The sequence below is a fragment of the Variovorax sp. OV700 genome, from assembly GCF_900099805.1.
Taxonomy (GTDB): domain Bacteria; phylum Pseudomonadota; class Gammaproteobacteria; order Burkholderiales; family Burkholderiaceae_C; genus Variovorax.
This window is the reverse complement of record NZ_FNDR01000001.1, coordinates 1-54,144: the sequence shown is the minus strand read 5'-3', so window position 1 is coordinate 54,144 and position 54,144 is coordinate 1. Positions and strand designations below refer to the sequence as shown.

Genomic DNA, 54,144 nt, shown 5'->3' with positions numbered 1-54,144 from the left:
TTCGGCACTTCCGCGGCACTGCCGCTCGAGGAAGGCGACATCACGCACAAGACGGCCGGCGAGATACTTCGCGAAGCACGCGAGGCGCACGGACTGCACATCGAAATGGTGGCTGCGGCGCTGAAGGTGCCGCCGCAAAAACTCATGGCGCTCGAGGCCGACGACATCGGCTCGCTGCCGGACCCGGTCTTTGCCCGGGCACTGGCAAGCAGCGTGTGCCGCGCCTTGCGCATCGATCCCGCTCCCGTGCTGGCAAAGCTGCCGGGGGCGCAGCGCGCGCCGCTGGCAACGGCCGACCGCACGCTCAAGGGCGACATCGTTTCAGGCACGCCGCGCTGGAGCGGTGGCCGCTCCAGTGGACTTCCGTCGCGTCCGTTGTTGATGGTGGTGGCGCTGCTTCTGCTTGGCGCGGCCGTGTTGTTCTGGCTGCCGCAATCGGTCTTCGACCAGGTTGGCGCCGCCGTGTCGCGCTGGACCACGCGCAGCGAGGGCGATGCAAGCTCGGTGGCCGGGGCGCCCACAGCCGCACCGGCGCCAGGCGCGCCGGGCGTCGTCGTCGAAAACGCACCGGTCACGCCCGTGGCCCCTGCAACGCCTGCGACTTCTGCAACAGCTGCCGCACCGGCGGCTAGCACTGCCCCCTCGGCGGTCTTGCCCGCGGCCGGCACCAGCGCCGTCGCCGCGTCGGCAGTGCCCATGTCGGCCACCGCAACCGCTGCAGGGGGCAACCAGCCGCTTGTCTTCGTCGCGCGCGAAGAATGCTGGATCACGGTCACGGAAGCCGGTGGCAAGCAGCTGCTGCGCCGCAGCCTGAAGGCCGGCGAAACCGTCGGTTTGTCGGGCGCGCTGCCGCTGTCGGTGGTGGTGGGCCGGGCATCGGCGGTCGATGTGCAGGTGCGCGGAAAGCCCTACGATCTGAAGCCTGTCACGCGCGGCGGCGGCGTGGCGCGTTTCGAGGTGACATCGTGACCGACTGCACTCCGCAACCTATCGAATCGGCGGCGCCCAAGGCGCGCCGCTCGCGCCAGGCCCAGGTGGTCTGGGGCGCGCGCACCGTCACGGTCGGCGGCGACGCACCGGTGCGGGTGCAGTCCATGACCAACACCGACACGGTCGATGCCATCGGCACGGCCATCCAGGTGAAGGAGCTCGCCACTGCGGGTTCGGAGATGGTGCGCATCACCGTCAACACGCCCGAAGCCGCGGCCCAGGTGCCCTACATCCGCGAGCAGCTCGACCGCATGGGCATCGACGTGCCGCTGATCGGCGACTTCCATTACAACGGCCACCGCCTGCTCACCGACTATCCGGCCTGTGCCGAGGCGCTCAGCAAGTACCGCATCAATCCCGGCAACGTGGGCAAGGGCGACAAGCGCGACCGCCAGTTCGGCCAGATGATCGATGCGGCCATGCGCTGGAACAAGCCCGTTCGCATCGGCGTCAATTGGGGCAGCCTCGACCAGGAACTGCTTGCCAGCCTGATGGACATCAACAGCCAGCGTGCCGAACCCTGGGACGCCAAGCAGGTGATGTACGAGGCGCTGATCACCTCGGCCATCGAATCCGCCAAGTTGGCCGAGTCGATGGGCATGGACGGCAACCAGGTCATCCTGTCGTGCAAGGTGAGCGGCGTGCAAGACCTGATCTCGGTCTACCGCGAGCTTGCCAAACGCTGCGACTATCCGCTGCACCTCGGCCTCACCGAGGCCGGCATGGGCACCAAGGGCACGGTGGCTTCGGCCACGGCGCTTTCGATCCTGCTGCAAGAGGGTATCGGCGACACCATCCGCGTGTCGCTCACGCCGCAGCCGGGCGAGTCGCGCACGCAAGAGGTGCTGATCGCCAACGAAATTCTGCAGGCGCTGGGCCTGCGCGTGTTCGTGCCGAGCGTCACGGCCTGCCCGGGCTGCGGCCGCACCACGAGCACCACTTTCCAGGAACTCGCCAAGCAGATCGACGACTACCTGCGCATGCAGATGCCGGTCTGGCGCAAAAAATATCCAGGCGTCGAGACAATGAAGGTGGCCGTCATGGGCTGCATCGTCAACGGCCCCGGCGAGAGCAAGCATGCCGACATCGGCATCAGCCTGCCCGGCACCGGCGAGGCACCCGCCGCGCCGGTCTTCATCGACGGCGAAAAGGCCCTCACGCTGCGCGGCGACAATATCGCCAACGAGTTTCACCAGCTCGTCGAAAACTACATCGAAAAGCGCTTTGGCGGCGAACACGCTGCCCTGGCCTGAACCTCCGCAGACTCATGGCTGAAAAACTGAATGCCGTCAAAGGCATGAACGACATATTGCCGCCCGAATCGGCGCGCTGGGAGTGGCTCGAGGCCACCGTGCGCGACCTGATGGGCCGCTTTGCGTATCGCAACGTGCGCACGCCCATCCTGGAGCACACGGCGCTGTTCGTGCGCGGCATCGGCGAGGTGACCGACATCGTCGAGAAGGAGATGTACTCCTTCCAGGACCGCTCCGACAAATACGGCGACAACGACCACCTGACGCTGCGGCCCGAGAACACCGCCGGCCTCGTGCGCGCGGTGATCGAGCACAACATGCTGTACGACGGCGGCAAGCGCCTCTGGTACACCGGCCCGATGTTCCGGCGCGAGAAGCCGCAGCGCGGGCGCTTTCGCCAGTTTCACCAGATCGGCGCCGAGGCGCTCGGCTTTGCCGGCCCCGACGTCGATGCCGAACTGATCCTGCTGGCCAACGCCCTGTGGAAGGCCATCGGGCTGACCGACGTTCGCCTGGAGCTCAACAGCCTGGGGCAGCCCGCCGAGCGCGCGCTGCACCGCGCCCAGCTCATTGCCCACTTCGAGAAGCACGCCGACAAGCTCGACGAGGACGGCAAGCGCCGCCTGCACAGCAATCCGCTGCGCATTCTCGACACCAAGAATCCGGCAATGAAGGAGGTGGTCGAGTCCGCCCCCCGGCTGATCGACTTTCTGGGTGCCGAATCGCTGGCGCACTTCGATGGCCTCAGGGCCATCCTCGATGCCAACGGCGTGGCCTACACCATCAACCCGCGGCTGGTGCGCGGCCTCGACTACTACAACCTCAGCGTGTTCGAGTTCGTCACTGATCGCCTGGGCTCGCAGGGCACGGTGTGCGCCGGCGGCCGCTACGACGACCTCATTGCGCAGATCGGCGGCAAGCCGGCACCGGCGGTGGGATGGGCCATTGGCGTCGAGCGCGTGCTCGACCTGATGAAAGAGCAGGGCGCCGCCATTGCCGCGCCAGTGCCCGACGTCTATGCCGTGGTGCCCGATGCGGCGGCCATGCCGGTCGTGCTGCGCACTCTGCAGCAGTTGCGCGACGCCGGGGTCCGCGTGCAGATGCATGCCGCCACGGTCGACGGCATGGGAAGCTTCAAGTCCCAGTTCAAGAAGGCCGACGCCAGCGGCGCCACCTACGCGCTGATTTTCGGCGCCGATGAACTTGCGCGCGGCGAAGTGACTCTCAAGTCGCTGCGCGACGGCAGCGGCGCGCAAACCTCCCGGCCGCTCGCCGAAGTGGCCGCCTGGGCCGCCACCCTACAATCGCCGGCTCCCAACATCTGATACGCATGGCAACCCATCTCGATCTCGACGAACAGGAACAGCTCGACCAGCTCAAGCATTTCTGGAACACCTACGGCACCCTGATCACCTGGGTGGTGCTGCTCGTGGCCGGTGCCTTCGTGGCCTGGAACGGCTGGCAGTACTTCCAGCGCAACAAGGCGGCGCAGGCCGCTGCGCTCTACGACGAGGTCGAACGCAGCACGCAGTCCGGCGACGTGGAACGCATCCAGCGCGTGCTCGGCGACATGAAGGAGCGCTTTGCCGGCACGGCCTATGCGCAGCAAGCCGGTTTGCTGGCCGCCAAGACGCTGTACGAAAAGGGCAATCTCGAAGCCTCGCGCGCAGCCCTCGGCTGGGTGGCGCAAAGCGCCGTCGACCCCGGCTACCAGGCGGTTGCCAAGCTGCGGCTCGCGGCCGAGCTCTTGGACAGCAAGTCCTACGACGAAGCGCTCAAACAGCTTTCAGGCAACGTGCCCAAGGAATTCGAACCGCTGGTGGCCGACCGCAAGGGCGACATCTTGATGGCCCAGGGCAAGCGCGATGAAGCGCAGGCCGAATACCGCAAGGCGTGGACCGGCCTTGGCGCGACGTCCGATTACCGCCGCCTGGTGGAATTCAAGCTCAATGCGGCCGGCGTCGACCCGAAGAGCCTGGCACCCGTGATCACCGTCACGCCAGCAGCACCCAAAACTTCCTGATCGCAATATGAATTTCAAGCGTCTCATGCCTGAATCGACCGCCCTGCGTGCGGGCTCGGCCATTCTGCTGGCAGCAATGCTGGCCGCCTGCTCCGGCACCAGCAAGCCCAAGCCGGCCGAACTGCCTGCCAACCCTGCGTTGTTTGGCGTGCGCCAGGCATGGAGCGTGCGCATCCCGGCCGTGAGCTTCCCGCTTGCTACCGACGTCAGCGGCGACATCGTCACCTTGGCCGGGTCTGACGGCACCGTGGTCTCCATCGACGCCCGTGCCGGCCGCGAGACCTGGCGCGCCAATGCGGGCGCCACGTTGGCGGCGGGCGTTGGCAGCGACGGTTCGCTGGCCGCGGTAGTCACCACCAACAACGAACTGGTGGCCATCGAAGGCGGCAAGGTTTTGTGGAAGCAGCGGCTCTCGGCCCAAGCCTTCACCGCGCCGCTGGTGGCCGGCCGGCGCATCTTCGTGCAGACCGCCGACCGCAGCCTCAGCGCCTGGGACGGCCAGAGCGGCCGCCGCCTCTGGCTGCAGCAGCGTACCGCCGAGAACCTCGTTCTGAAGAAGTCGGGTGTCCTGGTTGCGGTGGGCGATACGCTGGTGTCGGGCATCGGCGGCCGGCTGGTCGGCATCAACCCCGCCAACGGCACCTCGCGCTGGGAAGCACCGATTGCGGCACCGCGCGGCACCAACGACGTGGAGCGCCTGGTCGATCTGACGGGCAGCGTGAGCCGTGCCGGCGACATAGTCTGCGCACGGGCCTACTACGCCAATGTCGGCTGCGTCGACACCGCGCGCGGCCAACTGCTCTGGAGCAAGCCCGCAGTGGGCGCCGAAGGCGTCAGCGGCGATGAAGGCTTCGTCTACGGCACCGAGAGCGACGGCAGCGTCGTGGCCTGGCGTCGTGCAGACGGCGAGCGCGCCTGGCAGTCGACCCGCTTCAAGAACCGCGTCCTGACCGGCCCTCTGGCCGTGGGACGTTCGCTGGTCATCGGCGAAAGTACGGGAACGCTGCATTTCGTTTCGCGCGAAGACGGCGCGCTCCTCAACCGCGTCACGCCCGACGGCTCTGCCATCGGCGTCACTCCGGTGATGGCTGGCAACACGGTTGTCGTTGTGACTGCGAACGGCGGTGTGTTTGGCTATCGCCCTGAATAACTTTTTCTTGCAAGGCCCGACCATGAAAACCGCGCCCATGAAAGGCCGGCCATGAAGCCGGTCGTGGCACTGGTCGGGCGTCCGAACGTCGGCAAGTCGACCCTGTTCAATCGCCTGACGCAGACGCGCGATGCCATCGTCGCCGACTTTGCCGGGCTCACGCGCGACCGCCATTACGGCAACGGCCGCCTGGGCAAGCACGAATTCATCGTGATCGACACCGGCGGCTTCGAGCCCGACGCCGGCAGCGGCATCTACAAGGAAATGGCCAAGCAGACGCGCCAGGCCGTGGCCGAGGCCGACGTGGTGATCTTCGTGGTCGATGCCCGCGAGGGCCTTTCGGCGCAAGACCACGACATTGCCAACGAACTGCGCCGGCTGGGCAAACCTTGCGTGTTGGCGGCCAACAAGGCCGAAGGCATGCACGACGGCACCAAGCTGGTCGACTTCTACGAACTCGGCTTCGGTGACGTGCACGGCGTGTCCGCCGCGCACGGGCAGGGCATGCGCGACCTGGTCGAACTGGCGCTCGCTCCGCTGAACTTGCCCGATCCCGAGGACGAGGACACAGAAGACGACGTCAACAAGCCGATCAAGCTGGCGGTAGCGGGGCGGCCCAACGTGGGCAAGTCCACGCTGATCAACACATGGCTCGGCGAAGAGCGCTTGGTGGCCTTCGACCTGCCGGGCACCACGCGCGACGCCATATCGGTGCCGTTCGAGCGCAATGGCCAGCGCTTCGAGCTGATCGACACGGCCGGCCTGCGCCGCAAGGGCAAGGTGTTCGAGGCGATCGAGAAGTTCTCGGTGGTCAAGACGCTGCAGGCCATCGAGTCGGCCAACGTCGTGCTGCTGCTGCTCGATGCCACGCAGGGCGTGACCGACCAGGACGCGCACATTGCCGGCTACATCCTCGAAAGCGGACGGGCGGTGGTGATTGCCATCAACAAGTGGGACGCGGTCGACAGCTACCAGCGCGAGCAGATCCAGCGCCAGATCGAAACCCGGCTGCCGTTCCTCAAGTTCGCGTCGCTGCACTTCATCTCGGCCATCAAGCGCCAGGGCCTCGGCCCCGTGTGGCAGGCCATTGCGCAGGCCCACAAGTCGGCCACGCGCAAGATGTCGACGCCCGTGCTGACCCGGCTGCTGCTGGAAGCCGTGCAGTTCCAGTCGCCCAAGCGCGCGGGAATGTTCCGTCCCAAGCTGCGCTACGCGCACCAGGGAGGCATGAATCCGCCGGTGATCATCATCCATGGCAATTCGCTGGAGCACGTGACCGAGGCCTACAAGCGCTTTCTCGAAGGGCGTTTCCGCAAGGAGTTCGATCTGGTGGGCACGCCCTTGCGCATCCAGTTCAAAAGCTCGCAAAATCCGTTTGCGGACAAAGACGAATAACGGGCTTGGCGGCCGTTGGCAGCCAATGAGCTACGGCTTGGCCGGAAGTTCCGCCTTTTGAGAACCGTTATTTTTCAAAGGCTTTTGGCCCCGATTGCTGCGGCGCAGAAACCCTGTGTTAAGGTCATCTCTCCAACAACTACTCTTGAACACGGAGAATATCGTGAGCAATAAAGGGCAACTTCTACAAGACCCGTTTCTGAATACCCTGCGTCGCGAGCATGTGCCAGTCTCCATTTATTTGGTGAACGGTATCAAGCTGCAGGGCCAGATCGAGTCTTTCGACCAGTACGTCGTATTGCTTCGCAATACGGTGACGCAAATGGTCTACAAGCACGCCATTTCCACTATCGTGCCGGGTCGTGCCGTCAACTTCTCGGCTGCCGAGAACGACGACGCCGCAGCCTGATCGCGCGGAGCGCGGCGGCAACCCCGCCGCGCTTTTTCCATATTGATCCCGCTTGTCTGAATTGAACTCCCGCCAGGAAGGCGCCGCCGTTCTCGTCGGCGTCGATTTCGGGCTGCCCCATTTCGACAGCGAACTCGAGGAACTCGGCCTGCTTGCGCAGACCGCGGGCCTGTTACCTGTCGCGCGCCTCATATGCAAACGCAAAGCGCCCGATGCGGCGCTCTTCGTTGGAAGCGGCAAGGCCGATGAAATCAAGGAACTGGCCGCGCTGCACCAAGCCAGCGAAGTCATCTTCGACCAGTCGCTGAGCCCCGCGCAGCAGCGCAATCTCGAGCGCCAGCTCGACGTGGCGGTCTACGACCGCACGTTTCTCATTCTCGAAATATTCGCGCAGCGTGCGCGTTCCCACGAGGGCAAGCTGCAGGTCGAGCTTGCCCGGTTGCAGTACCTGAGCACGCGCCTGGTTCGCCGCTGGTCCCACCTGGAGCGCCAGACAGGCGGCGCAGGCGTGCGGGGCGGCCCGGGTGAAAAGCAGATCGAGCTCGACCGCCGGATGATCAGCGAATCGATCAAGCGCACGCGCGAGCGCCTGGCCAAGGTGCAGAAGCAGCGCGGCACGCAGCGCCGCCAGCGCGAGCGCCGCGAGACCTTCAACATCTCGCTCGTCGGCTACACCAATGCGGGCAAGTCGTCGCTGTTCAATGCGCTGGTCAAGGCGCGCGCCTATGCGGCTGACCAGCTCTTTGCCACGCTCGACACCACCACGCGCAACCTCTATCTGGGCGACGCCCGCCGACAGGTCTCCATCTCGGACACCGTCGGCTTTATTCGCGACCTGCCGCACGGATTGGTCGATGCATTCAAGGCCACGCTGCAAGAGGCCGTCGATGCCGACTTGCTGCTGCACGTGGTGGATGCTTCCAACCCGCATTACCCGGAGCAGATGGCCGAAGTGCAATCCGTTCTTCACGACATCGGCGCCGACACTGTTCCGCAGCTTCTGGTGTTCAACAAGCTCGACGCTCTTGAAACTGCGCAGCATCCGCTGCATCTGCAGGACGATATGGAAATCGATGGCGTGCGGGTCCCGCGTATCTTCCTTAGCGCTCGCAGCGGCGAGGGCGTGCCCTTGCTGCGCGCCGAGCTGGCCCGCCGGTCGGGCTCCGTGGGCGATACGATGACCCCAGAGGCCGACACTGAATTGCACGATACCGCCAATTGATTGGGCACAATCCCGCCACTGACAAGAGAACGAAGCGAATGAATGCAAAGCCAGCGTGGAGAGGGTTTCTGGGCATGTTCAACCTGAACGATGGCCGGTGGGGTCGCGGCGACGAGCCCGCATCCAACGGCGACCGCCCAACCGGCAATCGCCCCCCCGACGCAGATCCCCCGGGCGCACCGACGCCACCGCCTTCGGGCAACAACAATGGCAATCGCCCGCGCGGTCAAGGCCCGAATCAGGGGCCGCCGGATCTCGATGAACTCTGGCGCGACCTCAATCGCAAGCTCGGCGGCTTTTTCGGCGGCAAGGGCGGCGGCAACCGCCCCAGTGGCAGCAACGGCGGCGGTGGTGGCGGCAACGGCTACAGGCCCGACATGAAAAACGCAGGCTTCGGCCTCGGGCTGGTTGCAGCAGTGGCTGTTCTCATCTGGCTCGGCACCGGCTTCTTCATCGTGAACGAAGGCCAGCAAGCCGTCGTGACCCAGTTCGGCAACTACAAGGCCACCGTGAACGCCGGCTTCAACTGGCGGCTGCCGTATCCCATCCAGCGCCACGAAGTCGTGGTGACTTCGCAGATCCGCTCCACGGATGTGGGCCGCGATGCCATCGTGCGATCCACCGGCCTTCGCGAGTCGGCCATGTTGACCGAGGACGAGAACATCGTCGAAATCAAGTTCGCGGTGCAGTACCGCCTGAGCAACGCGCGAGCCTGGCTCTACCAGAGCAAGTCGCCCGCCGAAACCATCATCCAGGTGGCTGAAAGCTCCGTGCGCGAAGTGGTCGGCAAAATGAAGATGGATGCGGCGCTGGCCGAGGAGCGCGATCAGATCGCTCCGCGTGTGCGGCAACTGATGCAGACCATTCTCGATCGCTACGAAATCGGTGTCGAAGTGGTCGGCATCAACCTGCAGCAGGGCGGCGTGCGTCCCCCCGAACAGGTGCAGGCTGCGTTCGATGACGTGCTCAAGGCCGGCCAGGAGCGCGAACGCGCCAAGAACGATGCGCAGGCCTACGCCAACGACGTGGTGCCGCGCGCGACGGGTACCTCGTCGCGCCTCAAGGAAGAGTCCGAAGCCTACAAGGCGCGCATTGTTGCGCAGGCGCAAGGCGATGCCGGCCGCTTCAGTGCAGTGCTGGCCGAATACCAGAAGGCGCCGCAGGTCACGCGCGACCGCATGTACACCGATGCCATGCAGCAGATCTATGCAAGTACCACCAAGGTATTGGTCGACACCAAGCAAGGCTCCAACCTGCTGTACCTGCCGCTCGACAAGCTCATGCAGCTGAGCGGCAACAATCCCCCTGCGACGCCCGTCGATGCCGCCAGCCCCAGCGTGGCCGGTACCGCGCCGGCCCAGTCGTCGGTGATTCCGGTGGCGCCAGCCACGGGCGAAACCCGCGCCCGCGACGGCCGTTCGCGCGACCGTGACGTGCGCTGATCAAGGGCAGGAAAAACATGAACAGAATCGGATTCATCGCCTCGTCGATCCTTGTCTTGCTGGTGCTGCTGAGCTCGACCCTCTTCGTGGTCGACCAGCGCCAGTTCGGCGTGGTCTATTCCCTTGGCCAGATCAAGGACGTCATCATCGAGCCGGGGCTCAACTTCAAGCTGCCGCCCCCGTTCCAGAACGTGTCGTACATCGACAAGCGCCTGCTGACGCTGTCGAGCATCGACACCGAGCCCATGCTGACGGCCGAGAAGCAGCGCGTGGTCATCGACTGGTATGTGCGCTGGCGCATCAGCGATCCGCGGGCGTACATCCGCAACGTCGGGCTCGACGAGAACGCCGGCGCCATGCAGCTCAACCGCGTGGTGCGCAACGCCTTCCAGGAAAACATCAACAAGCGGACCGTGCGCGACCTGATCTCGGTGCGCCGCGAGGCGCTCATGGCCGATGTGCAACGCGAAGTGCTGGCGGTGGTTAAGGGCTCCAAGCCATGGGGCGTGGACGTGGTCGACGTGCGCATCACGCGCGTCGACTATGTGGAGGCCATCACCGAATCCGTCTATCGCCGCATGGAAGCCGAGCGCAAGCGTGTTGCCAACGAACTGCGTTCGACCGGCTATGCCGAAGGCGAAAAAATTCGCGCCGACGCCGACCGCCAGCGTGAAGTGATCGTGGCGAACGCCTACCGCGACGCCCAGAAGATCAAGGGCGAGGGCGATGCCCAGGCTGCTTCGGCCTACAGCGAGGCCTTTGGCCGCGATCCGCAGTTTGCGCAGTTCTACCGCAGCCTTGAGGCCTACAAGCAGAGCTTCAACAAGAAGAGCGACGTGATGGTGATCGACCCTTCGTCGGACTTCTTCCGCGCCATGCAGGGCGCCGGCACGCCAGCGGGCAGCGCGCCACGCCGCTAAGGCTGCAGGCCGGGCTGTCGTGAGCGCCGAAATTTTCTGGAGCGCACTGGCGCTGGTCCTGGTGATCGAAGGCATCCTGCCTTTCGTGTCGCCGGGCGGCTGGCGGCGCGGTTTCGGCCAGCTGATGCAGCTGCGCGACGGCCAGCTGCGCTTCTTCGGACTCTGCAGCATCTTGCTGGGTTTGTTTCTGCTTTGGGTAATGGGGTAGCGCGTCCCGGTAGAATCCCGGTTTAACCACGCCCCCGATCCCCATGTCCGCCTGGGTCCTCCCGGATCACATTGCCGATGTGCTGCCTTCCGAGGCGCGCCACATCGAAGAACTTCGACGCCAGCTGCTCGATACCGCCCGTGGCTATGGCTACGAGCTGGTAATGCCGCCGCTGCTCGAGCATCTCGAGTCGCTGCTGTCGGGCACCGGCGAGGCGCTCGACCTCCAAACCTTCAAGCTTGTGGACCAGCTCTCCGGCCGCAGCATGGGCCTGCGAGCCGACACCACCCCCCAGGTGGCGCGGATCGACGCCCACCTGCTGAACCGCGAAGGCGTGGCGCGCCTGTGCTACTGCGGCCCGGTGCTCCACACCCGCCCCGACCGCCCGCATGCCACTCGCGAGCCGCTGCAGTTCGGGGCCGAAATCTACGGCCATGCCGGCCTCGAGGCCGACACCGAAGTCCTGTTGCTGGCGCTCGATTGCCTCCATGCATCGGGAATCGGCGAGGGCCTGATCGTCGACCTGGCAGATGCGCGCATCGTTCGGGCGCTGTTCGCCGGCGTGCCGGTCGATGCCTCGGCGCTGGCGCGCGTGCATGCGGCGCTGGTTGCCAAGGACGCGAGCGAGTTGCATGCGCTCACGCGCGATTTCCCGGCACCGTCGCGCGACGGGCTTCGTGCACTGGTCCAGCTGTACGGCGATGCGTCGGTGCTCGACGAGGCGGCCAAGGCCCTCAAGGGCACGCCCGCCGTGAGCGCGGCGCTGGCTGGCCTGAAGCAGCTTGCCGCCAGCCTGCAGGGCGATTCCGCACGGCAGATCAGCTTCGACCTGGCCGACCTGCGCGGCTATGCCTACTACAGCGGAATGCGCTTTGGCATCTACGTGCCGGGTGCGGCCGATGCGCTGGTGCGCGGCGGCCGCTACGACGAAGTCGGTGCCGTGTTCGGCCGCAACCGCCCGGCGGTGGGCTTCAGCCTCGACGTGCGCGAACTGGTCGGCGTGCTGCCGGCACGGCCGCTGCGCGCAGCCATCCGCGCGCCCTGGAGCGACGCGGCCGGCCTGCGCCAGGCCATTGCCGCATTGCGCAAGGCCGGCGAGACCGTAGTCTGCGTGCTCCCTGGCCACGGCAGCGAAATCGATGAATTCCATTGCGACCGCGAGCTCGTCGAGCAAGCAGGGCAGTGGCGAGTCCGAGCCATCTGAATTTTTGAAGTAATGGAACGAGCATGAGCGTAACCACCGGAAGAAACGTGGTCGTCGTCGGCACCCAGTGGGGCGATGAGGGCAAAGGCAAGCTGGTCGACTGGCTGACCGAAAGCGCCCAGGGCGTGGTCCGCTTCCAGGGCGGCCACAACGCGGGCCATACGCTGGTCATCAACGGCGTGAAGACCGCGTTGCACCTGATTCCCAGCGGCATCATGCGGCCGGGCGTCAAGTGCTACATCGGCAACGGCGTGGTGCTGTCGGCCGCCAAGCTGTTCGAGGAAATCGAAGGGCTGGAGAAGGCGGGCGTCGAAGTGCGCTCGCGTCTGCGCATCAGCGAGGCCTGCCCGCTGATCCTGCCGTTCCACGCCGCACTCGACATTGCGCGCGAAACCTACCGCGAAAAAGGCGGCGTCGAGAAGATCGGCACCACCGGCCGCGGCATCGGCCCGGCCTACGAAGACAAGATTGCCCGCCGCGCGCTGCGCGTGCAGGACCTGAAGCACCCCGAGCGCTTTGCGACCAAGCTGCGCGTGCTGCTCGATCTGCACAACCACGTGCTGACCCAGGTGCTCGGCGCCCCCGCCATCGACTTCGACACGGTCTTCGACGAAGCCATGCGCCACGCCGTGCTGCTGAAGCCGATGATGGCCGACGTGTCGCGCGAACTGAACGACGCGCACAAGGCCGGCGCCAACCTGCTGTTCGAAGGCGCGCAGGGCACGCTGCTCGACGTGGACCACGGCACCTACCCGTACGTCACCTCGAGCAACTGCGTGGCCGGCAACGCCGCCGCCGGTTCGGGCGTGGGTCCGGGCATGCTGCACTACATCCTGGGCATTACCAAGGCCTACTGCACGCGCGTGGGCGGCGGTCCGTTCCCGACGGAACTCGACTGGGCCACGCCGGGCACGCCGGGTTACCACATGAGCACCGTAGGCGCCGAAAAGGGCGTGACCACCGGCCGCAGCCGCCGTTGCGGCTGGTTCGACGCGGCGCTGCTCAAGCGCTCGGCGCAGGTCAACGGCCTGTCGGGCCTGTGCATCACCAAGCTCGACGTGCTGGACGGACTCGAAAAGCTCGAGCTGTGCACCGGCTACGAGCTCGACGGCGAAATCACCGACATCCTGCCGATGGGCGCCGACGAAATCGAGCGCTGCACGCCCATCTACGAAACCCTCGAAGGCTGGACCGAAAGCACGGTCGGCGTGACGCAGTACGACAAGCTGCCGGTCAATGCGCGGCTCTACCTGCAGCGCATCGAGCAGATCACGGGCGTGCCGATCCATATGGTGTCGACCAGCCCCGATCGCGACCACACGATCATGATGCGCCACCCCTACCTTGCCGACTGACCAGGAACGAACCCCACCATGTTGACCGAAGACGGCAAGCATCTCTACGTCAGCTACGACGAGTACCACAACCTGATCGAGAAGCTGGCGATCAAGATTCACCAGTCGGATTGGCAGTTCGACACCATTCTGTGCCTGGCACGCGGCGGCATGCGCCCCGGCGACGTGCTGTCGCGCATCTTCGACAAGCCGCTGGCGATCATGTCGACCAGCTCCTACCGCGCCGATGCCGGCACGGTTCAGGGCCACCTGGACATCGCCCGCTTCATCACCACGCCCAAGGGCGAGATCGCGGGCAGGGTGCTGCTGGTGGACGACCTGGCCGACTCGGGCCACACGCTGCACGCGGTCATGGACATGCTGCGCAACAACTACAAGCCGATCAGCGAGCTGCGCAGCGCGGTGCTCTGGACCAAGGCGCTGTCGACCTTCACGCCCGACTACTCGGTCGAGTACCTGGCCACCAACCCTTGGATCCACCAACCGTTCGAAGGTTACGACGCGCTCGGCCCCGAGAAGCTGCTGGAGAAGTGGTCAGTCTGACCTGATCCGCGCGCGCCGGTTGCCCGCTCAACCGGTCGAATCGAACATCGCGGTGTAGCGCCGCTGCATTTCTTCCGGCGTCAGCTTCTCGATGCTGTGGCCCACGTTCCAGCGATGCCCGAAGGGGTCGCGGAACACGCCGGAACGCTCGCCATAGAACTGGTCTTGCGGCGCCATGTCCAGCGTGGCACCGGCCGCGACGGCACGGGCCACCACCGCGTCCGCATCGTCCACATGCAGGTGCAGCGTCACCGCGGTGCCGCCGAGCGTTTTGGCGCTGCGGATGTTGTATTCGGCAAATTCGTCCGAAAGCATCAGAACCGCGCCGTTGTGAAAATCGAGTTCCGCGTGGCCGATGCGCCCGCTGGGCTCGGTGAGGCGGAAGATCTCCTTCACTTCGAAGACCTTGCAGTAGTAATCGATGGCCGCGCCGGCATCGTCGACGCAAAGGTACGGGAACAGCTCGTGGATTGCCATGAGGGTGCCTTTCCAAAAAAAGAACAAGCAGGGCCAGAGCGTCATTCTGAGCGCTGCACCGCTGCTTTCCCAAGCCTTGGCCGAGGGACGCCGCAGCCTCGTTGCTCATCCGGACGGCGGCCGCGCTAGCATCTGCACATGAGCAAGCCCTCCACGACCCTGATCCACCACCCCTACACCCCACCTGCCAACTTTGCGGCGCCGCAGCCCGGCATCTTCAAGGCGTCGACCGTGTTCTTCGCCGACGTGGCTGCCATGCGCGCACGCGACTGGAAGACCAAGGCCGGCTACACCTACGGCCTGCACGGCACGCCAACGACCTTCACGCTCGAGGAGCGCCTGGCCACGCTCGAGGGCGGGACCGAATGCCTGCTGGTACCGAGCGGGCTCGCGGCCATTTCGCTGGTGTCCTTTGCCTTCCTGAAAAGCGGCGACGAGGTGCTGATTCCCGACAACGCCTACGGCCCCAACAAGGCGCTGGCCACCGGTGAGCTGGCGAACTTCGGCATCACGCACCGCATGTACGACGCAATGAACCCGGCCGACCTGGCTGCCAAGCTGTCGGACCGCACGCGGCTGGTGTGGGTGGAGGCGGCGGGCTCGGTGACCATGGAGTTTCCCGATCTGCCGGCGCTCGTGAACGTCTGCCGCGCGCGCGGGGTGGTCACCGCGCTGGACAACACCTGGGGCGCGGGCCTGGCCTTCGCGCCTTTCGATTTCAACGGCAGCGGGCAGGGTGTGGACATCTCGGTGCATGCGCTCACCAAGTACCCGAGCGGCGGCGGCGACGTGCTGATGGGCAGCGTCGTCACCCGCGACGATCGCCTGCATCGTGCGCTCAAGCTCACCCACATGCGCATGGGCTTCGGCGTCGGCGTGGGCGATGTGGAAACCCTGCTGCGCTCGCTGCCCAGCATCGGATTGCGCTATGCCGCGCACGACCGTTCGGCGCGCGAACTGGCGCGCTGGCTCAGTGGCCGCGAAGAGATCGCCCAGGTGCTCCATCCCGCGCTCGAAGAATCGCCCGGCCATGCCAACTGGCGTGCGCTGTGCGGCGCGGCCGACCTGGCCGCCGGGCTCTTCTCGATCGTGTTCGACGAGCACTACAGCACCGAGCAGGTCGACCGCTTCTGCGACAGCCTGAACCTCTTTCGCCTCGGCTATTCGTGGGGCGGCCCCGTGAGCCTCGTGGTGCCTTACGACATCGGACTGATGCGCGACGCAAGCGTCGCGCGGTGGCCCTACAAGGGCACGCTGGTGCGCTTCTCGGTGGGCCTGGAGGACGTGGAAGATCTGCGGGCCGACCTGCAGCAGGCGCTGGCGCGGCTGTAGGTTCGCGCGCGCCATGGGGAGAAAGCGCCGCCAGCTTCGTGCCGCTGCGTTGCCGGCCGCGCGCGAGGTGGTATTGCCGTCAGCGCCCGGCCGGGTCGTCCCGCGCGTGCTGGCCCTTCCTGCGCCCGTGCTGGAGGCGCTCGAGCAAGCTGGGCCGCTGGAAGGCGTCCCGGACCTGAGGGCGACCCGGCTCCTTGTCGGCGGGCTGATCGCTGTTTTCGCGCTGGTCGCGCTGTCGCTCGGTGCGGCGGTGATGCTGGAGGGCGAGGGATCCAACATTCAGGGCAACGAAGCGGTCGTCGTGCTTGTCGGATTGGTGCTGGCAGCCGGTTTGGGCGGCGGTCTCTGGCACCTGGTGCGCCAGTTTTCGCGGGTCGGCGGGGGGATGTTCCGCATCGACTCGACGGGCCTGCGTTGGGGCGATCCGGCCTCGCCGCGGGGCGTCGCCTGGCGCGACGTGCGGCGCACGTCCGCCGGCTTCTGCGACGTGAAAACCGAGTTCGCCTCGGGCGAGGCCATCGTCAAGCGCCTGGTCTTCCAGCAGCAGGCTGCAGGGGGCTGCGGCATCGCCGAGATCAAGCTGCCCCTGGCGCTGACCGTGGACGCCGGGCGCGTCCTGCGCTTTCGCAACCGCGCCGTGCTGCTGCGCGCACTCCTGCTGCGCCTCGCAACCCAGCCGGAGCCGCGCCTGCGCTTTGCGGCCGAGGTGTTCATCGACGCCGGCATCGATCCGGAAACTTGGGAACCCATGCTGGCTCCCAGGCGCTGGATGTGGCTGTCTTCCGTTGGCGCGCTGCTGCCGGTGCTGCCCGTGATTTTTCTATGGCCGCCGGGTGTGCACGCCGGCTGGATGGTGGCCGCAATGGTCCTGGCCATGGTGGCTGGCGCGGGGGCGATGGGTTGGTTCATGTTCCAGCGCTATCCGGGTTTGCAAGGTGTGTTCGAGTTCGAAACGGCTCCCGGTCCGCTGCCTTGAGACCACACCGTTATCGCTTACAGTAGCCTACGCACAGTCACCGGGACTGTCTCGCCTCAAGGAGAAGCAGTGGCAACACCAAATTACGGCTACGAGAAGCGCCAGAAAGAGCTGGCCAAGAAGAAGAAGAAGGAAGAAAAGCTCCGCGAGAAGGCCAATCGGAAGCTCTCTCCAAGCAGCGATGGCCTTGCGCCGGGCGACCCGGAAACCGACGTCGCTTCGCTGGAACGCGATCCGCCCACCATCCCCGAGCTGCCCACCAAGAACGGTTGATTCTTCGAAACCGGGCTCTCGACGAAAAAAGCCGCCGCAGGCCTTCGGGCTTGCAGCGGCTTTTTTGCTTTTGAGTCCCGCCTATTTGGCTGCCAGCAGCTTGCGCAGTTCCGGCCAGACGTTGTCGAGCAGCTGCGGCTGGGCCGCGGCGGTGGGATGGATTCGGTCCGCCTGGAACAGCGAGAGCGCATCGGGCGCGTCGGCCACGCCCTTGAGCAGGAACGGCACCAGCGCGGCCTTGGTGGCGCCGGCCACCTTGCCGAACACGGCCTCGAAGCGCCGTGTGTAGTCGCCGCCGTAGTTGGGCGGCACCTGGATGCCGACGATCAGCACCTTGGCGCCCGAGGCCTGCGCGGCCTTGGTGATCTGCAGCAGGTTTTCCTCGGTGTTCTGCAGCGGCAGGCCGCGCAGCGCGTCGTTGGCGCCAAGCTCGACCACCACGTGGCTGGGCTTGTGCTGCGTCAGCAGCGAGGCAAAGCGGGCTCGCCCGCCTGAGGTGGTGTCGCCACTGATGCTGGCATTGACCACCGTGGCCGGGATCTTTTGCGCCGCGAGGCGCTTTTCGAGCAGGGGCACCCAGCCCTCGCCACGCTTGAGGCCGTACTCGGCGCTCAGCGAATCGCCCAGCACCAGAATCACCGGCTGGCGGGGCGCAGCAGCCTGTGCGGCCTGGGCCTGCGCCAGCCCCGATGTCCCTGCGCTGCCGAATGCGGCCGCGGTCAAGATAAAGTCACGTCGATTCAAAACGAAAAGCCTTTTCATGTCCCAACCCTCGCCTGATGCCATTGTCGCTGTCGAGCACGTGTTCAAGTCGGTGACCGACTCGACCGGCACGCTCGACATTTTGCAGAACATCGATTTCACCCTGGGGGCGCGGGAAACTGCCGCCATTGTCGGCGCCTCGGGCTCGGGCAAGAGCACCTTGCTGTCGATCATCGCCGGCCTCGACACGCCCACCCGCGGCACGGTTAGGCTGGCGGGGGACGACATCTTCGCCATCGACGAGGACGAGCGCGCCGCGCTGCGTGCCCAGCGCGTGGGTTTCGTGTTCCAGAGCTTCCAGCTGCTGGGCAACCTGAGCGCGCTCGAAAACGTGATGCTGCCGCTCGAGCTGGCCGACCGCAAGGACGCCCGCAAGGCCGCCACCGAGATGCTCGGGCGCGTCGGGCTCGGGCAGCGCCTGGGCCACTATCCCAAGGTGCTTTCGGGCGGCGAACAGCAGCGCGTGGCGCTTGCCCGCGCCTTCGTGGTGCAGCCGGCCCTGCTGCTGGCCGACGAACCCACTGGAAGCCTCGACTTCGCGACCGGCGAGCAGGTCATGCGGCTGATGTTCGACCTCAACCGCGAGCTTGGCACCACGCTTGTGCTCGTCACCCATGACCGCGGCATCGCGGCCCAGTGCGAGCGCCGGATCACCATCGAGGCCGGGCGCATGGCGCTCAACGAGTCCAGGCCCGTGCTGGTGGCCTCGCTCGAAGCATGATCGTCCCCCGGTTCTGGGCCGAAGGCCGCATTCAGGAGCAGGTGGCGGGCAAGCAGATTACCGTGCGGCGCTACGGCTGGTCCGACGACAGCCCGATCGCCGCGCAGGCGCATGCCGACGAGCGCACGAGAGAGGCGTTCGATCGCATTGCCAGTGGCGAGAAGCTCAACCGCCGCGAGCGAAAGCTGGCCTACAACGGGGCCGAAGGCGTGCCCATCCGCGAAGAGATCATCGAGCGGCAGGGCGACACCGTCATCACCCGCAACAGCTACGGCGCGCGCTGCCTCAACACGCCCGACGTGCTGTTCGTCGACATCGATTTCGACGAGCCCCTGCGCGGCAGCCTGTTCGCCTTTGCAATTGCGCCCGCACTCATCGCCGGCGTCGTCGGCGGCTGGACTGCCAAGACCTGGGAGGGCGGGCTCATCGCCGCCATCGTGGTCTTCATCGTCGCCTATCGCATCGGCCTGGCCAAGAAGCGCGGCGAGGCCAGCAGCAACCCCGCGCCCGAGAAGCGCGCGGCCGACCGCATCGGGCGCTTCGTTCATCAGCATCCCGACTGGCACCTGCGCCTCTATCGCACGCCGGCCGGCTTCCGGGTGCTGGCGATGCACGACGTTTTCAGCCCGGCCGACATGGCGGTTGCGGACTGCTTCCATGCGCTGGGCGTGGACAAGACCTATGCGCGCATGTGCCGCAACCAGAACTGCTTTCGCGCCCGCCTGAGCGCCAAGCCCTGGCGCATCGGCATCGGCGAGCACATCCGGCCGCGGCCGGGCGTGTGGCCCGTGTCGCCCGAGAAGCTGCCCGTGCGCGATGCGTGGGTTGCGCACTATGAAAAGGCCGCAGAGGGCCATGCCGCCTGCCAGTACCTGGAAAGCGCAGGCAACAGCGCGCGCGTGCACCCGAACGCACTGGCCGTGCAGGAACTGCACGACGAACGGACCCGTGCGCACAGCGGATTGCCTATTGCATGAAGGAGAGGGCGCGCAGCCCTCGATAATCGACAGATGTCTTCTCCCAAAGTGATCTTCGGCTTCCATGCCGTGGGCGTGCGCATCAAGACCGCGCCGAAATCGGTGCTCGAAGTGATGTTCGACACCAGCCGGCGCGATGCGCGCATGAAACAGTTCATCGTACGCGCGCAGGAAGCCGGCGTGCGGCTGGTCGAGGCCGACGGCCTCCGGCTCGCCAAGCTCAGCGGCAGCCACGGCCACCAGGGCGTGGTGGCCCGGGTCGAACCCATCGCGCAGGTCCGCTCGCTCGACGAATTGCTCGAAGGGCTCGAGGAGGCCGGCACCGTGCCCCTGTTGCTGGTGCTCGACGGCGTGACCGATCCGCACAACCTCGGGGCCTGCCTGCGCGTGGCCGATGGCGCAGGCGCGCATGCGGTCATCGCCCCCAAGGACCACGCAGCCGGCATCAACGCCACGGTGGCCAAGGTGGCGAGCGGCGCCGCCGAGACCGTGCCGTACTTCATGGTGACCAACCTGGCGCGCACGCTGAACGAGCTCAAGGAGCGCAACATCTGGTGCATCGGCACGAGCGACGATGCGCCCGGCACCCTCTACCAGAGCGATTTCAAGCGGCCCCTGGCGCTGGTGCTCGGCGCCGAAGGCGAGGGCATGCGGCAGCTCACCCGCAAGACCTGCGACGAGCTCGTGAGCATTCCGATGGCGGGTGCGGTGGAGAGCCTGAACGTTTCGGTGGCCAGCGGGGTGTGCCTCTACGAGGCGATGCGGCAGCGCGGCGCCTGATGACGCGCTGCTAGCCCCTGGGCAAGGGGCTGGCCTTGCGGTGGAAGTACACCAGTTCCGCCATGCGCCGCATCTGCGGCGTACCCAGCAGGCGGTTGAACATCCAATCGCTCTGGAAATGATCGAAAGCCCAGCGCAACGCGCGCTTGAGCCGGAAGCGCGGATAGCTGCGCACGAACCAGCTCGCCGGGTCTTCCACCTCGCCGCGGACGAACCGCGCAATCGCCTCGCCGGCGCGCTCGCCATGCTGGAGCGCCGTATGAATGCCGCCGGCCGTGACCGGCGACACCATGCCGGCCGCATCGCCCACCAGCAGAGCGCGTTCGCGTGCAACCACGGGCAGCACGCCGCCGCACGGAATCATTCCCGCGCGAATCGCCACGGGCGGCGCATCGCCGGGCGAGACGACCGAGGCAATCTTTCGCAGCAGCGGGTCGACCCGAAGCGCCGGTGCAGCCTGCGTGTCCATGCGGCGTGCAAGTCCGATCTGGCTCACGCCGACGCCGTCGAGCGCCCATCCGATGTAGCCCGGCGCCAGTTGGCGGTCGACGAAGCAATGGAGAAAATCGGGCGCCATGCGCGCGCCCCGATATTCATGCTCGATGCCGTAGAGAAAGCGCGTGTTGCGCGATAGCCCTAGGGCCTTGGCAACGCGCGAATGCGGGCCGTCTGCACCCACGATGTAGCGGGCCGAAATGCAGGTGCCGCGGCAAGGGCCGTGGGTCAGCGGAATCTCCCAGCGGTCATTCATCCACAGCGCCTGTTCGAACAGCGTGCCAAGCTGCACGTCAACCCCGCTGGCACGGGCTGAATCGACCATCCAGTCGAGCAGGGCGGGCGCGTCGGTGGCCCAGAACCAATAGCCCGGCGCATGCAGGTCCACGTGGCGCATGTCGGGCGAATAGAGCCGCACGCCGTCGATGCGGCGCACCAGGGCGGGCGGCACTTCCGCGAGCCAGGGCACCGTGTCGACCGCGTCCTTGACGATGATCCCGGTGGTATGGAGCTTGGCGCCGGCGCTGGACTTCTTCTCCAGCACCATCACGCGGAGGCCGGCCAATGCAGCGGCGCGGGCGCAGGCCAGCCCTGCGAAGCTCGCTCCGACCACGAGTAGGTCGACCACGGTGTTCGAACTGCGCTCCCCTGCCGATGGCGGGGCAGGGCAGGCGGAGAAAAAGGGAGGGGTGTCGAAGCGAGAAAAGGAACTTGAAGCGAACATGGGCGAGCTGACTTTGGCGTTGTGCACCGCGACTTGCGGTGCGCACGCGAAAGTTAGCTACGCCATGTGCGCGCGGCGTGAAGCCTGTGTGAACTCGAAGCGCGGCGGCTTCAGGACGGGTCTTTGCTGCGCGTGCGCGCCACCGCGCTGAAGATGCCGATGCCCAGGATGATGAGCGCGCCGATGCCGATGTAGAGCGTGGGCACGCCTGCCACCGAAGCGCCCCAGGCGACGCCGGCCAGGAAAATCAGAAAACCGATCATGTAGAGCGCAAAGGACATGCTTGTTCCCCCGGAAGCTTTGGATGCCTTGCAGTATCCCGGGCGATGCCGTGGCCAGCAGAGGCCGTCGTCCCCAGTCGCTGTGGGAACTTGCCTACTACTGCTCGTGCGCCTTCATGCCGGGGAGGCGACCAGCAGGTAGCGGCATCCGGTGCGGCCGAGCGCCTTGAAGACCAGCGGCCGATCGACGCCGAAATCCAGGCAATCACCAGTCGCCAGTTCGAACCGCTCGTCGCCGTAGTCCACCCGCAGCGCTCCTTCGAGCAACCACAGGCATTGCCGATACGGCTTGCCGCTCCACCGCGGATAGCCGACCTGCGCCGAGCGCGGCAGTTCGATCTCGACCATCTCGACGCCGCTGGCGGCATCGCGCTCCGCGACCTGGCGCCGCAGGTAGCCGGCCTCGGGATCGCGCCACACGTCCTGTTCGGCCCGGCTGCGCAGCCGCTGGGGCGCGCCCTTGTCCTCGGTCAGCAGTTGCGCGAGCGGCACGCCCAGGCCGGCGGCCAGCCGTCCCAGCAACACGGCCGTGGGGCTGCTTTCCGCGCGCTCGACTTTCGAGATCATTGCCTTGCTGACACCCGAAAGCTCGGCCAGCTCCGCGAGGCTCAACGACTTGGCCTGGCGCAGCGCCAGCAGCCGGCTTGCGATGAGCGAGTCGATCCCGGAAGGCTCGACGGATGGAGATGAATTGTTTCCCATATAAGACTATTATTCTCCTATATTGGACGATCTGTTCACAACTTAATCCGTCGCTTGTCGAAAGGAACACCCATGCGCCTGGTCCCCTGCACCGAGGAAGCCCACGCGGGCGCCATCCTCGCCATCCTCAATGAAGCCATCGCCAACTCGACCGCGCTGTACGACTACAAACCCCGCACGCCCGAGAGCATGGCCGCGTGGTTCGCCACCAAGCGCGCCAACGGGTTTCCCGTGATCGGCGCGGAAGACGACGATGGCAAGCTGCTGGGTTTTGCAAGCTACGGCACCTTCCGCGCCTTTCCCGCCTACAAGTACACGGTGGAGCATTCGGTGTATGTCGAGGCCGGCCACCGCGGCGCGGGCCTGGGCCGCACGCTCATGGAGGCGATCATTGCGGAGGCGGTTGCGCGCGACGTGCACGTGATGGTCGGCGCGATCGACGCCGCGAATGCCGGCAGCATCGGGCTTCACGAGCGGCTGGGCTTCGAGCATGCCGGCACCGTGCGGCAGGCGGGATTCAAGTTCGGACGCTGGCTCGACGTGGCGTTCTACCAGCGGATTCTCTCGACGCCGGTGAATCCGGTCGACGGTTAGGCGGCAGACTCAGGCCGGGTCTTCGGCGCTGGCCCGGTCCAGCATCTGGATGGTGCCCGCATCGAGCTTCAGCTGGGTGGCAACCACCAGTTCCTCCAACTGCGCGATGGAGGTGGCGCTGGCGATCGGTGCCGTGACCGAAGGCCGCGCGATCTGCCATGCGATGGCCACCTGGCCCGGCTTTGCGTTGTACTGCTGCGCCACCTTGTCGAGCGCTTCGAGAATGCGCAGGCCGCGTGGGTTCAGGTACTTCTTGGTGGTGTTGGCGCCGCGTGCGCTCTTGGAGGCGTCGGCTTCGGTGCGGTACTTGCCGGTGAGAAATCCGGCGGCCAGCGCGTAGAAGTTGATCACGCCCACTTCGCGCTTCAGGCACAGCGGCTCCAGCGCATCTTCGAACACCGCGCGGTCGTAGAGGTTGTACAGCGGCTGCAGGCTTTCGTAGCGCGCAATGCCGAGCCGCTCCGACACGTCGAGCGCCTCGGCCAGCCGGGGTGCGCTGTAGTTCGAGGCGCCGATGGCGCGCACCTTGCCGGCTTTGACGAGGTCGTCGAAGGCGCCCAGTGTGTCTTCGAGCGGCGTGGCGGCATCGTCGTCGTGCGACTGATACAGGTCGATGAAATCGGTCTGCAGGCGTTTGAGCGAAGCTTCCACCGCTTCGCGGATGTAGGCCGGCGAGAGGCCGGACTTGCCTTCGCCCATCGGTTTGCCGACCTTGGTGGCCAGCACCACGCGGTTGCGCTTGCCGCCTTGCTTGAGCCACTTGCCGATGATGGTTTCGGACTCGCCGCCGGTGTGGCCGGGAACCCAGCTCGAATAGACGTCGGCCGTGTCGACGAAGTTGAATCCGGCATCGAGCCAGGCATCGAGCAAGCGGAACGAAGTGGCTTCGTCCACCGTCCAGCCGAACACGTTGCCGCCGAAGGCGAGCGGTGAAACCAGGAGGCCGGAGCGGCCGAGCGAGCGGAGTTGCGACATGTAGTTGTTTCCTGAAAAGAGAACGAGGATCAGACGAAGCCCATGGCGCCGAGCAGCGCACCCGCGCCCAGCAGCCAGAGCAGGTGGACGCGCGTGCGCCAGACGATAAGCGCGGCCACCGCGCTCAGCAGCCACAGATGCCATGCGGGCGCGTCGCCGGCATGGTTACCCGCCGCCAGCACCCAGCCGGTGGCGATGAGCAGGCCGACCACCACCGGCGCCATTCCCTGCTTGAAGGCGCGCACGCCGCGCCGCTCGCGATTGCGGTGTCCCCAGCGCGTGGCAAGGTAGGTGAGGGTGGTGCTGGGCAGCATGATGCCGACCATGGTGACCAGGAGCCCGAAGAGGCCGAGCAGCCAGGCACCCGGCCCGGCGCCAATGCCGCCGCCGGCGTTGAGCCCGACGTTCCAGCCCATCAGCGCCACGAAGAGCACGTTCGGGCCCGGCGCAGCCTGGGCGATGGCGACCGACGAACTGAACTGCGCGTCGGTCAGCCAGCCATGCTGTGCGACCAGGTAGCGGTGCATGTCGGGAACGGTGGTGATGGCGCCGCTGATCGACAGCAGCGACAGCAGCGTGTATTGGCCGAAGAGCGCGAGCCAGTCGTGCCACTGCATGGCGATGGTGATATGGCTCATGGGCTAATCCTCCGCCAGGTCCACGCGCAAGCCACGCCCCCCACGGCCAGCAGCACCCAGCCGAGCGGCATCTTGAAGATTGCGATGGCGCCGAACACCAGCGCGACGAACGCCAGGCAGGTGGCAAAGCCCAGCGGGTGCTTGCGCAGTTGCGGAATCAGCTTGATGCCGGTCGCGGCAATCAGCCCACCCGACACCGCGCCCATGCCGCGCAGCGCCGCCGCCACCTGCGGATTGGCGGCGTAATGGGCGTAGAGCACGGCCAGCACCAGGATGACGACGAGCGGTATCGCGAGCATGCCCGCCACCGCGGCAATGGCGCCGCGCAGGCCGAAGTAGCGGTCGCCGATCATCAAGGCCAGGTTGATCACGTTCGGACCCGGCATCACCTGGGCCACGGCCCAGTCTTCGAGAAACTGCTCGGGCGTGAGCCAGCGCTTTTTCTCGACCATCTCGCGCTGGACGATGGCCAGCACGCCACCGAATCCTTGCAGCGCAAGCCAGGTGAATGAAACAAAAAGGTCGCGTGGCGACGTCGGTTGCGGAGGTACGGTCGGCGCTGCCGCGCCTGGAGGGGACGGATGCATGTGGGTGCGATTATCGTAGCCATGCCTGCAACGTGCCGGGCATCGGGCTGACATGCCCCTGCATCACTCGACGAGAAACTCCATGGCCATGCAAATTCGCGCGCTCTTCGATCTCTGCAAGGAGGCCGTTGCTTCGTGGTCGAACGACTACGCGCCCAGCATGGGCGCCGCGCTGGCCTACTACACGGTGTTCTCGATTGCGCCGCTCCTGCTGATCGTCATCGCCGTGGCCGGACTGGTGTTCGGGCAAGAGGCGGCGCGAGGTGAGATCTTCCTGCAGCTTTCGGGCCTCATGGGAGAGCAGGGCGCGGCCGCGGTGCAGGGCATGCTGCAGGCGGTCAACAAACCGGCCGAAGGCATCGTGGCCACGGTGGTCGGCATCGGCCTGCTGGTGATTGGCGCAACCACGGTTTTCGGCGAGCTGCAGGATGCGCTCGACCGCATCTGGCGCGCACCGGCGCGCGCAAGGAACAAGGGCCTGTTCACACTGCTGCGCGTGCGGCTGCTGTCGTTCGGCATGATCATGGGCATCGGCTTCCTGCTCATGGTGTCGCTGGTGGCAAGCGCGGCACTGGCGGCGCTCGGCAAATGGTGGTCGCCGGTGTTCGGTGCCTGGGCCACCCTGGCGCAGGCGGTGAACTTCGTCTTCAGCTTTGCCATGGTGACGGTGATCTTCGCGATGATCTACAAGATCATGCCGCGTGCCAAGGTGCAGTGGCGCGACGTGTGGGTGGGCGCCGCCGTCACGGCGCTGCTCTTCACGATCGGCAAGCACCTCATCGGCCTGTACATCGGCAAGAGCAGCGTGGCCTCGGGCTATGGCGCCGCGGGCTCGCTGGTGGTGGTGCTGGTGTGGGTGTACTACTCGGCGCAGATCTTTCTCTTGGGCGCCGAGTTCACCTGGGTGTATGCCAAAACCTACGGCTCGCTCAAGCATGCCAAGGATGCCCCCGAAACGGCCAACCCTTCGCCGACGCGCGCCGCTCCGCTGCCCCGAAAGGGCTAGCCCGCGAAGCCGCCTTCGTCGAGGAAGCGCTGTTCCTCCGCACTGCTGGTGCGCCCGAGCAGCTCGTTGCGATGCGGAAAACGGCCGAAGCGCGCAATGATGTCGCGGTGCAATATCGCGAAGCGCTGGGTGCTGGCATCGAGCGCCGCGTTCAGCTCGACGGAACGCTCCTGGTCCGCCAGCGATTCGGAATGCATGAAGGGCAGGTAGAAGAAGCGCCGGAGCTCTTCGTCGATCCGGAGGTCGAGGCCGGCCTCGATCGCTTCACGGGCAACCGCCAGGGCTATCGCGTCGGTCGCGAACGCGCGCGCTTGGCCGCGAAAGGTATTGCGCGGAAACTGGTCGAGCAGCACCAGCAGGGCCAGCGCGCCTTCGGGCTCCTTCGCCCAGTGGCTGAGTTCGCCTCGGGCTGCCGCCTCGTGCACGGCGAGAAAACGCGTGCCGAACTCGGCATCGAAAGCATCGTTCTTGGCAAACCAGCGTTCGGGTCCGGCATCGCGCCAGAAACTGGCGACGTCGCGGGCGGTGGGAAGGTCGGGAGAGGTCATCACCGCATTCTCTTTCAGCCCGCAAAGTCGCGGTGGTGGCCGACAACGCCCTGCGCCCAGCCTGCCTATGCTGGAGCGGTTTTCATAACCCAGGAGATAAAACTCATGAACCGATATGGCACCTTTTTGCGCGCAACCCTTATTGCGGGCCTGGCCACTGCCGCGCTTGCCGGCTGCGGGATGATGTCCAAGTCGAACACCGCGAGCTTCAGCGGCGCAATGAACGCCGCCAGCGAAGTGCCGCCCAACATGACGCGCGGCAGCGGCATGGCAGAGGCCTGGCTCAACAAGGACACCAATGTCCTGAAGTACAAGATCACCTACACCGGCCTCAGCGGCCCCGCCACTGCGGGTCACTTCCACGGCCCCGCCGCTGCGGGCGCCAATGCCGGCGTGGCGCTGCCGTTTGCCAATCCGGCCAGCCCGATCGAAGGCCAGGCCACACTCACACCGGCGCAGGCGGCCGACCTGATGTCCGGCAAGTGGTACGCCAACATCCACACCGCCGCCAACCCCGCGGGTGAAATCCGGGGACAGATGCTGCCCAAGATGTAAGGCGCCCTGGTCAGCTTGCGGCCGCGGGGCTGGTGTCAAATGACACCATATGACGACGAAGCCCCAGAAGCCCCGGACTGCAAGCAAGAAGACCTCCAGCAATTTCGAGGCGCGCCGCGATGACATGCGCGCCGCGCGCAAGGCCCTCGTGCTGCAGGGAGGAGGCGCTCTCGGCGCCTACCAGGCCGGCGTGTATGCCGCGCTCAGCGAAACCGAACTGCAGCCGCACTGGATTGCCGGCGTGTCGATCGGCGCGATCAACGCGGCGCTGATCGCGGGCAATGCACCCGAAAAGCGGGTCGACCGGCTGCGAGAGTTCTGGCACCTGGTGTCCTCCGGGCCGGCGCAGCGCCTGCCGGCCTGGCTGGGCGATCGCGCCACGCAGAACCAGTGGAGCGCCTTCATGGCGTCGCTGGTGGGCATTCCCGGCTTCTTCGAACCGCGTTACTCGCCTTCGCTGCTGCTGGGTGCCGCGGCACCGCTTTTGAGCTACTACGAAACCGCGCCGCTCAAGCTCACGCTCGAGCGCCTGATCGACTTCGACCGCATCAACGCGTGCGAGGCGCGCTTCAGCGTGGGCGCGGTCGACGTGCGCACCGGCAACTCGGTGTACTTCGACAACACCAGGCAGCGTATCGGGCCGGAGCACATCATGGCCAGCGGCGCGCTGCCGCCGGGCTTTGCGCCCGTCACCATCGACGGCGACGACTATTGGGACGGCGGCATCGTCTCGAACACGCCGCTGCAATACGTGCTCGACATCCACCCGCGCTCCGAACCACTGGTCGTGCTGCAGGTCGATCTCTTCAATGCGCGCGGCGAGATGCCGCGCACGCTGGCGGGCGTGCAGGAGCGGCAGAAGGACATCACCTATTCGAGCCGCACCCGCATGAACACCGATGCGCTGGCCGCCAACCTGAACCTTCAGCAAGCGATTGCGGACCTGATCTCCAAGCTGCCCGCGCACCTGCGCAACGACCCCTCGGTGCTCGCGGTACAGGCCGAGCTCACGCACCACCCCATCGACATCTTTCACCTGATCTACCGCGACAAGCCCTACGAGCTCGAATCGAAGGACTACGAGTTCTCGCGCGCCGCGGTCGAAGAGCACTGGGAAGCGGGCGCGCGCGACATGCGCCGGACGCTGGCGCATCCCGAAACCCTGCGCAGCGATGCCACCGTGAACGGCGTGACCACCTTCGACCTCGGCGAGCCGGGGCTGGGGCGCGTCAAGCGTCCCGGGCTGTTGCGCTGAACGCCGGCTCAACGGCAGCCTTGCTCGCCCGGTTCTTGCAATCGCGCTTTTTTCCTTTCCCTTTCTTTCCAATTCTCAAAGGACATTCACCATGCAACTCAAGGACAAGGTCGCGTTCATCACCGGTTCGGCCAGCGGCATCGGCAAGGAAATTGCCATTCTGTTTGCGCGCGAGGGTGCCAAGGTCGTCATTGCCGACCTCAACAAGCAAGCCGCTGATGCCACCGCGGCCGAACTGCAGGCCACGGGTGCGCAGGCGATGGGCGTGGCCGTCGACGTGACCAGCGAAGACCAGGTCAACGCCTCGGTCGAAGAGGCTGCCAAGGCCTTCGGCGGCATCGACATCCTGATCAGCAATGCTGGCGTGCAGATCGTTCATCCGGTCGAGGAGTTCAGCTTTGCCGACTGGAAGAAGATGCTGGCCATTCACCTGGATGGGGCCTTTCTCACCACCAAGGCCTGCCTCAAGCACATGTATGCGCAGGGCCGCGGCGGCAGCGTGATCTACATGGGATCGGTGCACTCGAAAGAGGCTTCGCTACTGAAGGCGCCGTACGTCACGGCCAAGCACGGCCTCATCGGCCTGTCGAAGACGGTTGCCAAGGAAGGTGCGAAGCATGGCGTGCGCGCCAACGTGATCTGCCCGGGCTTCGTGCGCACGCCGCTTGTCGAGAAGCAGATTCCCGAGCAGGCGAAGACACTCGGCATCACCGAGGAGCAAGTCATCAAGAACGTGATGCTCAAGGAGACGGTCGATGGCGAATTCACCACCACCGACGACGTGGCGCGCGTGGCGCTGCTGTTCGCGGCCTTCCCGACCAATGCCCTGACCGGCCAGTCGCTGGTGGTGAGCCACGGCTGGTTCATGCAGTAGCGAAATAGCGCCCGCTGCATGCGGGACACGATGGTTCACCCTAATGTCTCTGGCAAGCGAACTGTGAGAAAAACCTTTCTTGCCTTTCAATCGTCATACCAATGACTTTCGCCAGGAGACAAAGACCATGCGTGTTCCTTCAGCCCGCTTCTTTTCACGGCGCTCTTTCGTGGCCCATGCCGCAGGTGTCGCGGCAGGGCTCGCAATGTTTGCGGCGGCGGCTCCCGCGGCAGCCCAGGCGTATCCGAGCCGGCCCGTCACGCTGATCGTTCCGTGGGGTGCGGGCGGCGGCACCGATGCCACGGCCCGCATCATCGCGAGCCTGCTCGAAAAGGAACTCGGCCAGCCATTCACGGTCGTCAACCGCACCGGCGGCAATGGCGTGGTCGGCCACGCGGCCATTGCCGCCGCACCGCCGGACGGCTACACCGTCGGCATGGCGACGGTCGAGATTGGCATGATGCATTGGCAGGGCCTCACACCGCTGAACAGCACCTGGTACACGCCGATCGGCCTTGCCAACCTCGATCCGGCGGGCATCCAGGTCCGCGCCGACGCACCCTACAAGACGGTCGCCGAGCTGATGGCGGCCATCAAGGCAAGCCCCGGCAAATTGAAGGCTTCCGGCACGGGGCAGGGCGGCATCTGGCACCTGGCCATCGCGGGCCTTCTGCGCGACCAGAAGATCGATCCCGCGGCAGTGCCATGGGTGCCCAGCAATGGCGCGGCACCCGGCCTGCAGGACGTGGTGGCGGGTGGCGTCGACATCGCGCCCGTCTCGCTGCCCGAGGCGCGCTCGCTGATCGATGCCGGCAAGATCAAGAGCCTTGCTGTCATGAGCGACAAGCCTTCGGCGCTGTACCCCAACGTGCCCACGCTCAAGGCAGCCATCGGCAGCGACTGGTCGATGGCGGCATGGCGCGGCATCGTCGCGCCGAAGGGCCTGCCCGCCGACGTGCGCGACAAGCTGGCGGCCGCGCTCAAGAAGGTGGTGGCCAGCAAGGAGTACACCGACTTCATGGCGTCGCGCGGCTTTGGCGTGATCTACGCGGGACCTGATGATTTTGCGACGTACATGGCGAAGTCCGATGCCGAACTCGGCGCCACGATGAAGGCCGTGGGTATCGTCAAGTGAGTGCCGCGGAAGGCGTGGGCGGAGGTGCCGGAGGCACAGCGCCATGAAGTTCAACGACGCGGTCTTCGGATTCATTCTGCTGGCGCTCGGCGCTCTCGTGCTGGCCGTAGTGCGAGGCTATCCCGGCATGCCCGGCCAACAGGTGGGGCCAGCGCTGTTTCCGGGACTGATTGCGGTGGGGCTGTGCGTGAGCGGCGCCATGCTTCTGGTCAAGGGTTGGCGGCAGCGGCACGCCGTGGCCTGGGTGCGGCTCGGCGACTGGGCCGCATCGCCGCGCCATATGCTGGCTGCCGCACTGGTCATCGGCGCGGTACTGTTTTACGTGTTCGCCTCCGAGTGGCTCGGGTTCCTGCCCACCGCGGCCATCTCGCTCCTGGCACTGATGCTTGCGATGCGCGTGCCGCCGGGCCGCGCGGTGCTCATATCCTTGATTGCCACGCTGCTCATCCATGCAGCGTTCTACAAGCTGTTGCGCGTGCCGCTTCCCTGGGGCCTTCTGACGCCCATTGCCTGGTAACCGGAAAGCATCACCCATGTCGGCAGCACTCTTGCAGGCTTTCTCGATGGTCTTCGAGCCCTACACCATCCTCGTGATGGTGCTGGCTTCGCTCTATGGCCTGTTCGTTGGCGCGGTACCGGGCTTGTCGGCCACCATGGCGGTGGCACTGCTGGTGCCGGTCACATTCTTCATGCCGCCGATTCCCGCTATCGCGGCCATGGTCACGTCCACCGCCATGGCCATCTTCTCCGGTGACATCCCGGGTTGCCTGTTGCGCATTCCGGGCACCCCCGCATCCGCGGCCTACACCGACGAGGCGTTTGCCATGACGCGAAAGGGCATGGCGGAGACTGCGCTGGGCGCGGGCCTGGTGTTCTCGGCAGTGGGCGGGCTTTTTGGCACCGTGGTGCTGATCGTGGCAGCGCCGGTGCTTGCCGACTTTGCGCTCAACTTCAGTTCCTTCGAGTACTTCTGGCTCGTGCTCCTGGGTCTGACCTGCGCGGTGTTCATCACCTCCGACCGGCCGCTCAAGGGCCTCGTCACGCTGCTGCTCGGCTTGCTTGTGGCCTGTGTGGGGCTGGGCAATCCGGCGGGCTTTCCGCGCTTCACGTTCGGCAATGCCGAAATGACCGGCGGCATCGGCATGATCCCGATGATGATCGGCATGTTCGCCATCTCGGAGGTGATCCGCTTCGCCGTCGACACGCTGCCGCCCGGGGAGATCGTGGTCGAGAAAGTGGGCCGGGTGCTGGCGGGCCAATGGGCGCTGGCCAAGAAGTATCCGGTGCAGATATTGCGCGGCAGCGTGCTGGGCACGGCGGTGGGCGCGCTGCCTGGCGCCGGCGCCGACATTGCGGCCTGGATGTCTTACGCCATGAGCAAGAAATTCTCGAAAGAGCCCGAGAAGTTCGGCACGGGCCATGTCGAGGGCATCGTCGAATCAGGCTCGGCCAATAACAGCGCGCTGGCCGGCGCGTGGATTCCGGCGCTGGTGTTCGGCATTCCGGGCGACTCGATCACGGCCATCGTGATTGGCGTGCTCTACATGAAGAACCTGAATCCGGGGCCGACGCTGTTCACCACGAACCCGCAGAACATCTACGCGGTGTTCATGCTGTTCATCATTGCCAACATCATCATGATTCCACTCGGCATCCTGTGCATCAAGGTGTCCAAGCGCATCCTGCGGGTGCCGCGCAACGTGCTGATGCCGCTCATCCTGCTGTTCTGCGTGGTGGGTGCGTTCGCCATCAACAACTCGCTGTTCGACGTGGGTGTGATGCTGGTGGCCGGCATCGTGGCCTACCTGCTCGAGGAGAACGACTTTCCGATCGCTCCCGCCATCCTCGGCGTGGTGCTCGGCGGCATGCTGGAGGAAAACTTCATCACCTCCATGATCAAGTCGGACGGCAACCTGGCTGGCTTCGTGTCGCGGCCGATTGCCGCGGGTTTGGCCGTCGTGGTCCTGCTGGTGTGGTTCGCCCCCTTGCTCAAGAAGCTGTGGCAGAGGGGACGGCGCGCGGCCTCTACCGCAGCTTGAGTGACCAGGTCTCCCCCACGAGTTGCTGGCCGAAGCCTTCGTAGGGCTCGGCCTTGTCGAGCTTGAAGCCACGCTTGGCGTAGATGGCGCGCGCGGCCTCGAGGCAGCTGTTGGTCCAGAGCACCATCTTTCGGTAGCCCTTCGCGCGCGCGAAGGCAATGCACTCGTCGGTCAGGCGCGCACCCAGCCCCAGGCCGCGCGCCGCGGGCGCGAGCAGCAGCAGCCGCAGCTGCGCCGTGGTGGCCGATTTGCGCACCACGAAGATCGCGCCCACGCGTTCGCCGTCGAGCTCGGCGATCCAGCATTTCTCCCACGCCGGCTGAAACTTGCGAACGAACTCGGCCACGATTTCGGCGACCAGGGCTTCGAATTCGCTGTTCCAGCCGTATTCGCGCGCATACAGCTCGCCATGCTGCTGCACCACCCACCCCATGTCGCCCGGAACCGGATCGCGCAGTACGACCGTGCGAGTGCGTGCCGCCGGTGCGGAGGCCGGATCGAGCAGGCGTTCGATGCGCATCATGGCATCGACCACCTGCTGACGGTCGTGCGAGGGCAATGGGGAGAGCAGGGCGGCGGCCTCGTCGCGCGATTTTTGTTGCAGCGGTGCAAATGCGGCGTGGCCGGCTTCTGTAAGGCGCAGCACGCTTTGTCGCGCGTCGCGGGCGTGGGGCTCGCGCGTGAGCCAGCCCTCGGCCTCGAAGCGGCGCAGGATGCGACTCATGTAACCGGCATCGAGCTTCAGGTCGCGGCCGATCTCGCTGGCCACGGGCATTTCCCTGTGGGCCAGCTCGTACAGCACCCGAACGTCGGTCAAAGACATGTCGCTTCCGAGATAGGGGTCGAGCACGCCGATCCGGCTCGTGTAGAAGCGGTTGAACTTCCGGATCGCCTTGACTGCGGCGGCGTCGGGAGCGGGTAGAGTGTTCGACATGGTTGCCATTGTCATGTTGATGATTGACTTTGGCAATCAAATAAAGGCCTTGCCGCCACCGAGCCAACCAGGCCGAGCGCGACAGGAATGCTGGAAAACCCTAAAATTGAGGGTTGCCCACAACAGCGTCGCCACAGCGCTGTCCACTCCACTGATGAACGCCCCCGTCGACGTCTCCTTTTTTGCGCGTGCCGCCAAGCCGCTGACCAGCTACCGCAAGTACTGGGCGGCCCGTTTCGGCACGGCCAAATTCCTGCCAACCACACGCAAGGAAATGGACGCGCTCGGCTGGGACAGCTGCGACATCATCGTGGTGACCGGCGACGCCTACGTCGACCATCCCAGCTTCGGCATGGCCGTGATCGGCCGCATGCTCGAGGCGCAGGGCTTTCGCGTGGGCATCATCGCCCAGCCCGACTGGCAGAGCGCCGAGCCCTTCAAGGCGCTTGGCAAACCGAACCTGTTCTTCGGCGTGACCGCCGGCAACATGGATTCGATGATCAACCGCTACACGGCGGACCGGAAGATCCGCAGCGACGATGCCTATACGCCCGGCGACGTCGGCGGTGCGCGGCCCGACCGCGCGGCCATCGTCTATTCGCAGCGCTGCAAGGAAGCCTGGAACGACGTGCCGATCATCCTCGGCGGCATCGAGGGCTCGCTGCGCCGTATTGCGCATTACGACTACTGGTCGGATAAGGTCCGCCGCTCGATCGTGGTCGACGCGAAGTGCGACCTGCTGCTCTACGGCAACGCCGAGCGCGCCATCGTCGAGATCGCGCACCGCCTGGCCGCCAAGGAGCCGGTGCAGCAGATCACCGACGTGCGCGGCACCGCCTTCGTGCGCCGCGACACACCCGAAGAGTGGTTCGAGATCAACTCCACCAGCGTGGACGAGCCCGGCCGGGTCGAGGCCCATGTCAACCCGTACCTGATGGTGTCGGAGCAGGCCAAGGCCAACGGCGCTACCTGTGCGAAGGAAGACGAGGCCCAGGCCGTGGCACAGGCCGCCGAAGCCGGCGCCGCGGTGAACCCCGTGAACCCGGCGATCAAGCCGCTCACCTTCGTGCCGAACCCCGCGCTCCAGCAGCGCGCGAAGATCAAAGTGCCTCCGCGCGACCGCAGCGTGATTCGCCTGCCGTCGTACGAGCAGGTGCGCGCCGACCCGGTGCTCTACGCCCACGCCAACCGCGTGCTTCACCTGGAGACCAACCCCGGCAACGCCCGCGCGCTGGTGCAGGCGCACGGCGAGGGCACCACGGCGCGCGACGTGTGGATCAACCCGCCGCCCATTCCGCTCACCACGGCCGAGATGGACTACGTGTTCGACCTGCCGTATGCACGCAGCCCGCATCCGCGCTATGCCGACGAGAACGGCAGCCACGACGGCGCGACCAAGATCCCCGCGTGGGAAATGATCCGCTTCAGCGTGAACATCATGCGCGGCTGCTTCGGCGGCTGCACCTTCTGCTCCATCACCGAGCATGAAGGCCGCATCATCCAGAGCCGCTCGGAAGAATCGATCATCAAGGAGGTCGAGGCCATCCGCGACAGCGTGAGCGGCTTCACCGGCACCATCTCCGACCTGGGCGGCCCCACGGCCAACATGTACCGGCTCGGCTGCAAGAGCCCTGAGATCGAGGCCGCCTGCCGCAAGCCCAGCTGCGTGTACCCCGGCATCTGCCAGAACCTGGGCACCAACCACGATCCGCTCATCAAGATCTACCGCCGCGCGCGTGCGCTGCGGGGCATCAAGAAGATCCTGATCGGCTCGGGTCTGCGCTACGACCTGGCCGTGCAGTCGCCGGAATACGTGAAGGAGCTGGTGCAGCACCACGTTGGCGGCTACCTGAAGATCGCGCCCGAGCACACCGAGCAGGGCCCGCTCACCAAGATGATGAAGCCCGGCATCGGCAGCTACGACAAGTTCAAGCAGATGTTCGAGAAGTTCTCGGCCGAGGCGGGCAAGAAGCAGTACCTCATTCCGTACTTCATTGCCGCGCATCCGGGCACCAGCGACGAGGACATGATGAACCTCGCGATCTGGCTCAAGAAGAATGGTTTTCGCGCCGACCAGGTGCAAACCTTCTACCCGAGTCCGATGGCCACCGCCACGACGATGTACCACACCAACAAGAACCCGCTGCGCAAGATCACGCGCGACAGCGAGACGGTGGACATCGTGCGCGGCGACAAGCGCCGCCGGCTGCACAAGGCGTTCCTGCGCTACCACGACGCCAACAACTGGCCGTTGCTGCGCGAGGCGCTCAAGGCGATGGGCCGCGCCGACCTGATCGGCAACGGCAAGCACCATCTCATTCCGACCTGGCAGCCGCTGACCGACGGCGGCTACACGAGCGCGCGGCGCAAGAACTCGACCACTGCGCCGGTTGCCGTCAAGGCATCGGCTCCGGTCAGGCTGGCGCCGGTGAAGCCTTCCAAGGGCCGCATCCTTACGCAGCACACCGGCCTGCCGCCGCGGGACAACGGCAGCAAGCCGATCGGCAAGCCTTCGCGCAAGGTGCGCTGAGCGGGCGCGCGGTGGGCAGGCGCTAGGTCGCGTACTGCATCTCGCCGTTCCCGAACGACCAGTTCTCCTTCATCACCTCGACGAAGTTGATGAAGACGTCCTCGCGCCGGATGCCCAGCTTCTGGTGCAGGTCGTCGACCAAGCGCTTGTAGAACGCCTTTTTCATCTCGATGGTGCGACCCTGGTTCAACGTGATCTGAATCAACAAGAACCCCGGTGAATATTCGACCCCGAGATAGCTCTTCGGATGGACCAGGTCTTGTGCGGCATGCCGCGTGATGACCTGGAACTTGTCGTCCTTCGGCACATTGATGGTCTCGGTCATTACCTGGTAGATCACGTCGCCGATGGCGGGACCGAGCGTTTCCGGCGAAGCATCCGACAGTTCGATTCGAACGAATGGCATAGAGGTTCCTTGTGGACAGGAGAGGAGCCTAACGCCAGAGCGCCGGCCAAGCACCCGCCAGCCAGAAAACCCAGGCCAGCACTGCGGCGCAGTGAACGGCGACCGTGACGCGATACACGGTCAGGAAACTCCGCTTGCTCGACTTGTGGCGCAAGAGTCTTTGCGCGGCCCAGGCTCCTGGCCAGCCGCCTGTCAGCGCGAACAGGTGCAGGGTGTTCTCCTTCGTGCGCCAGCGGCCCGTCTGGGCCGCGTTCTTGTCGAGCGCATAGGCGCAGAAGGTCAGCAAGCTCAACGCTGGAACGACACCGAGCGCCAGCGCTGGCAGGCGGCCGGACCAGACGGCTGCGCCAAGCAACGCACCGTAGGCCAGGATGAAAAGAACGCCCCACGAAGCAGGTGATTCGGGCGCACTCGCGCGACGCGTCGGTGCGAGAGTTGCGCGAGGTGCAGGACGGCGGTTGCTGCTGATCGGCGCACGGTTCGGTGGCGGCGCCCGCCAGGCACCGGCCGACGCTGCCTGCACGGCCACGGCGCGTGGTCCCTTGCCTCCGACGTGGATCTCTTCGAAGCTCAGCTCCATGCCGACCTGCGGCTTCAGCTGCCGGTCGCTGAAGTCGCGCAGGTGCACGAACACGTCGGCCGACACGTCCGGACTGCGGATGAACCCGAAGCCGCGCTCGGTCTCCCAGCGTACGAGTCGGCCTTGGCGCTTCATGGTCGGTGGCGAGCAGGGGTGAGGCACATGCGTCCGATTCTCCCTTGTCACAGACGTGCCCGGCTTCCATGCGGCGCGCACGAATGGCAAAACGAGGCGGCTGAGCGGCGCCGGCGACCACTCGTTGTATGGTGTGGCCCCATGAGCAGTCCGATTTTTCCGCCGGCATCATGGTTGCGCACCTTGGCGGGGGCTGTTCTGTTCGCGGCTTCGGCCCATGTTGCGGCGTTGCCATCCGAGCCAGGGGGCAACTCCGCTTCTGCTTCCGCCGCCGCCGACGCGTTGCGCGCCACGCATCAGCGCATGAGCGGCAAGCTCGCGCGCAGCAGTTTCGGGCGGCCGATCCAACTCGATTCGCAAGAGACGCCGACCGGGCTGCAGGGCGACATCCATGCGGTAGTGGACCATCCGCTGCCTGCGATTAGTGCCGCACTCAAGCAGTCGTCCCAATGGTGCGAACTGCTCACGCTGCACATCAACAATCGCCGCTGCCGCGCGGACAGCGCGCCGCAGGGCCAAGACATGCTGACGCTGTTCGTCGTGCGGCGCTACGACAAGCCGGTGGAGCAGGCTTTCGAGTTGCCTTTCGTCTATCGCGTGGCCAGTGCAACGCCGGAGTACCTGTCGGTCGAGATGAACGCGGCCAGCGGACCGCTGGGCACCAGCAACTACCGCGTCACGCTCGAAGCGGTGGCGCTCGACGATCGAAGGAGCTTCCTTCATTTCAGCTACAGCTACGACCACAACATGATGGTCCGGATGGCCACGCAGGCCTACCTTGCCACCTTCGGCCGCGACAAGGTGGGCTTCACCGTGGAAGGCAAAGGCGCGGACGGCCAGCCCGAATACATCCGCGGCCTGCGCGGGCTGGTGGAGCGCAATGCCATGCGCTACTTTCTCACTCTGGATGCCTATCTCTCGTCCGGGGCCGGCGCACCCGCCGAGCGGCGCGAGCGTGCCTGGTTCGCAGCCGCCGAGCAGTATCCGCGGCAGCTGCACGAGGTCGATCTGGACACCTATCTGGCGCTCAAGCGAGAGGACCGACAGCGCGACGGCACGAAGCGTTGAGACTCAGTCGGCCAGGGTGAGCAACGGCACATCGCGTTCGCGCGCCATGGCGTCGAGTTCGGCGCGCGTGCGGGTGCGAAACCACGCGGCAATGCCCTCCCGCGTGGCCGTGGCGAACATGTCGGGCGGCGCCACGCCGGCGGCTTCGCAGAGGCGGGCCGCAAAGTGTGGCTCCAGTGCCGCAACAGCCACGCGTCCGTCGGCGCAGGGGTAGACGCGGTAGCCCGCGTGCGCCCCGCCCACCGCGCCTTCGGGCTGGGTGAGGCCCCAGGTGCGCGGCAGCGCCAGCCAGTCGGCCGAGGCATTGAGCGCCACTTCAAGGTAGATGCCTTTCGCGCCCGCAGTCGAACGTGCGTGCACGGTGGCTTGCAGCACCGCTTCGGCGGCGAGCAGCGCGCCGCCCATGTCCGCGTACAGCGTTGGAGGCAGCTCGGTACCGGTGACGAGTCCGCTTTCGGCGACATAGGTCAGGTCGTGCCCCGGCTCTTCGGCGCGCGCACCGGGTGCGCCGACGATCGCGACTTGGCACAGCGAGGGATGACGCGACTGGAGCGAGGCCCAGTCCAGCTTCAGCTTGCCGAGGGCGGAAGGCCGGAAGGAGGTCAGGAGCACGTCGGTCCGGGCGAGTTCGGCCTGCAGTTGTGCCTGCCCGGCGTCGGTCTTCAGGTCGGCGGTCTGAACGGCAATGCCGTCGTGCATGGCGGCATACGCGACCTTGTTGTAGAGCGCCATCGGGTCGCCGCCCGGCGGCTCGAGCTTCACGCAGGTGGCGCCCATTCCGCGGCAACGCAACAGGGCGGCGGGGCCGGGCAGGTTGAGCGCCAGGCTCAAGATGCGGACACCCGCGAGCGGCTGAAAAGAGGAGGCGGCGGGACTTGGCATGGGCATAGTTCCAGAGTGCAGGGCTACAGCCATTTTCACTTGACGGGGGAGCCAGATTTCGCAAGCCATGTCACCCGCTGCGGCGTAGCATGTGCGTGCAATGGCAGACCCGCCTCTTGCCGCTGTTGCAACGACCAAGGAGACCACCATGTTTGAAGCGTCCCTCATGAGCGGCCAGCGCATTCTCGTGACCGGCGGCGGCACCGGCCTCGGCCGTGCCATGGCCGAGCGTTTTCTGGGCCTGGGTGCCGACGTGGCCATCTGCGGCCGGCGCCAATCGGTCTGCGACGAAACCGCGGCCGAGTGGCGGCAGCAGTTTCCGGGGCGCCGCATCGACACCTTCGGCGTCGACATCCGCAATGCGCAGAGCGTCGACGAGATGGTGGAAAGCCTGTTCCAGAGCGGCGGGCTCACGGGGCTCGTCAACAACGCGGCGGGCAACTTCGTGGCGCCGACCGAGAGCCTGTCGCCGCGTGCCTTCGATGCCATTGCAAACATCGTCTTTCACGGCAGTTTCTACGTCACGCAGGCCGTGGGCAAGCGCTGGGTGGCCGAGGCCAAGGCCGGCAAATGGAAGGAGGGCGATGCCTTGCGCAGCGTGATGAGCATCATCGTCACATGGGTCGACAACGGCAGCCCCTACGTGGTGCCTTCGGCCATGAGCAAGGCTGGCATCGAAGTCATGACCAAGTCGCTGGCGGTGGAGTGGGCGCGCCATGGCATTCGCCTGAACGCCGTTGGGCCGGGCGAGATTCCGACCGAGGGCATGAGCAAGCGGCTGAATCCCGGCGAGGAACCCGGCGCGCGCAGCAAGAAGACCAATCCGATGGCGCGAACCGGCCGCATGAGCGAGCTGCAGAACCTGGCGGCCTTTCTCATGGCGCCTGGGCAGTGCGACTGGCTCACCGGCCAGAGCATCATGATGGACGGGGGCAATGCGCTGGCCACGGGCGGCAACTTCTACGAGCTTCGCCAATGGAGCGACGACGACTGGCAGGCCGCGCGCGAGCGCATCGAGGCGCAGAACCAGAAGGACAAGGCGCAGCGCTGACGAGCGCCGCCTGCCGCCCGGGCATCGGCCACGCGGTATCGTTGCGCTTCAACAAGATTTTCAGGAGAAAAGAAGATGCAACTCGTCGGCATGCTCGATTCGCCGTATGTGCGCCGCGTGGCCATTTCGCTGCGCCTCTTGGGGCTTCCGTTCGAACACCGCTCGGTCTCGGTCTTCAGCACCTTCGAACAGTTCCAGGCAATCAATCCCGTCGTCAAGGCGCCGACGCTGGTGTGCGACGACGGCACGCTGCTGATGGATTCCTCGCTGATCATCGACTACGCGGAGACGATCGCCGGCCGCAGCCTCATGCCTTCCGGCAGCGCGGCCCGGCAGCATGCGCTGCGGGTTCTGGGGCTCGCGCTCGCAGCGTGCGAGAAGACGGTCCAGATCGTCTACGAGCGCAAACTGCGCCCGCTCGAAAAGCAGCATGCCCCGTGGGTCGACAGGGTGCGCAACCAGCTGGCCGCCGCCTATGCCGGGCTCGAGGCCGAGATACGGAAACTGCCAGCGGTGGCCGATGAAGCCTCCATGGGGCAGGCTGCTCTGACGAGCGCCGTGGCATGGAGCTTCACGCAACTGGTGATTCCCGATGTCAGTGCGCCAGCCGATTACCCGTCGCTTGCTGCCTTTGCCGCCGATGCGGAAAAGCTGCCGGCCTTCCTGGCGCTTGCGCAGGTGTGATTCAGTTCGCGATGTCCGCCCCGCGCTCGGCCAGCAGGCTGCGCAGCAGCGAGCGATGGCAGCGCGACTCGTCCTCGCAATAGCAGCCCACGGAAAGCGCCGCACTGTGTGAAAGGGCGGCCAGCAGGTCGATGCTGCGGCTCGCGTCGGCTTCGGCCATCTCGGCCTTGTACTTGCGCATGAAGGCGTTCCATTGCGCGGGTGTTTCCGCTTCCTGGCCCAGCTTCATGGTCTCCGCGGACGGGGCGAGATTCGGGTACCACACGTCATACCAGTTCTGCGAGGCGAACTCGGTTTTCGGGACTCCGCGCGGCGGGCGGCGCACGGTGCCGATGCGAAGGCCCTCGCCGCTGGCGCGTGGCGTACCGAGGCGAACGATGCGGATGCTCATGTGCAGTTCCTTCTCTTCTCGCGATGAACTTCAGGTGCCGACGATCCCGCCGTCGCGCCGGCGAATGGCCAAGGTCGCCGAGCGCGGGCGCGCATTGCCAGGTGCCGTGCCGTCGGGCCATGCGCTGTTCGGTGTGGCGGTGCCATCGTCGCGCGACTCGCCCGGATGCTGGATGTTGACGAACAGAGTGCGCCGGTCCGGCGTCACCACGCAACCGGTGACCTCGCTGCCGTTCGGCGCCGTCAGGAAGCGCTTGATGCGGCCCGTCGACGGGTCGGCGCAGAGCATCTGGTTGTTTCCGAGCGACGCATGGGGCGGTTTGCCGATCAGCTGGCCGCTCATGTCGGTCTGGATCCAGAGCAGGCCGCCGCTGTCGAAGTGCAGGCCGTCGGGGCTGCCGAAGATGTCGGCATCGACGGACGGATAGCGCGCACCGCTGCCCTCTTGCGCGGGATCGCCGGCAAGCGCGAAGTGGTCCCAGGCGAAGCTGGCGCTGCCGGCATCGGCGTCGTCTTCGCGCCAGCGCAGGATGCCGCCGAAGAGGTTGTCGGCGCGCGGGTTGGCGGCATCGGGCACCGACTTGCCGGGGTTGCCGCGCTGGCTGTTGTTTGTGAGGGTGACGTACACCTCGCCCGTCTGCGGATGCACAGCGATCCACTCCGGGCGGTCCATCCGGGTGCCACCCAGCACGTCCCCGGCCAGCCTGGCGTGGATCAGCACCTCCGCCTGGTCGGCAAAGCCATTGCTTGCATCGAGGCCGTTACGGCCGTGCACGAGTTCGAGCCATTGGCCGCGGCCGTCGGCATCAAAGCGCGCGACGTACAGCGTGCCTTCATCGAGAAGGCGGCTGTTGGCTGCACTTCCGCCGCGAGCCGATACCTTTCCCTGGCTCACGAACTTGTAGATGTATTCGAACCTGGCGTCGTCGCCCATATAGACCACGACGCGTCCGTCCTTGGCCAGGGTGCAGGTCGCGCTTTCCTGGCGCTTGCGGCCGAGCGCCGTGCGCTTGACGGGCTTGGCCGAGGGATCGAAGGGGTCGATCTCGACCACCCAGCCGAAGCGATGCGGCTCGTTCGGATGCCGGCTCAGGTCGAAGCGTTCTTCGAAGCGCCAATACTCCACCCATTGCGAGCCCGGCACCGTGCCGTAGCGGCGCTGTGCGGGTGTCATGTCTTTCGCTGCTTCCTTCGGGCCACCGAAGTAGCCATGAAAGTTTTCTTCGCAAGTCAGGTAGGTGCCCCATGGCGTGACGCCCATCGCGCAATTGGCAAAGGTGCCGAGCACTTCGTCGCCTGCTGGATTGGCGGCGGTGCGCATCAGCGGCGTGTTGGCGGCGGGGCCGGCGATGCGCATCGGCGTGCGGCCGTGCACGCGCCGCGCGTAGGGCGAAGGCCGTACCTGGCGCCAGCCTTCGCGCGTCCACTGGATCTCGATGACCGAGACGCCCATTGCGTGCAGCGACTTGCGCACCTTGCCCTCGTTCCATTCCTTGACGCCGTCCGCGTGCAGCAGCTGTTCGTCGGTGTACTCGTGGTTCATCACGAGCAGCGCGCGACCGGATGTCGCGAGCGGAAAGAAATGCATCCCGTCGTGATGCATGCCGGCTTGCAGCGCCTGCTCGTCCGCGCTGTTGCTGCCGTCGGGCGCAAAGGCCGGCATCGGTTGCCCCGCCGTGCCGGTCGGTGTGCCCCAGGGGTAGAGCAGCTGCCATTCGTATTCCGGCGGAACCACGACGGCATCGCGCAGCGAAGCCGGCACGCCGGTGAAGCCAAGCACCGCCTGGCCGCCCGGAGCGGAGGACGCTGCGCCGGCGCCGCTGCGGTAGAGCAGCGCCACCACGGCGGCGGCACCCGATTGCAGAAAAATGCGACGGTCCAGGGGCATGAATCCAGGATGTTGGGTAGGCGACAGCCGCCATCATCGCCGAGTGCCGCGCGGGGCGATACTGGCGCGAAGAAAACCGAAGGAGACATCGCATGCTCGACCGAATCGAATGGATCCGCCACCCCGACGGCGTGGTGCAACTGCAGCTCGCACGCGCCGACAAGATGAACGCGCTCGATCCCGCGATGTTCGACGCGCTGATCGACGCGGGCAAGGCCCTGTGCGGCGACGCCACGGTGCGCGCGGTGGTGATGTCGGGCCAGGGCAAGGCCTTTTGCGCCGGCCTGGACATGGCTTCATTCGAACGCATGGGGCAGGGCTCGGCCAGCGCGGTGCTGGGCGCGGCCGCGGATGGTGCCGATCTGTCCGCCCGCACGCATGGCATTTCGAATGCGGCCCAGTACGTGGCGATGGCTTGGCGCGAGGTGCCGGTGCCCGTCATAGCCGCCGTGCATGGCGTGGCTTTCGGCGGCGGCCTTCAAGTGGCACTGGGTGCCGACATCCGCATCGTCGCGCCCGACACCAAGCTGTCGGTGATGGAAATCAAGTGGGGCCTGGTGCCCGACATGGGCGGCATGGTGCTGATGCGCGGGCTTGCCCGCAGCGACGTGGTGCGCGAACTCACCTTCACGGGACGCGTCTTCTCGGGCGAGGAGGCGCTGCAGCTGGGCTTTGCCACCCGCCTGGCGGCCGATCCGCTGGGGGAAGCGCTGCAAATGGCGCATGACATCGCCGCCAAGAGCCCTGACGCCATCCGCGCCGGCAAACGTCTTCTCAATGCGTCGCTGTCGCAGGAAGCGCGCGCCTTGTTGATTGCCGAATCGGTGGAGCAGCAGGCGCTGATCGGGAGCCGCAATCAGGTCGAGGCCGTGCAGGCCAACATCGAGCGACGCCCGCCGCGGTTCGACGCGCCGGCCTGAGGGCGACCCCCGCGAGGCGCATTAAGGCGAACTTTCGCGGCATTTTTTGGCTTCCGGCAGCCAAATAGCACGTGAATCGGCCTCAAGCTCCTTCAATATGTAAGAATTAAGTATCTTTATTTCAGGCGTCTGACCGTCAAGGCAAAAAAGTTGCCTATATGTGATGAAGGTCACGTTTGCCTTGAAATTGAAGGTAAGGGAGGGGTGGTGGCTGCTGTCACATTCCTTAACAATTAATTCTTTTGTCTGCGACGGCGTTTCTGCATGTCGACCACGTTTTCCTGCAACCTCAGTCTGCCCATCCTGGTGGGGGAGGATCGCTACAAGTACGTCCCCGTCGTCGGGGTCTTTCGCAGCATCCCGTTCGATCAGGTCGATGAGTGGGTGATGCACCCTGGCGGTGGCCCGCGCAGCGACCGCGAGCTGGCGGCCGAGGTTCTTGTCGAGATCCGCAAGCCGCTTGGAACGAGCGGGCGCACCGTGCCGCACTCCTTTGAAGTGGCAGATATTCTTCAGCTGGACCGTGCAGCTGCCATCGTCGTGTCCACTTTCCTTGCAGCACTGCCCCGCGTCTGAGGGCAAGCAGGTCCCGTCGGCAGCGCGCGCCTAGTGCCTGCCGCGGGCGTCCACCGGCCAGATCGCAACCAGGGTATCGCCGTCGACCACATGGTAGGCGTCATGCAGATTGACGGTCGGGTCGCAGTGCGGCGTGACGAACTCGATGCGATCGCCCAGCGCGGGCCGTTCCCCCGCGAACATCAACTTGCCGTGTTCGTCGCCGAAGAAGGCGTAGCGGCTCGCCGGATCGGCGCCACGCGCCACCAGCGGAACGCCACTGTCGGTGGCAAAGCACTTGGTGCCGCCATCGACAGTGACCCAGTCCGCCGCATGGGTGCTCACCACCGCCGTCTGCACGAACAGCGACACCTCGAAGGGCGAAGGCTGCGCCGGGCCAGCAAGCACCTGCGTGTATTCCGCGTCCATGAAGACATAGGAGCCGGCCTGCAGTTCGGTGAATGCGTCACGCTGTGCATCGAGGTCATGGGTGCCGGTGCCCGCGCCCGTGACGATCTCGAAATGAATGCCGTCGCGCTTGGCTTCGGCCACGATGTGCGCAATGGTTTCGCGCAGGCCGGCCGCCGCGGCACTGCGCTGTTGCCGGTCGGTGATGTGCTGCAGATTGCCGGCATAGGCCTGCAGGCCGCGAAGCTTCAGTCGCGGCTCGGCCGCAATGCGCCGTGCGAGCTCGAGCACCTGCGCCTCGCTGGCGGCTCCGGTGCGGTTGTAGCCGGCGCCGTAGTCGACCAGCACCTCGAGCGGGTGCGTCAGGCCGAGCGTGGCTTCGGCAAGGTCGGCCGCGTTGCGCGGGTCGTCCACCACCACCATCATTCCACCGGGGCCTGCGAGCCTGGCAAGCTTGACCACGCGCGCAATCTTGCTCGGGGTGACGGCGGGTGAGGTGATCAGTACGCCCGGAATGCCGGCCTTGACCATCACCTCCGCCTCGCCCAGCGTGACGCAGCTCACGCCCATGGCGCCTGCGGCCACCTGGCGTCGCGCAATCTCCACGGACTTGTGCGTCTTGACGTGTGGCCGAAGGCCCACGCCCTGGGCCTTGGCAAACGCGGCCATCCGCTCGATGTTGCGCGCGAGGGCGCCAAGGTCGAGCAGGAGCGCCGGCGTATCGAGCGACTGCCGCCCACCGGCAATGCCGATCAGCGGTGTATTGACTTGCGTGTCAGGAAGCATGAGGGACTTTCAGATGCGGGGAGGGCGTTTGCGTCGGGGACGAACGAGGACGAGGAACGCGGAATCGAATGGCGAAATGATCGCACCGAAAGGCATTCTGATGGCACCTTGCGTCTGCCGTGCCGGCGCAAGAGAAAGCTGGTCAGTCGCCCCGCGATGGTGTCCGGGGCGCGGTGCGCCTGAGCGCCAGCCACCACAGCAGCGCCGCATTGACGGCCCACCCTCCCGCAAGAACGACGAGTGCGGTTTGCGCGACGCCTGGCGCCAGATCGAGCGTCAACAACACCAGCGACCACGGCAACGCCCCCGCGATGGCCGCCAGCATGGCCGTCTCGTTCTCCGGAAAAGCCGCGGATGCAACCACGCACACCACGCCCGCGGCTGAATAGGCAAACGCGCCCAGGCGCCACCACGAGGGGAAAAGCGGACGAGGTTCCGGTTCGGCGGTGTGCATATGCTGAAGATTGCAGATGGCAGCATCATGCCGCGACAGCCGCTCCCGCGCAGCGGTGTAGGCCTTCAGGCGACGAGCGGCGCCAACTTTGCTGCCACGCTGCAGGCAGCGGACCGACAGGCCCGCACGTGGATGTATGGGTAGAATTCGGCCTTCCCGGCGAGAAGCAGAAGCGGCCAAGCCGCTGATTTGCCTGGTGTGTCCCCTGCTTGGGGACGCGGGTGCGAAGGTTCAAGACCTTGCGTGCCAGCCAAGCTTCTTTCTTCTTCTGTCCGGCCCGGAATCTGCCCGTAGCTCAGTTGGATAGAGCACCTGCCTTCTAAGCAGGTTGTCGGGGGTTCGATCCCCTCCGGGCAGGCCATCTCACACCTTCACGTCAACGTTACCTCTCCCGCAGGCAGGCCCGCCTGCGGCGAAAGCCATTCATCCTGGAAACTGCACCACCGGCCCACCAGGCTTGGTACCCGGCGGAACATACGCGGGCGCCGGATCGCCGCCGCGACCGAGCGAGCGGGTGTAGGTGTAGATGGCCTTCAAATCTGCGTCGGTCATCGCGCGCACGTTGAACCATGGCATGGGCGGACGAGGCGTCATGGCGCGCGCATGCTTCACCCACTGCTGCTGGCTCATGTCAGCCATGAACAAGCGCAGATTGACCGGGTATGTGGTGCCCCACGGGCCGGACCAGCCCAAGGCGTCACCGGTCAGCCACAGCTTCTCGTCGACCTCGCCGTTCTTTGCAGCGTAGCCGGGCGTGTGGCAATCGTTGCAGCCCCCGATCATCACCAGGTAGCGGCCGCGCTGGATCTCGCTCTTGTTCGCCTTCTGGCTGCCAACTGTTTGCGCCCCAGCCAAGGCTGAGGACAGGAGGATGGCCAACACGGCGGTGGAGCGTGCAACGCGGCGAATCAGGCGAGCAGTCGGGGCGGCATGTGGATTGATGCGATCCTTCATTGGCTGGCTCCTGGGTGGCGTTCATGTCGAAGTAGACATGGCACCACGGTAGCCCTCGGTGCCGGGCCGCGCACGGGCGTTTTGGCCACTTCTGCCTGGTCGTTTTGTCATGGGTACCGCGGCGTTGTCGCGATTGACGACCACTGTGGCGAGATGCAACGGTCACAGCTCCCGCAACGTTCGACCTTGTAGCAGTGCAGCGGGAAAACCCGCGACCGAAAGCTCCAGAAAGGCCCTGGATGGCGCCTGGAAGGCCGCTTGGCGCGTGGCACGGACATTGCCCCCAATCCTCGTGAAGGCATGCCTGTATGGCACGCCCGAGCCGCTATCCACACCCACGAGGAGACACCCCATGCAATTGAAGCTCTTGAACGCGCTCATGGCCATCGGCCTGGCCGCGGCCGGCAGTGCCGGCGCGCAAGTCACGGACAAGATGATCCAGTCCGAAGCCACCGCCAACGGCAACGTCCTGACCTGGGGTGTGAACACCCAGGGCCAGCGCTATTCGCCGCTGAAGCAGGTCAACACCGGCACCGTGTCCCGGCTGGTGCCGGCATGGGCCTTCTCCTTCGGAGGGGAGAAGCAGCGCGGCCAGGAGGCGCAGCCCGTGATCCACAAGGGAAAGATGTTCGTCACCGCTTCCTACTCGCGCATCTACGCCCTCGACGCCACCACCGGCAAGAAGCTGTGGAAGTACGAGCACCGCCTGCCCGAGGGCATCATGCCTTGCTGCGACGTCGTCAACCGCGGCGCGGCGCTTTACGACAACCTGGTGATCTTCGCCACGCTCGACGCCCAGCTGGTGGCGCTCGACCAGAACACCGGCGACGTGGCCTGGAAGGAGAAGATCGACGACTACGCGGCCGGCTATTCGGCCACCGCCGCGCCGATCATCGCCAACGGCCTGATCCTCACCGGCGTGTCGGGTGGCGAGTTCGGCATCGTCGGCCGTGTCGAGGCGCGCGACGCCAAGACGGGCCGCATGGTGTGGTCGCGCCCCACGGTGGAAGGCCACATGGGCTACACCTACGACAAGGACGGCAACAAGCAGGAGGCGGGTGTCTCGGGCACCACCAACAACAGCTGGCCGGGCGACCTCTGGAAGACCGGCGGCGCGGCCACCTGGCTGGGCGGCACTTTCGATTCCAAGACCGGCCTGGCCTACTTCGGCACCGGCAACCCGGCGCCGTGGAACAGCCATCTGCGCAAGGGCGACAACCTGTTCTCGTGCTCGACCGTGGCCATCGACGTGAAGACCGGCCAGATCAAGTGGCACTACCAGAACACGCCCAGCGACAGCTGGGACTTCGACGGCGTGAACGAGTTCGTCACCTTCGACATGGATGGTCGGCGCGTAGGCGGCAAGGCCGACCGCAACGGCTACTTCTACGTCAACGATGCCACCACCGGGCAGCTCCTCAACGCCTTTCCCTTCGTCAGGAAGACGACCTGGGCCGACGGCATCGACCTGAAGACCGGTCGGCCGAACTTCGTGGCCGCGAACCGTCCGGGCAACCCGGTCGACGGCGACGGCGGCAAGAAGGGCAATTCGGTCTTCGCGGCGCCAGGCTTCCTGGGTGGCAAGAACCAGATGCCGATGGCCTACAGCCCCGACACGAAGATGTTCTACGTGCCCGCCAACGAATGGGGCATGGACATCTGGAACGAACCGGTGGCCTACAAGAAGGGCGCGGCCTACCTCGGCTCGGGTTTCACCATCAAGCCGCTCAACGAGGACTACATCGGCGCGCTGCGCGCGGTCGATCCGAAGACCGGCAAGATCGCCTGGGAGGTCAAGAACGGCGCGCCGCTGTGGGGCGGGGTGCTCACCACCGGTGGCAACCTGGTGTTCTGGGGCACGCCAGAGGGCTACCTGAAGGCGGCCGACGCCAAGACGGGCAAGGTGCTGTGGGAGTTCCAGACCGGTTCGGGCGTGGTCGCTCCGCCAGTCACCTGGCAGCAGGGCGGCGAGCAGTACGTGGCCGTGGTCTCCGGCTGGGGCGGCGCGGTGCCGCTGTGGGGCGGCGAGGTGGCCAAGAAGGTCAACCTGCTGGAGCAGGGCGGCATGGTGTGGGTCTTCAAGATCCCTTCCGCCGGCACAACGCGCACCGCGGGTGCGGGCGACGTTCGCGTGGCATCCCACTGAGGAGCGCGGCATGACGAATCGCAAGACTGAAGGGGGCGGCGACGCTTCCCGCCGGAGCTTCGTCGGCCGCGCAGCCGGCGGCGCCTGCCTGCTGGCGGCGCTGCCGGTGAGCGTCGTATGGGCCGCGCCGCCGCACGTCGAGGAAAGCGACGAGATGGCGGTGCAGCTGGGCTACAGGCACGACACGAAGACGGTCGACAAGAAGAAGTACCCCCGCCATGCGGCCACGCAGGAGTGCGTGAACTGCGCCATGTGGCAGGGCACACCCACCGATGCCTGGGCGGGCTGCGCCATGTTCGGCCGCAAGCAGATCGCGGCCAAGGGTTGGTGCCAGGCATGGGCGGGAAAACCCGCCTGAGCGGGCTTGAATGCGACATCGACCCGCGCGAGTTGCTCCAGGCTGGTACAGCGCCGTGCGGCGCTGGTACAGGGATTCCCCGGGGCCTTAGATGGGCCCCGTCATTCGCCCTTGTTCCAGCGCAGCTTGCGATAGATGGTGTTGCGGCTGATGCCCAGCCGCTTGGAGGCGACGGAGATGTTGCCGTCGGCCGCCGCGAGGGCGCTGCGGATCATGTCGATCTCGGCTTCCCCCAGCGTGCGCGGGACTTCGGGCAAAGCGGCGGGCAGGGGCTCGGCGTCGCGCGAGGGAGGCATCGTGTGCTCGGGCGCGGCGGCAGCGCTCGCGGGCTCCGATCGAGTGGTCGCCTGAGGGAGAACGGGCTCCGGCGCCTGCGCTGCCGCGATCGGCGCCGCATGGGGTCGCACGCGCCTTACATCCTCCAGGAAGTCGTCCGATAAGTGGTGTTCGCAGATGTGGCTTTCGCCTGCGCCCATCACAGCCGCGGTGCGCAGCACGTTGGCCAGCTGGCGCAGGTTGCCCGGCCACGCATAGGCCTTGAAGAGTGCCAGTACCGAAGGGGCGATCTCGGGCGTGTCCTGCGGGCATTCGGCCAGGAGGATGCGCCGTGCCACCACGTCCAAGTCGCTGCGATCGCGCAGCGCCGGCAGCCGCACCACGAGGCCATTGAGCCGGTAGTAAAGGTCTTCGCGGAACGTGCCTGCGCCGATCATCTCTCGCAGGTTGCGGTGCGTGGCGCCGATCACGGCGATGTCCACCGGAATCGACTTGAGGCTGCCCAGCGGCGTCACGTTGCGTTCCTGCAGCGCCCGCAGCAGGCGTGCCTGCAGCGAAAGCGGCATGTCGCCGATCTCATCCAGGAACAGCGTGCCGCCATGGGCCTGCACGATGCGTCCGACCGCGCCTTTTCGGCGCGCGCCGGTGAAGGCGCCTTCCTCGTAGCCGAACAGTTCGGCCTCGATCAGCGACTCGGGAATGGAAGCGCAATTGACCGCGACGAAGGGCTGCCGGGCGCGGTTCGAGTCCTGGTGCACTGCGCGCGCAAGCAGCTCCTTGCCCGTGCCGGTCTCGCCCATGATGAGCAGCGGAATGTCGCGGTTGATGACGCGCCGAACCTTCTGCAGCGTGACCGCTATTTGCGCATCGCCGGTGTCCAGGTAGTGCAGGCCGGAGAAGGACGGGTTCGAGAGAGGGCAAGGCTGTCGCGCCGCGGCGTCATCGCCGCGCGCCGCGGGTGTTGCACGGGCACCCGCCTCGCCGGGCATGCGGGCTTCCACCGAGGTCACCGGCATGTCGAGCACCACCCCGCGCTGCGGCCCGTTGAACCGGGCGCTGACATGGAACAGCTGTCCGCTGACGGCGTGCAGCATCATCGGCGCGGGCAGCGGCGCGCGGAAATGGTCGAACACGGCCGAGGCCGTGATGCCGAACAGGCTCGCCAGGCTCTGCATGCGCAGCGCGGCGATGCTCATGCCGAGCTGGTCCAGCGCGCTGCGGTTGGCACCCAGGATCTTGCCGTCGGCGCCGACGACGATGATCCCTTCGAGCAGCGTGCCGATGAACTCCGCGCGGCCATGGAAGTGCAGCCGCAGTCGATTGGCGTAGTCGTCCGACAACCACTGGTTTTCGATCATGCGCGCCGACATCCGCACCAGGCCCATCGTGTGTTGGTGGTAGGAGTGCTGGTCGCCGGTGACGTCGAGCACGCCCAGCATCTCGCCGCGGGGGTCGAAGATCGGCGCGGCCGAACAGGTGAGAAAGTTGTTGGCGTGGATGAAATGCTCGCCGCCATGCACGACCGTCGGCGTCTCCTCGACCAGCGTGGTGCCGATGGCGTTCGTGCCCTTGGAATGCTCGGCCCAGCTCACCCCTGGCGTGAGCGCCACCTTGTTGGCGCGCTGCAAGAATCTGTCGTCGCCGACGGAGTGGAGGATGGTGCCGGTGGTGTCGGCCAGCACGATCATGCTGTCGGTGTCGACGATCTGTTCGAGCAGCATCTCCATCACCGGCGCCGCGTGCGTGAACAGGCGCTGGTTGCGCTCGCGCGCCACCACGAGATCGCTGCGCCTCATCGGCTCGAAGTCTGGGCGCTCAACGCGCGATAGACCCAGAGCAGCGCAGCGCTGATGCCATTGCTCGATGAGTTCGGTGCGGCCGGCACGAGGTGGAGTGACGGCCATTGCCGACGGCGTGGTCCAGCCCTGGGGTGGGCTGGCTGGGGCGTGAAGGGCGTCAACCATCTTCTGTCTCCTGTCCTGCTTCTTTGAGCCGGCAACTTGTCTCTGGCCAGTTCGAATGCTCTCACTGGATCGCTTCATTTTGGAACACCTCCAGGGGCGAAGTGTTCGAAGCCGACGCTGCGAAGGTAAGGATGCCACAGCAATCGGCCCTTGGGGGCCTGTCCCGGCGCCGGGACGGTACAGCTAAGGCAATTTGTGTTCCCGCTTGAAGCAATGGGGCCTTGGCACAGCGATTGCGCATTCGTGCGGGTTCCCCATCACCACAACGGAGACCTTCATGATGAATCCCGATCCACGGACCCTGCGGCCCCTGGCGCGTGCGCCGAGGCTGCGCAAGGCGGCCAGTGCTCTGCTGGCGGCAATGCTGACCATCGCTGTTTCCGGCGCTGCCTGGGCCCACGGCGACGTCACGCCGCAGGCCGTCGACACGTCGTCCCTGCCCAAGCTGGGCGACCAGTGGCGCGCGGAGAATCCGTTCCGCGGCAACGGTGGGGCCGTCCAGATCGGCACGTCCGCCTACAACCAGAACTGCGCGCGCTGCCACGGCATCGACGCCATCTCCGGCGGCATCGCACCCGACCTGCGCAAGCTCGACAACGATTGCGCCGCCCTCAAGGACGCCGCGCGCAAGGCGGCCTGCGTGAAAGAGATCGACGACTTCTTCCTCACCACCGTGCGGCGTGGCCGCACGCGCAATGGCGCCGTCTACATGCCGCCGTTCGAAGGAACGATGAACCAGGAGGCGATCTGGTCCATCAAGTCGTACCTGGAGACTCGGCGCGACAAGCCGATGTGAGGCGGCTGCCATGCACACACTTCCTTCTTCCGTGCAGTTGTCGCGCCGCGACTGCCTGCGCTGGGCCGCGGCCGCCGGCGTGGCCGCGCTCGCCGGCACGGCGCGCGCGGGTGCGATCGAGAAAATCCGCGCACGCGGCACGCTGAGCGTAGCGATCTACCAGGACATGCCGCCGTTCCATGTGGCCGGCCAAGGCATCGATGTCGAGCTGGCGCGCGCGCTGGCCGGCGCGCTGGACGTGAAGCTCTCGCTGCTGCCGTTCCAGGCCGACGAGAACATGGGCGACGACCTGCGCAACATGGTGTGGCGCGGCCACTATCTCGGCTTTGGTCCGGCCGATGTATTGCTGCACGTTCCGGTGGACCGCCCGCTGATGGACGAGACGCCGCAGGCGCTCATCTTCGCGCCGTACTACCGCGAGCGCGTGGTGCTGGCGCGGCGCCTGGACCGCTTGCCGCAGCTGGAAACGCTCTCGGCGCTCGGCGATGCGAAGGTGGCCGTCTCCGGCAAGACGCTGGCCGGCTGGCTCATGATCGGCGCCGACAACGGCGCTTACCGCGGCCAGCTCGACACACAGCCGAAGGACGGCGCCGAGGCCGCACGCGCCCTGCAGCGCGGCGAGGTGGCGGCTGCCGCGGGGCTCGCCTCCGAGATGGAGTCGGTGCTGCACGGCGATGCGCGCTTTGCCATTGCGCCGCTGCCTTCGGTACGCATCCAGCGCAACGGCTGGGCGGTGGGCATGGCAGTGAAGAAGGACGCAACCGACCTGGCCCAGGCGCTGCAAGCCAGCGTCAATGCGCTGGTGCAGGGCGGACGTCTGCAGAAGATGTTCGAGGGGGGACACGTCGCATGGCAGGCGCCATGAGTTGACGCATCGCGCCCGTCGCATTCCACCGGATACCAACACCAAAACAACGACGGACGATGTGTCCGAAAACTACATGAGCATGCCCAACCCCATCGAATCCGTCCTCGTCGAGAACCGCGTGTTCCCGCCCGACGCTCGCGCCAGCGCCGGCGCGCGCATCTCGGGCATGGCCGCCTACGAGGCCCTGTGCCGGGAGGCCGAACAGGACTTCGAAGGCTTCTGGTCCCGCCTGGCCAAGGACAACCTCGCGTGGACGCGGCCCTTCACCAAGACCCTGGATGAGTCGAAGGC

General features: G+C 66.2%; 58 protein-coding genes and 1 tRNA gene (1 of these 59 only partly in view). 40 read left to right on the top strand and 19 right to left on the bottom strand.

Translation table 11 applies throughout. The features are described 5' to 3' along the window. The 14 genes from BLR24_RS00290 to BLR24_RS00225 all read left to right on the top strand — a co-directional run. Window positions 1–969, top strand: the 3' portion of a protein-coding gene (locus BLR24_RS00290) for a helix-turn-helix domain-containing protein (RefSeq protein WP_093010996.1). It extends 21 nt beyond the left edge of the window; only the last 969 of its 990 coding nucleotides appear in the window; its start codon lies beyond the left edge, outside the window; the stop codon is at window positions 967–969. Beyond that, window positions 966–2,243, top strand: a complete 1,278-nt coding sequence (gene ispG, locus BLR24_RS00285) for a flavodoxin-dependent (E)-4-hydroxy-3-methylbut-2-enyl-diphosphate synthase (RefSeq protein ID WP_093010993.1) — start codon at window positions 966–968, stop codon at window positions 2,241–2,243. The genes BLR24_RS00290 and ispG overlap by 4 nt, the downstream gene beginning before the upstream one ends. 14 nt (window positions 2,244–2,257) lie before the next feature. Beyond that, window positions 2,258–3,568 carry a histidine--tRNA ligase gene (gene hisS / locus BLR24_RS00280; RefSeq protein ID WP_093010990.1) on the top strand — a complete coding sequence of 437 codons (1,311 nt, stop codon included), beginning with the start codon at window positions 2,258–2,260 and terminating at the stop codon, window positions 3,566–3,568. Window positions 3,569–3,573: 5 nt separating this feature from the next. Beyond that, entirely contained in the window at window positions 3,574–4,266 is a 693-nt protein-coding gene (locus tag BLR24_RS00275; RefSeq protein WP_093010987.1) for a YfgM family protein, read from the top strand. A 7-nt stretch (window positions 4,267–4,273) separates the two neighbouring features. Continuing rightward, window positions 4,274–5,416, top strand: coding sequence for an outer membrane protein assembly factor BamB (gene bamB / locus BLR24_RS00270; RefSeq protein ID WP_093010984.1), 1,143 nt, complete (start codon window positions 4,274–4,276; stop codon window positions 5,414–5,416). 51 nt (window positions 5,417–5,467) lie between these two features. After that, complete coding sequence (der, locus tag BLR24_RS00265) at window positions 5,468–6,811, top strand: ribosome biogenesis GTPase Der (protein ID WP_093010981.1); 1,344 nt, start codon at window positions 5,468–5,470, stop codon at window positions 6,809–6,811. 163 nt (window positions 6,812–6,974) lie between these two features. After that, a complete protein-coding gene (gene hfq / locus BLR24_RS00260) occupies window positions 6,975–7,220 on the top strand; it encodes an RNA chaperone Hfq (RefSeq protein ID WP_012747311.1) in 246 nt (81 codons plus the stop codon). 52 nt (window positions 7,221–7,272) lie between these two features. Further along, window positions 7,273–8,442, top strand: a complete 1,170-nt coding sequence (hflX, locus tag BLR24_RS00255; RefSeq protein WP_093010978.1) for a GTPase HflX — start codon at window positions 7,273–7,275, stop codon at window positions 8,440–8,442. Window positions 8,443–8,516: 74 nt separating this feature from the next. After that, window positions 8,517–9,884: an FtsH protease activity modulator HflK gene (gene hflK / locus BLR24_RS00250; RefSeq protein ID WP_093010975.1), complete on the top strand. Its 1,368-nt coding sequence runs from the start codon at window positions 8,517–8,519 to the stop codon at window positions 9,882–9,884. A gap of 17 nt (window positions 9,885–9,901) precedes the next feature. Continuing rightward, a complete protein-coding gene (hflC, locus tag BLR24_RS00245; protein WP_093010972.1) occupies window positions 9,902–10,804 on the top strand; it encodes a protease modulator HflC in 903 nt (300 codons plus the stop codon). A 19-nt stretch (window positions 10,805–10,823) separates the two neighbouring features. Continuing rightward, window positions 10,824–11,012 (top strand): DUF2065 domain-containing protein, encoded by a 189-nt coding sequence (locus BLR24_RS00240; RefSeq protein WP_093010969.1) that lies wholly within the window; start codon window positions 10,824–10,826, stop codon window positions 11,010–11,012. 43 nt (window positions 11,013–11,055) lie between these two features. Next, the gene (locus BLR24_RS00235) at window positions 11,056–12,216 is read left to right on the top strand and encodes an ATP phosphoribosyltransferase regulatory subunit (protein ID WP_093010966.1); all 1,161 of its coding nucleotides are present in this window, start codon (window positions 11,056–11,058) and stop codon (window positions 12,214–12,216) included. A gap of 23 nt (window positions 12,217–12,239) precedes the next feature. Continuing rightward, on the top strand, window positions 12,240–13,571 hold the full coding sequence (locus BLR24_RS00230; RefSeq protein ID WP_093010963.1) for an adenylosuccinate synthase: 1,332 nt from the start codon (window positions 12,240–12,242) through the stop codon (window positions 13,569–13,571). 18 nt (window positions 13,572–13,589) lie between these two features. Then, window positions 13,590–14,114 carry a phosphoribosyltransferase gene (locus BLR24_RS00225; RefSeq protein ID WP_093010960.1) on the top strand — a complete coding sequence of 175 codons (525 nt, stop codon included), beginning with the start codon at window positions 13,590–13,592 and terminating at the stop codon, window positions 14,112–14,114. A gap of 27 nt (window positions 14,115–14,141) precedes the next feature. Here the strand turns inward: BLR24_RS00225 and BLR24_RS00220 are convergent, their stop codons facing one another. Next, complete coding sequence (locus BLR24_RS00220; RefSeq protein WP_093012655.1) at window positions 14,142–14,591, bottom strand: VOC family protein; 450 nt, start codon at window positions 14,589–14,591, stop codon at window positions 14,142–14,144. A gap of 138 nt (window positions 14,592–14,729) precedes the next feature. On the opposite strand from BLR24_RS00220, the gene BLR24_RS00215 reads away from it, so the two are divergent. The 3 genes from BLR24_RS00215 (at window position 14,730) to BLR24_RS00205 (ending at window position 17,172) form a co-directional block, all read left to right on the top strand. Next, a complete protein-coding gene (locus tag BLR24_RS00215) occupies window positions 14,730–15,923 on the top strand; it encodes a cystathionine beta-lyase (protein ID WP_093010957.1) in 1,194 nt (397 codons plus the stop codon). Between the two features lie 13 nt (window positions 15,924–15,936). Continuing rightward, window positions 15,937–16,899 carry a hypothetical protein gene (locus BLR24_RS00210; protein WP_139188680.1) on the top strand — a complete coding sequence of 321 codons (963 nt, stop codon included), beginning with the start codon at window positions 15,937–15,939 and terminating at the stop codon, window positions 16,897–16,899. Window positions 16,900–16,968: 69 nt separating this feature from the next. Continuing rightward, window positions 16,969–17,172, top strand: a complete 204-nt coding sequence (locus BLR24_RS00205) for a hypothetical protein (RefSeq protein WP_093010951.1) — start codon at window positions 16,969–16,971, stop codon at window positions 17,170–17,172. An 81-nt stretch (window positions 17,173–17,253) separates the two neighbouring features. On the opposite strand, the gene BLR24_RS00200 is transcribed toward BLR24_RS00205, so the two are convergent. Then, entirely contained in the window at window positions 17,254–17,934 is a 681-nt protein-coding gene (locus BLR24_RS00200; RefSeq protein ID WP_175543128.1) for an arylesterase, read from the bottom strand. Between BLR24_RS00200 and BLR24_RS00195 the strand changes: the two genes are divergently transcribed. From BLR24_RS00195 to rlmB, 3 genes are read left to right on the top strand one after another with little or no spacing between them, the layout of a single operon-like run. Beyond that, a complete protein-coding gene (locus BLR24_RS00195; RefSeq protein ID WP_093010948.1) occupies window positions 17,933–18,655 on the top strand; it encodes an ABC transporter ATP-binding protein in 723 nt (240 codons plus the stop codon). The two genes, BLR24_RS00200 and BLR24_RS00195, sit on opposite strands and share 2 nt — an antisense overlap. After that, on the top strand, window positions 18,652–19,632 hold the full coding sequence (locus BLR24_RS00190) for a hypothetical protein (protein ID WP_055796396.1): 981 nt from the start codon (window positions 18,652–18,654) through the stop codon (window positions 19,630–19,632). Before BLR24_RS00195 ends, BLR24_RS00190 begins: the two co-directional genes overlap by 4 nt. Window positions 19,633–19,665: 33 nt before the next feature. Then, window positions 19,666–20,412 (top strand): 23S rRNA (guanosine(2251)-2'-O)-methyltransferase RlmB, encoded by a 747-nt coding sequence (rlmB, locus tag BLR24_RS00185; RefSeq protein WP_093010946.1) that lies wholly within the window; start codon window positions 19,666–19,668, stop codon window positions 20,410–20,412. A gap of 10 nt (window positions 20,413–20,422) precedes the next feature. Here rlmB and BLR24_RS00180 read toward each other — a convergent pair whose 3' ends face one another. The 3 genes from BLR24_RS00180 to BLR24_RS00175 all read right to left on the bottom strand — a co-directional run bounded on the left by BLR24_RS00180 (window position 20,423) and on the right by BLR24_RS00175 (window position 22,614). After that, window positions 20,423–21,535, bottom strand: coding sequence for an NAD(P)/FAD-dependent oxidoreductase (locus BLR24_RS00180; RefSeq protein ID WP_254787108.1), 1,113 nt, complete (start codon window positions 21,533–21,535; stop codon window positions 20,423–20,425). A 206-nt stretch (window positions 21,536–21,741) separates the two neighbouring features. Next, entirely contained in the window at window positions 21,742–21,912 is a 171-nt protein-coding gene (locus BLR24_RS30560; protein ID WP_021006995.1) for a hypothetical protein, read from the bottom strand. A gap of 114 nt (window positions 21,913–22,026) precedes the next feature. Further along, entirely contained in the window at window positions 22,027–22,614 is a 588-nt protein-coding gene (locus tag BLR24_RS00175; RefSeq protein ID WP_093010943.1) for a helix-turn-helix domain-containing protein, read from the bottom strand. A gap of 72 nt (window positions 22,615–22,686) precedes the next feature. Between BLR24_RS00175 and BLR24_RS00170 the strand changes: the two genes are divergently transcribed. Then, window positions 22,687–23,208 carry a GNAT family N-acetyltransferase gene (locus BLR24_RS00170; RefSeq protein WP_093010940.1) on the top strand — a complete coding sequence of 174 codons (522 nt, stop codon included), beginning with the start codon at window positions 22,687–22,689 and terminating at the stop codon, window positions 23,206–23,208. Between the two features lie 9 nt (window positions 23,209–23,217). On the opposite strand, the gene BLR24_RS00165 is transcribed toward BLR24_RS00170, so the two are convergent. Genes BLR24_RS00165 through BLR24_RS00155 form a run of 3 tightly spaced genes read right to left on the bottom strand, consistent with a single transcriptional unit; the run spans window position 23,218 to window position 25,408 of the window. Next, the gene (locus tag BLR24_RS00165; RefSeq protein ID WP_093010937.1) at window positions 23,218–24,183 is read right to left on the bottom strand and encodes an aldo/keto reductase; all 966 of its coding nucleotides are present in this window, start codon (window positions 24,181–24,183) and stop codon (window positions 23,218–23,220) included. A gap of 29 nt (window positions 24,184–24,212) precedes the next feature. Beyond that, window positions 24,213–24,821 (bottom strand): chromate transporter, encoded by a 609-nt coding sequence (locus tag BLR24_RS00160; protein WP_175543127.1) that lies wholly within the window; start codon window positions 24,819–24,821, stop codon window positions 24,213–24,215. Next, on the bottom strand, window positions 24,818–25,408 hold the full coding sequence (locus tag BLR24_RS00155) for a chromate transporter (protein ID WP_093010934.1): 591 nt from the start codon (window positions 25,406–25,408) through the stop codon (window positions 24,818–24,820). The genes BLR24_RS00160 and BLR24_RS00155 overlap by 4 nt, the downstream gene beginning before the upstream one ends. A gap of 82 nt (window positions 25,409–25,490) precedes the next feature. Here BLR24_RS00155 and BLR24_RS00150 point away from each other — a divergent pair, with 82 nt between their 5' ends. Beyond that, window positions 25,491–26,414, top strand: coding sequence for a YihY/virulence factor BrkB family protein (locus BLR24_RS00150; RefSeq protein ID WP_175543126.1), 924 nt, complete (start codon window positions 25,491–25,493; stop codon window positions 26,412–26,414). Here the strand turns inward: BLR24_RS00150 and BLR24_RS00145 are convergent. Then, window positions 26,411–26,962 carry a DUF924 family protein gene (locus tag BLR24_RS00145; RefSeq protein ID WP_093010931.1) on the bottom strand — a complete coding sequence of 184 codons (552 nt, stop codon included), beginning with the start codon at window positions 26,960–26,962 and terminating at the stop codon, window positions 26,411–26,413. The genes BLR24_RS00150 and BLR24_RS00145 overlap by 4 nt on opposite strands. 105 nt (window positions 26,963–27,067) lie before the next feature. Here BLR24_RS00145 and BLR24_RS00140 point away from each other — a divergent pair, with 105 nt between their 5' ends. The 6 genes from BLR24_RS00140 to BLR24_RS00115 all read left to right on the top strand — a co-directional run bounded on the left by BLR24_RS00140 (window position 27,068) and on the right by BLR24_RS00115 (window position 32,820). Continuing rightward, entirely contained in the window at window positions 27,068–27,517 is a 450-nt protein-coding gene (locus tag BLR24_RS00140) for a CHRD domain-containing protein (protein WP_093010928.1), read from the top strand. Between the two features lie 49 nt (window positions 27,518–27,566). Further along, window positions 27,567–28,772, top strand: coding sequence for a patatin-like phospholipase family protein (locus BLR24_RS00135; protein ID WP_093010925.1), 1,206 nt, complete (start codon window positions 27,567–27,569; stop codon window positions 28,770–28,772). Window positions 28,773–28,863: 91 nt separating this feature from the next. Continuing rightward, entirely contained in the window at window positions 28,864–29,646 is a 783-nt protein-coding gene (locus BLR24_RS00130; RefSeq protein ID WP_093010922.1) for a 3-hydroxybutyrate dehydrogenase, read from the top strand. Between the two features lie 127 nt (window positions 29,647–29,773). Beyond that, window positions 29,774–30,781 (top strand): tripartite tricarboxylate transporter substrate binding protein, encoded by a 1,008-nt coding sequence (locus BLR24_RS00125; protein ID WP_093010919.1) that lies wholly within the window; start codon window positions 29,774–29,776, stop codon window positions 30,779–30,781. 43 nt (window positions 30,782–30,824) lie between these two features. Continuing rightward, window positions 30,825–31,298, top strand: a complete 474-nt coding sequence (locus tag BLR24_RS00120) for a tripartite tricarboxylate transporter TctB family protein (RefSeq protein WP_093010916.1) — start codon at window positions 30,825–30,827, stop codon at window positions 31,296–31,298. Between the two features lie 16 nt (window positions 31,299–31,314). Then, window positions 31,315–32,820, top strand: a complete 1,506-nt coding sequence (locus BLR24_RS00115) for a tripartite tricarboxylate transporter permease (protein WP_093010913.1) — start codon at window positions 31,315–31,317, stop codon at window positions 32,818–32,820. On the opposite strand, the gene BLR24_RS00110 is transcribed toward BLR24_RS00115, so the two are convergent. Beyond that, window positions 32,807–33,769, bottom strand: a complete 963-nt coding sequence (locus tag BLR24_RS00110) for a bifunctional helix-turn-helix transcriptional regulator/GNAT family N-acetyltransferase (RefSeq protein ID WP_093010910.1) — start codon at window positions 33,767–33,769, stop codon at window positions 32,807–32,809. The two genes, BLR24_RS00115 and BLR24_RS00110, sit on opposite strands and share 14 nt — an antisense overlap. 139 nt (window positions 33,770–33,908) lie before the next feature. On the opposite strand from BLR24_RS00110, the gene BLR24_RS00105 reads away from it, so the two are divergent. Continuing rightward, the gene (locus BLR24_RS00105; protein WP_093010907.1) at window positions 33,909–36,284 is read left to right on the top strand and encodes a YgiQ family radical SAM protein; all 2,376 of its coding nucleotides are present in this window, start codon (window positions 33,909–33,911) and stop codon (window positions 36,282–36,284) included. 22 nt (window positions 36,285–36,306) lie between these two features. Here the strand turns inward: BLR24_RS00105 and BLR24_RS00100 are convergent, their stop codons facing one another. Further along, window positions 36,307–36,690 (bottom strand): tautomerase family protein, encoded by a 384-nt coding sequence (locus tag BLR24_RS00100; RefSeq protein WP_093010904.1) that lies wholly within the window; start codon window positions 36,688–36,690, stop codon window positions 36,307–36,309. Window positions 36,691–36,718: 28 nt separating this feature from the next. Continuing rightward, complete coding sequence (locus tag BLR24_RS00095) at window positions 36,719–37,405, bottom strand: DUF1294 domain-containing protein (protein ID WP_093010901.1); 687 nt, start codon at window positions 37,403–37,405, stop codon at window positions 36,719–36,721. Between the two features lie 141 nt (window positions 37,406–37,546). Here BLR24_RS00095 and BLR24_RS00090 point away from each other — a divergent pair, with 141 nt between their 5' ends. Then, entirely contained in the window at window positions 37,547–38,473 is a 927-nt protein-coding gene (locus BLR24_RS00090) for a hypothetical protein (RefSeq protein ID WP_093010898.1), read from the top strand. Between the two features lie 3 nt (window positions 38,474–38,476). Here BLR24_RS00090 and BLR24_RS00085 read toward each other — a convergent pair whose 3' ends face one another. Beyond that, complete coding sequence (locus BLR24_RS00085) at window positions 38,477–39,355, bottom strand: CoA transferase (protein ID WP_093010895.1); 879 nt, start codon at window positions 39,353–39,355, stop codon at window positions 38,477–38,479. A 148-nt stretch (window positions 39,356–39,503) separates the two neighbouring features. Here BLR24_RS00085 and BLR24_RS00080 point away from each other — a divergent pair, with 148 nt between their 5' ends. Continuing rightward, entirely contained in the window at window positions 39,504–40,406 is a 903-nt protein-coding gene (locus BLR24_RS00080; RefSeq protein WP_093010892.1) for an SDR family oxidoreductase, read from the top strand. A 75-nt stretch (window positions 40,407–40,481) separates the two neighbouring features. After that, window positions 40,482–41,090 carry a glutathione S-transferase gene (locus BLR24_RS00075; protein ID WP_093010889.1) on the top strand — a complete coding sequence of 203 codons (609 nt, stop codon included), beginning with the start codon at window positions 40,482–40,484 and terminating at the stop codon, window positions 41,088–41,090. Window position 41,091: 1 nt separating this feature from the next. Here the strand turns inward: BLR24_RS00075 and BLR24_RS00070 are convergent, their stop codons facing one another. After that, complete coding sequence (locus BLR24_RS00070; RefSeq protein ID WP_093010886.1) at window positions 41,092–41,481, bottom strand: DUF488 domain-containing protein; 390 nt, start codon at window positions 41,479–41,481, stop codon at window positions 41,092–41,094. A 30-nt stretch (window positions 41,482–41,511) separates the two neighbouring features. After that, entirely contained in the window at window positions 41,512–43,368 is a 1,857-nt protein-coding gene (locus tag BLR24_RS00065; protein ID WP_093010883.1) for a PhoX family protein, read from the bottom strand. Window positions 43,369–43,460: 92 nt separating this feature from the next. Between BLR24_RS00065 and BLR24_RS00060 the strand changes: the two genes are divergently transcribed. Further along, the gene (locus BLR24_RS00060; RefSeq protein WP_093010880.1) at window positions 43,461–44,288 is read left to right on the top strand and encodes a crotonase/enoyl-CoA hydratase family protein; all 828 of its coding nucleotides are present in this window, start codon (window positions 43,461–43,463) and stop codon (window positions 44,286–44,288) included. Between the two features lie 264 nt (window positions 44,289–44,552). Continuing rightward, window positions 44,553–44,864, top strand: a complete 312-nt coding sequence (locus tag BLR24_RS00055) for a hypothetical protein (RefSeq protein ID WP_093010877.1) — start codon at window positions 44,553–44,555, stop codon at window positions 44,862–44,864. A gap of 30 nt (window positions 44,865–44,894) precedes the next feature. On the opposite strand, the gene BLR24_RS00050 is transcribed toward BLR24_RS00055, so the two are convergent. Both BLR24_RS00050 and BLR24_RS00045 read right to left on the bottom strand, forming a co-directional pair. Continuing rightward, window positions 44,895–46,037 carry a DSD1 family PLP-dependent enzyme gene (locus BLR24_RS00050; protein WP_093010874.1) on the bottom strand — a complete coding sequence of 381 codons (1,143 nt, stop codon included), beginning with the start codon at window positions 46,035–46,037 and terminating at the stop codon, window positions 44,895–44,897. Between the two features lie 142 nt (window positions 46,038–46,179). Continuing rightward, on the bottom strand, window positions 46,180–46,491 hold the full coding sequence (locus BLR24_RS00045; protein ID WP_254787106.1) for a hypothetical protein: 312 nt from the start codon (window positions 46,489–46,491) through the stop codon (window positions 46,180–46,182). Between the two features lie 284 nt (window positions 46,492–46,775). Here BLR24_RS00045 and BLR24_RS00040 point away from each other — a divergent pair. Beyond that, window positions 46,776–46,852: transfer RNA gene (locus BLR24_RS00040), tRNA-Arg, on the top strand. 62 nt (window positions 46,853–46,914) lie between these two features. Here BLR24_RS00040 and BLR24_RS00035 read toward each other — a convergent pair. Beyond that, window positions 46,915–47,445, bottom strand: coding sequence for a cytochrome c precursor (locus tag BLR24_RS00035; RefSeq protein WP_093010870.1), 531 nt, complete (start codon window positions 47,443–47,445; stop codon window positions 46,915–46,917). A 352-nt stretch (window positions 47,446–47,797) separates the two neighbouring features. Here BLR24_RS00035 and BLR24_RS00030 point away from each other — a divergent pair, with 352 nt between their 5' ends. Then, complete coding sequence (locus BLR24_RS00030) at window positions 47,798–49,591, top strand: PQQ-dependent methanol/ethanol family dehydrogenase (protein ID WP_093010867.1); 1,794 nt, start codon at window positions 47,798–47,800, stop codon at window positions 49,589–49,591. 10 nt (window positions 49,592–49,601) lie between these two features. Next, window positions 49,602–49,949, top strand: a complete 348-nt coding sequence (locus BLR24_RS00025; RefSeq protein WP_093010865.1) for a high-potential iron-sulfur protein — start codon at window positions 49,602–49,604, stop codon at window positions 49,947–49,949. 101 nt (window positions 49,950–50,050) lie between these two features. Here BLR24_RS00025 and BLR24_RS00020 read toward each other — a convergent pair whose 3' ends face one another. Beyond that, entirely contained in the window at window positions 50,051–52,189 is a 2,139-nt protein-coding gene (locus tag BLR24_RS00020; protein WP_093010862.1) for a sigma-54-dependent Fis family transcriptional regulator, read from the bottom strand. Window positions 52,190–52,466: 277 nt separating this feature from the next. On the opposite strand from BLR24_RS00020, the gene pedF reads away from it, so the two are divergent. The 3 genes from pedF to BLR24_RS00005 all read left to right on the top strand — a co-directional run. Then, window positions 52,467–52,985, top strand: coding sequence for a cytochrome c-550 PedF (gene pedF, locus BLR24_RS00015; protein WP_093010859.1), 519 nt, complete (start codon window positions 52,467–52,469; stop codon window positions 52,983–52,985). 10 nt (window positions 52,986–52,995) lie between these two features. Continuing rightward, entirely contained in the window at window positions 52,996–53,850 is an 855-nt protein-coding gene (locus tag BLR24_RS00010) for a substrate-binding periplasmic protein (RefSeq protein ID WP_093010856.1), read from the top strand. Window positions 53,851–53,926: 76 nt separating this feature from the next. Then, window positions 53,927–54,144 (top strand): acetyl-coenzyme A synthetase N-terminal domain-containing protein (locus tag BLR24_RS00005; protein WP_302848478.1); only part of this gene is annotated, 218 nt, incomplete at its 3' end.

What these genes read in the sequence shown, in the direction of transcription:
- BLR24_RS00230 (WP_093010963.1), top strand. Translation starts at nt 12,240, where the DNA reads ATGAGCGTAACCACCGGAAGAAACGTGGTCGTCGTCGGCACCCAGTGG.
- BLR24_RS00220 (WP_093012655.1), bottom strand. Translation starts at nt 14,591, where the DNA reads ATGGCAATCCACGAGCTGTTCCCGTACCTTTGCGTCGACGATGCCGGC.
- BLR24_RS00100 (WP_093010904.1), bottom strand. Translation starts at nt 36,690, where the DNA reads ATGCCATTCGTTCGAATCGAACTGTCGGATGCTTCGCCGGAAACGCTC.
- BLR24_RS00035 (WP_093010870.1), bottom strand. Translation starts at nt 47,445, where the DNA reads ATGAAGGATCGCATCAATCCACATGCCGCCCCGACTGCTCGCCTGATT.
- BLR24_RS00020 (WP_093010862.1), bottom strand. Translation starts at nt 52,189, where the DNA reads ATGGTTGACGCCCTTCACGCCCCAGCCAGCCCACCCCAGGGCTGGACC.
- BLR24_RS30560 (WP_021006995.1), bottom strand. Translation starts at nt 21,912, where the DNA reads ATGTCCTTTGCGCTCTACATGATCGGTTTTCTGATTTTCCTGGCCGGC.
- BLR24_RS00190 (WP_055796396.1), top strand. Translation starts at nt 18,652, where the DNA reads ATGATCGTCCCCCGGTTCTGGGCCGAAGGCCGCATTCAGGAGCAGGTG.
- rlmB (WP_093010946.1), top strand. Translation starts at nt 19,666, where the DNA reads ATGTCTTCTCCCAAAGTGATCTTCGGCTTCCATGCCGTGGGCGTGCGC.
- BLR24_RS00145 (WP_093010931.1), bottom strand. Translation starts at nt 26,962, where the DNA reads ATGACCTCTCCCGACCTTCCCACCGCCCGCGACGTCGCCAGTTTCTGG.
- BLR24_RS00160 (WP_175543127.1), bottom strand. Translation starts at nt 24,821, where the DNA reads ATGAGCCATATCACCATCGCCATGCAGTGGCACGACTGGCTCGCGCTC.
- BLR24_RS00135 (WP_093010925.1), top strand. Translation starts at nt 27,567, where the DNA reads ATGACGACGAAGCCCCAGAAGCCCCGGACTGCAAGCAAGAAGACCTCC.
- BLR24_RS00125 (WP_093010919.1), top strand. Translation starts at nt 29,774, where the DNA reads ATGCGTGTTCCTTCAGCCCGCTTCTTTTCACGGCGCTCTTTCGTGGCC.
- BLR24_RS00115 (WP_093010913.1), top strand. Translation starts at nt 31,315, where the DNA reads ATGTCGGCAGCACTCTTGCAGGCTTTCTCGATGGTCTTCGAGCCCTAC.
- BLR24_RS00105 (WP_093010907.1), top strand. Translation starts at nt 33,909, where the DNA reads ATGAACGCCCCCGTCGACGTCTCCTTTTTTGCGCGTGCCGCCAAGCCG.
- BLR24_RS00045 (WP_254787106.1), bottom strand. Translation starts at nt 46,491, where the DNA reads ATGCACACCGCCGAACCGGAACCTCGTCCGCTTTTCCCCTCGTGGTGG.
- BLR24_RS00075 (WP_093010889.1), top strand. Translation starts at nt 40,482, where the DNA reads ATGCAACTCGTCGGCATGCTCGATTCGCCGTATGTGCGCCGCGTGGCC.
- BLR24_RS00275 (WP_093010987.1), top strand. Translation starts at nt 3,574, where the DNA reads ATGGCAACCCATCTCGATCTCGACGAACAGGAACAGCTCGACCAGCTC.
- BLR24_RS00085 (WP_093010895.1), bottom strand. Translation starts at nt 39,355, where the DNA reads ATGCCAAGTCCCGCCGCCTCCTCTTTTCAGCCGCTCGCGGGTGTCCGC.
- BLR24_RS00200 (WP_175543128.1), bottom strand. Translation starts at nt 17,934, where the DNA reads ATGAAAAGGCTTTTCGTTTTGAATCGACGTGACTTTATCTTGACCGCG.
- BLR24_RS00060 (WP_093010880.1), top strand. Translation starts at nt 43,461, where the DNA reads ATGCTCGACCGAATCGAATGGATCCGCCACCCCGACGGCGTGGTGCAA.
- pedF (WP_093010859.1), top strand. Translation starts at nt 52,467, where the DNA reads ATGATGAATCCCGATCCACGGACCCTGCGGCCCCTGGCGCGTGCGCCG.
- BLR24_RS00065 (WP_093010883.1), bottom strand. Translation starts at nt 43,368, where the DNA reads ATGCCCCTGGACCGTCGCATTTTTCTGCAATCGGGTGCCGCCGCCGTG.
- BLR24_RS00095 (WP_093010901.1), bottom strand. Translation starts at nt 37,405, where the DNA reads ATGAAGCGCCAAGGCCGACTCGTACGCTGGGAGACCGAGCGCGGCTTC.
- BLR24_RS00140 (WP_093010928.1), top strand. Translation starts at nt 27,068, where the DNA reads ATGAACCGATATGGCACCTTTTTGCGCGCAACCCTTATTGCGGGCCTG.
- BLR24_RS00025 (WP_093010865.1), top strand. Translation starts at nt 49,602, where the DNA reads ATGACGAATCGCAAGACTGAAGGGGGCGGCGACGCTTCCCGCCGGAGC.
- BLR24_RS00175 (WP_093010943.1), bottom strand. Translation starts at nt 22,614, where the DNA reads ATGGGAAACAATTCATCTCCATCCGTCGAGCCTTCCGGGATCGACTCG.
- BLR24_RS00225 (WP_093010960.1), top strand. Translation starts at nt 13,590, where the DNA reads ATGTTGACCGAAGACGGCAAGCATCTCTACGTCAGCTACGACGAGTAC.
- hisS (WP_093010990.1), top strand. Translation starts at nt 2,258, where the DNA reads ATGGCTGAAAAACTGAATGCCGTCAAAGGCATGAACGACATATTGCCG.
- BLR24_RS00070 (WP_093010886.1), bottom strand. Translation starts at nt 41,481, where the DNA reads ATGAGCATCCGCATCGTTCGCCTCGGTACGCCACGCGCCAGCGGCGAG.
- BLR24_RS00080 (WP_093010892.1), top strand. Translation starts at nt 39,504, where the DNA reads ATGTTTGAAGCGTCCCTCATGAGCGGCCAGCGCATTCTCGTGACCGGC.
- BLR24_RS00055 (WP_093010877.1), top strand. Translation starts at nt 44,553, where the DNA reads ATGTCGACCACGTTTTCCTGCAACCTCAGTCTGCCCATCCTGGTGGGG.
- BLR24_RS00195 (WP_093010948.1), top strand. Translation starts at nt 17,933, where the DNA reads ATGTCCCAACCCTCGCCTGATGCCATTGTCGCTGTCGAGCACGTGTTC.
- BLR24_RS00090 (WP_093010898.1), top strand. Translation starts at nt 37,547, where the DNA reads ATGAGCAGTCCGATTTTTCCGCCGGCATCATGGTTGCGCACCTTGGCG.
- BLR24_RS00170 (WP_093010940.1), top strand. Translation starts at nt 22,687, where the DNA reads ATGCGCCTGGTCCCCTGCACCGAGGAAGCCCACGCGGGCGCCATCCTC.
- BLR24_RS00120 (WP_093010916.1), top strand. Translation starts at nt 30,825, where the DNA reads ATGAAGTTCAACGACGCGGTCTTCGGATTCATTCTGCTGGCGCTCGGC.
- BLR24_RS00210 (WP_139188680.1), top strand. Translation starts at nt 15,937, where the DNA reads ATGGGGAGAAAGCGCCGCCAGCTTCGTGCCGCTGCGTTGCCGGCCGCG.
- BLR24_RS00010 (WP_093010856.1), top strand. Translation starts at nt 52,996, where the DNA reads ATGCACACACTTCCTTCTTCCGTGCAGTTGTCGCGCCGCGACTGCCTG.
- BLR24_RS00165 (WP_093010937.1), bottom strand. Translation starts at nt 24,183, where the DNA reads ATGTCGCAACTCCGCTCGCTCGGCCGCTCCGGCCTCCTGGTTTCACCG.
- BLR24_RS00110 (WP_093010910.1), bottom strand. Translation starts at nt 33,769, where the DNA reads ATGACAATGGCAACCATGTCGAACACTCTACCCGCTCCCGACGCCGCC.
- der (WP_093010981.1), top strand. Translation starts at nt 5,468, where the DNA reads ATGAAGCCGGTCGTGGCACTGGTCGGGCGTCCGAACGTCGGCAAGTCG.
- BLR24_RS00030 (WP_093010867.1), top strand. Translation starts at nt 47,798, where the DNA reads ATGCAATTGAAGCTCTTGAACGCGCTCATGGCCATCGGCCTGGCCGCG.
- BLR24_RS00215 (WP_093010957.1), top strand. Translation starts at nt 14,730, where the DNA reads ATGAGCAAGCCCTCCACGACCCTGATCCACCACCCCTACACCCCACCT.
- BLR24_RS00130 (WP_093010922.1), top strand. Translation starts at nt 28,864, where the DNA reads ATGCAACTCAAGGACAAGGTCGCGTTCATCACCGGTTCGGCCAGCGGC.
- BLR24_RS00235 (WP_093010966.1), top strand. Translation starts at nt 11,056, where the DNA reads ATGTCCGCCTGGGTCCTCCCGGATCACATTGCCGATGTGCTGCCTTCC.
- BLR24_RS00150 (WP_175543126.1), top strand. Translation starts at nt 25,491, where the DNA reads ATGGCCATGCAAATTCGCGCGCTCTTCGATCTCTGCAAGGAGGCCGTT.
- BLR24_RS00155 (WP_093010934.1), bottom strand. Translation starts at nt 25,408, where the DNA reads ATGCATCCGTCCCCTCCAGGCGCGGCAGCGCCGACCGTACCTCCGCAA.
- BLR24_RS00050 (WP_093010874.1), bottom strand. Translation starts at nt 46,037, where the DNA reads ATGCTTCCTGACACGCAAGTCAATACACCGCTGATCGGCATTGCCGGT.
- hflK (WP_093010975.1), top strand. Translation starts at nt 8,517, where the DNA reads ATGTTCAACCTGAACGATGGCCGGTGGGGTCGCGGCGACGAGCCCGCA.
- hflC (WP_093010972.1), top strand. Translation starts at nt 9,902, where the DNA reads ATGAACAGAATCGGATTCATCGCCTCGTCGATCCTTGTCTTGCTGGTG.
- bamB (WP_093010984.1), top strand. Translation starts at nt 4,274, where the DNA reads ATGAATTTCAAGCGTCTCATGCCTGAATCGACCGCCCTGCGTGCGGGC.